44 protein-coding genes, 11 tRNA genes, 6 rRNA genes, 1 pseudogene and 1 riboswitch (2 of these 63 running past the window's edge) are annotated in these 57,671 nt (G+C 47.7%); of the genes and pseudogenes, 40 read left to right on the top strand and 22 right to left on the bottom strand.

Annotated elements, in window-relative coordinates:
• The 12 genes from AC6I8Y_RS14995 to AC6I8Y_RS14940 all read left to right on the top strand — a co-directional run.
• Positions 1-655 carry the 3' portion of a hypothetical protein gene (locus AC6I8Y_RS14995; protein WP_234495089.1) on the top strand. Its footprint begins 284 nt before the window's first position, so 655 of the gene's 939 nt are visible here — the last part of the coding sequence; its start codon lies off the left edge, out of view; its stop codon occupies positions 653-655.
• A 41-nt stretch (positions 656-696) separates the two neighbouring features.
• Positions 697-1,488, top strand: coding sequence for a hypothetical protein (locus AC6I8Y_RS14990; RefSeq protein ID WP_498020439.1), 792 nt, complete (start codon positions 697-699; stop codon positions 1,486-1,488).
• Positions 1,489-1,635: 147 nt separating this feature from the next.
• Complete coding sequence (locus tag AC6I8Y_RS14985) at positions 1,636-2,886, top strand: HD-GYP domain-containing protein (RefSeq protein WP_498020438.1); 1,251 nt, start codon at positions 1,636-1,638, stop codon at positions 2,884-2,886.
• Between the two features lie 655 nt (positions 2,887-3,541).
• Positions 3,542-5,109: ribosomal RNA gene (locus AC6I8Y_RS14980) — 16S ribosomal RNA — on the top strand.
• A 64-nt stretch (positions 5,110-5,173) separates the two neighbouring features.
• Positions 5,174-5,249: transfer RNA gene (locus tag AC6I8Y_RS14975), tRNA-Glu, on the top strand.
• A 321-nt stretch (positions 5,250-5,570) separates the two neighbouring features.
• Positions 5,571-8,457, top strand: a 23S ribosomal RNA gene (locus tag AC6I8Y_RS14970).
• Between the two features lie 126 nt (positions 8,458-8,583).
• Positions 8,584-8,699: ribosomal RNA gene (gene rrf, locus AC6I8Y_RS14965) — 5S ribosomal RNA — on the top strand.
• 368 nt (positions 8,700-9,067) lie between these two features.
• Positions 9,068-10,620: ribosomal RNA gene (locus AC6I8Y_RS14960) — 16S ribosomal RNA — on the top strand.
• Between the two features lie 78 nt (positions 10,621-10,698).
• Positions 10,699-10,774: transfer RNA gene (locus tag AC6I8Y_RS14955), tRNA-Ala, on the top strand.
• A gap of 327 nt (positions 10,775-11,101) precedes the next feature.
• A 23S ribosomal RNA gene (locus AC6I8Y_RS14950) occupies positions 11,102-13,989 on the top strand.
• Positions 13,990-14,115: 126 nt separating this feature from the next.
• Positions 14,116-14,231 (top strand): 5S ribosomal RNA (rrf, locus tag AC6I8Y_RS14945).
• Together the 16S, 23S and 5S rRNA genes with 3 tRNA genes alongside form the textbook arrangement of a ribosomal RNA operon.
• Positions 14,232-14,273: 42 nt before the next feature.
• A tRNA-Asp gene (locus AC6I8Y_RS14940) sits at positions 14,274-14,350 on the top strand.
• Between the two features lie 239 nt (positions 14,351-14,589).
• Here AC6I8Y_RS14940 and lysC read toward each other — a convergent pair.
• On the bottom strand, positions 14,590-15,939 hold the full coding sequence (gene lysC / locus AC6I8Y_RS14935) for a lysine-sensitive aspartokinase 3 (protein ID WP_498020437.1): 1,350 nt from the start codon (positions 15,937-15,939) through the stop codon (positions 14,590-14,592).
• 99 nt (positions 15,940-16,038) lie between these two features.
• Positions 16,039-16,213, bottom strand: a riboswitch (Lysine riboswitch).
• 255 nt (positions 16,214-16,468) lie between these two features.
• Here lysC and AC6I8Y_RS14930 point away from each other — a divergent pair.
• The gene (locus AC6I8Y_RS14930; RefSeq protein ID WP_498020436.1) at positions 16,469-17,548 is read left to right on the top strand and encodes a pyridoxal-phosphate-dependent aminotransferase family protein; all 1,080 of its coding nucleotides are present in this window, start codon (positions 16,469-16,471) and stop codon (positions 17,546-17,548) included.
• Positions 17,549-17,618: 70 nt separating this feature from the next.
• Here the strand turns inward: AC6I8Y_RS14930 and AC6I8Y_RS14925 are convergent, their stop codons facing one another.
• The 3 genes from AC6I8Y_RS14925 to pepA all read right to left on the bottom strand — a co-directional run bounded on the left by AC6I8Y_RS14925 (position 17,619) and on the right by pepA (position 22,612).
• The gene (locus tag AC6I8Y_RS14925) at positions 17,619-20,477 is read right to left on the bottom strand and encodes a valine--tRNA ligase (protein WP_498020435.1); all 2,859 of its coding nucleotides are present in this window, start codon (positions 20,475-20,477) and stop codon (positions 17,619-17,621) included.
• A gap of 98 nt (positions 20,478-20,575) precedes the next feature.
• Complete coding sequence (locus AC6I8Y_RS14920; RefSeq protein WP_128650056.1) at positions 20,576-21,031, bottom strand: DNA polymerase III subunit chi; 456 nt, start codon at positions 21,029-21,031, stop codon at positions 20,576-20,578.
• A 72-nt stretch (positions 21,032-21,103) separates the two neighbouring features.
• On the bottom strand, positions 21,104-22,612 hold the full coding sequence (gene pepA / locus AC6I8Y_RS14915) for a leucyl aminopeptidase (protein WP_234495096.1): 1,509 nt from the start codon (positions 22,610-22,612) through the stop codon (positions 21,104-21,106).
• A gap of 191 nt (positions 22,613-22,803) precedes the next feature.
• On the opposite strand from pepA, the gene lptF reads away from it, so the two are divergent.
• Together lptF and lptG are read left to right on the top strand one after the other, a co-directional pair.
• Complete coding sequence (gene lptF / locus AC6I8Y_RS14910) at positions 22,804-23,919, top strand: LPS export ABC transporter permease LptF (RefSeq protein WP_042473175.1); 1,116 nt, start codon at positions 22,804-22,806, stop codon at positions 23,917-23,919.
• Positions 23,920-23,921: 2 nt separating this feature from the next.
• A complete protein-coding gene (gene lptG / locus AC6I8Y_RS14905) occupies positions 23,922-24,992 on the top strand; it encodes an LPS export ABC transporter permease LptG (RefSeq protein WP_498020434.1) in 1,071 nt (356 codons plus the stop codon).
• 53 nt (positions 24,993-25,045) lie between these two features.
• Here the strand turns inward: lptG and mgtE are convergent.
• From mgtE to AC6I8Y_RS14845, 12 genes and pseudogenes are all read right to left on the bottom strand, one after another.
• Positions 25,046-26,405, bottom strand: a pseudogene (gene mgtE / locus AC6I8Y_RS14900) (magnesium transporter).
• A gap of 123 nt (positions 26,406-26,528) precedes the next feature.
• A complete protein-coding gene (locus AC6I8Y_RS14895) occupies positions 26,529-26,804 on the bottom strand; it encodes an HPr family phosphocarrier protein (protein ID WP_042473181.1) in 276 nt (91 codons plus the stop codon).
• A gap of 8 nt (positions 26,805-26,812) precedes the next feature.
• Entirely contained in the window at positions 26,813-27,670 is an 858-nt protein-coding gene (rapZ, locus tag AC6I8Y_RS14890; RefSeq protein ID WP_394150918.1) for an RNase adapter RapZ, read from the bottom strand.
• An 18-nt stretch (positions 27,671-27,688) separates the two neighbouring features.
• Positions 27,689-28,135, bottom strand: a complete 447-nt coding sequence (gene ptsN, locus AC6I8Y_RS14885) for a PTS IIA-like nitrogen regulatory protein PtsN (RefSeq protein ID WP_042473185.1) — start codon at positions 28,133-28,135, stop codon at positions 27,689-27,691.
• 1 nt (position 28,136) lies between these two features.
• Positions 28,137-28,424, bottom strand: coding sequence for a ribosome hibernation promoting factor (gene hpf / locus AC6I8Y_RS14880; RefSeq protein WP_338165434.1), 288 nt, complete (start codon positions 28,422-28,424; stop codon positions 28,137-28,139).
• Between the two features lie 25 nt (positions 28,425-28,449).
• Positions 28,450-29,916, bottom strand: a complete 1,467-nt coding sequence (locus tag AC6I8Y_RS14875; RefSeq protein WP_498020433.1) for an RNA polymerase factor sigma-54 — start codon at positions 29,914-29,916, stop codon at positions 28,450-28,452.
• Between the two features lie 46 nt (positions 29,917-29,962).
• Positions 29,963-30,688: an LPS export ABC transporter ATP-binding protein gene (gene lptB, locus AC6I8Y_RS14870; protein ID WP_042473193.1), complete on the bottom strand. Its 726-nt coding sequence runs from the start codon at positions 30,686-30,688 to the stop codon at positions 29,963-29,965.
• An 8-nt stretch (positions 30,689-30,696) separates the two neighbouring features.
• Entirely contained in the window at positions 30,697-31,194 is a 498-nt protein-coding gene (gene lptA / locus AC6I8Y_RS14865) for a lipopolysaccharide transport periplasmic protein LptA (RefSeq protein WP_042473195.1), read from the bottom strand.
• Complete coding sequence (gene lptC, locus AC6I8Y_RS14860) at positions 31,175-31,738, bottom strand: LPS export ABC transporter periplasmic protein LptC (RefSeq protein WP_252012629.1); 564 nt, start codon at positions 31,736-31,738, stop codon at positions 31,175-31,177. The genes lptA and lptC overlap by 20 nt, the downstream gene beginning before the upstream one ends.
• On the bottom strand, positions 31,735-32,292 hold the full coding sequence (gene kdsC, locus AC6I8Y_RS14855; RefSeq protein WP_042473199.1) for a 3-deoxy-manno-octulosonate-8-phosphatase KdsC: 558 nt from the start codon (positions 32,290-32,292) through the stop codon (positions 31,735-31,737). Before kdsC ends, lptC begins: the two co-directional genes overlap by 4 nt.
• Complete coding sequence (locus AC6I8Y_RS14850; RefSeq protein ID WP_498020432.1) at positions 32,292-33,260, bottom strand: KpsF/GutQ family sugar-phosphate isomerase; 969 nt, start codon at positions 33,258-33,260, stop codon at positions 32,292-32,294. Before AC6I8Y_RS14850 ends, kdsC begins: the two co-directional genes overlap by 1 nt.
• A gap of 10 nt (positions 33,261-33,270) precedes the next feature.
• Positions 33,271-34,242: a calcium/sodium antiporter gene (locus tag AC6I8Y_RS14845; RefSeq protein WP_128650060.1), complete on the bottom strand. Its 972-nt coding sequence runs from the start codon at positions 34,240-34,242 to the stop codon at positions 33,271-33,273.
• 289 nt (positions 34,243-34,531) lie between these two features.
• Between AC6I8Y_RS14845 and mlaF the strand changes: the two genes are divergently transcribed.
• From mlaF to AC6I8Y_RS14805, 8 genes are all read left to right on the top strand, one after another.
• Positions 34,532-35,326 carry a phospholipid ABC transporter ATP-binding protein MlaF gene (mlaF, locus tag AC6I8Y_RS14840; protein ID WP_042473202.1) on the top strand — a complete coding sequence of 265 codons (795 nt, stop codon included), beginning with the start codon at positions 34,532-34,534 and terminating at the stop codon, positions 35,324-35,326.
• A gap of 1 nt (position 35,327) precedes the next feature.
• A complete protein-coding gene (gene mlaE / locus AC6I8Y_RS14835; RefSeq protein ID WP_252012623.1) occupies positions 35,328-36,116 on the top strand; it encodes a lipid asymmetry maintenance ABC transporter permease subunit MlaE in 789 nt (262 codons plus the stop codon).
• 29 nt (positions 36,117-36,145) lie between these two features.
• Complete coding sequence (mlaD, locus tag AC6I8Y_RS14830; RefSeq protein ID WP_128650063.1) at positions 36,146-36,631, top strand: outer membrane lipid asymmetry maintenance protein MlaD; 486 nt, start codon at positions 36,146-36,148, stop codon at positions 36,629-36,631.
• Positions 36,632-36,635: 4 nt separating this feature from the next.
• Entirely contained in the window at positions 36,636-37,274 is a 639-nt protein-coding gene (gene mlaC, locus AC6I8Y_RS14825; RefSeq protein WP_234495104.1) for a phospholipid-binding protein MlaC, read from the top strand.
• Entirely contained in the window at positions 37,274-37,576 is a 303-nt protein-coding gene (locus tag AC6I8Y_RS14820; protein ID WP_042473208.1) for an STAS domain-containing protein, read from the top strand. Before mlaC ends, AC6I8Y_RS14820 begins: the two co-directional genes overlap by 1 nt.
• Before the next feature lie 9 nt (positions 37,577-37,585).
• A complete protein-coding gene (gene ibaG, locus AC6I8Y_RS14815; protein ID WP_042473211.1) occupies positions 37,586-37,840 on the top strand; it encodes a BolA family iron metabolism protein IbaG in 255 nt (84 codons plus the stop codon).
• Positions 37,841-37,849: 9 nt separating this feature from the next.
• Entirely contained in the window at positions 37,850-39,115 is a 1,266-nt protein-coding gene (gene murA / locus AC6I8Y_RS14810) for a UDP-N-acetylglucosamine 1-carboxyvinyltransferase (protein ID WP_042473215.1), read from the top strand.
• A 72-nt stretch (positions 39,116-39,187) separates the two neighbouring features.
• Complete coding sequence (locus tag AC6I8Y_RS14805) at positions 39,188-39,916, top strand: 1-acylglycerol-3-phosphate O-acyltransferase (protein WP_042473217.1); 729 nt, start codon at positions 39,188-39,190, stop codon at positions 39,914-39,916.
• 49 nt (positions 39,917-39,965) lie between these two features.
• Here AC6I8Y_RS14805 and AC6I8Y_RS14800 read toward each other — a convergent pair whose 3' ends face one another.
• From AC6I8Y_RS14800 to arcA, 5 genes are all read right to left on the bottom strand, one after another.
• Positions 39,966-40,355, bottom strand: a complete 390-nt coding sequence (locus tag AC6I8Y_RS14800; protein WP_042473220.1) for a RidA family protein — start codon at positions 40,353-40,355, stop codon at positions 39,966-39,968.
• 129 nt (positions 40,356-40,484) lie between these two features.
• Complete coding sequence (gene pyrI / locus AC6I8Y_RS14795; protein ID WP_042473223.1) at positions 40,485-40,946, bottom strand: aspartate carbamoyltransferase regulatory subunit; 462 nt, start codon at positions 40,944-40,946, stop codon at positions 40,485-40,487.
• Positions 40,947-40,960: 14 nt separating this feature from the next.
• Positions 40,961-41,890, bottom strand: coding sequence for an aspartate carbamoyltransferase (gene pyrB, locus AC6I8Y_RS14790; RefSeq protein WP_042473226.1), 930 nt, complete (start codon positions 41,888-41,890; stop codon positions 40,961-40,963).
• A gap of 278 nt (positions 41,891-42,168) precedes the next feature.
• The gene (gene argF, locus AC6I8Y_RS14785; RefSeq protein WP_498020431.1) at positions 42,169-43,173 is read right to left on the bottom strand and encodes an ornithine carbamoyltransferase; all 1,005 of its coding nucleotides are present in this window, start codon (positions 43,171-43,173) and stop codon (positions 42,169-42,171) included.
• Positions 43,174-43,295: 122 nt separating this feature from the next.
• Complete coding sequence (gene arcA, locus AC6I8Y_RS14780) at positions 43,296-44,516, bottom strand: arginine deiminase (RefSeq protein ID WP_128650195.1); 1,221 nt, start codon at positions 44,514-44,516, stop codon at positions 43,296-43,298.
• 562 nt (positions 44,517-45,078) lie between these two features.
• Here arcA and rraB point away from each other — a divergent pair.
• On the top strand, positions 45,079-45,492 hold the full coding sequence (rraB, locus tag AC6I8Y_RS14775) for a ribonuclease E inhibitor RraB (protein WP_042473231.1): 414 nt from the start codon (positions 45,079-45,081) through the stop codon (positions 45,490-45,492).
• A 110-nt stretch (positions 45,493-45,602) separates the two neighbouring features.
• Positions 45,603-46,403, top strand: a complete 801-nt coding sequence (locus tag AC6I8Y_RS14770) for a glycosyl hydrolase 2 galactose-binding domain-containing protein (protein ID WP_498020430.1) — start codon at positions 45,603-45,605, stop codon at positions 46,401-46,403.
• 86 nt (positions 46,404-46,489) lie between these two features.
• Here AC6I8Y_RS14770 and mutS read toward each other — a convergent pair whose 3' ends face one another.
• Positions 46,490-49,051, bottom strand: coding sequence for a DNA mismatch repair protein MutS (gene mutS, locus AC6I8Y_RS14765; RefSeq protein ID WP_498020429.1), 2,562 nt, complete (start codon positions 49,049-49,051; stop codon positions 46,490-46,492).
• Between the two features lie 147 nt (positions 49,052-49,198).
• Here mutS and pncC point away from each other — a divergent pair, with 147 nt between their 5' ends.
• From pncC to AC6I8Y_RS14690, 15 genes are all read left to right on the top strand, one after another.
• Entirely contained in the window at positions 49,199-49,699 is a 501-nt protein-coding gene (gene pncC, locus AC6I8Y_RS14760) for a nicotinamide-nucleotide amidase (protein ID WP_498020428.1), read from the top strand.
• 203 nt (positions 49,700-49,902) lie between these two features.
• Positions 49,903-50,940, top strand: coding sequence for a recombinase RecA (recA, locus tag AC6I8Y_RS14755; RefSeq protein ID WP_042473235.1), 1,038 nt, complete (start codon positions 49,903-49,905; stop codon positions 50,938-50,940).
• A gap of 77 nt (positions 50,941-51,017) precedes the next feature.
• On the top strand, positions 51,018-51,482 hold the full coding sequence (gene recX / locus AC6I8Y_RS14750; protein ID WP_498020427.1) for a recombination regulator RecX: 465 nt from the start codon (positions 51,018-51,020) through the stop codon (positions 51,480-51,482).
• A 159-nt stretch (positions 51,483-51,641) separates the two neighbouring features.
• Positions 51,642-54,227 (top strand): alanine--tRNA ligase, encoded by a 2,586-nt coding sequence (gene alaS, locus AC6I8Y_RS14745; protein WP_498020426.1) that lies wholly within the window; start codon positions 51,642-51,644, stop codon positions 54,225-54,227.
• A 216-nt stretch (positions 54,228-54,443) separates the two neighbouring features.
• Positions 54,444-55,631 (top strand): aspartate kinase, encoded by a 1,188-nt coding sequence (locus AC6I8Y_RS14740; RefSeq protein WP_252012617.1) that lies wholly within the window; start codon positions 54,444-54,446, stop codon positions 55,629-55,631.
• 92 nt (positions 55,632-55,723) lie between these two features.
• Entirely contained in the window at positions 55,724-55,921 is a 198-nt protein-coding gene (gene csrA, locus AC6I8Y_RS14735; protein ID WP_004415691.1) for a carbon storage regulator CsrA, read from the top strand.
• 210 nt (positions 55,922-56,131) lie between these two features.
• Positions 56,132-56,224 (top strand) — tRNA-Ser (locus tag AC6I8Y_RS14730).
• Positions 56,225-56,269: 45 nt separating this feature from the next.
• Positions 56,270-56,346: transfer RNA gene (locus AC6I8Y_RS14725), tRNA-Arg, on the top strand.
• Between the two features lie 27 nt (positions 56,347-56,373).
• Positions 56,374-56,466 (top strand) — tRNA-Ser (locus AC6I8Y_RS14720).
• Between the two features lie 69 nt (positions 56,467-56,535).
• Positions 56,536-56,612: transfer RNA gene (locus tag AC6I8Y_RS14715), tRNA-Arg, on the top strand.
• Between the two features lie 102 nt (positions 56,613-56,714).
• Positions 56,715-56,791: transfer RNA gene (locus AC6I8Y_RS14710), tRNA-Arg, on the top strand.
• Between the two features lie 79 nt (positions 56,792-56,870).
• Positions 56,871-56,947, top strand: a tRNA-Arg gene (locus AC6I8Y_RS14705).
• Between the two features lie 67 nt (positions 56,948-57,014).
• A tRNA-Arg gene (locus tag AC6I8Y_RS14700) sits at positions 57,015-57,091 on the top strand.
• Positions 57,092-57,159: 68 nt separating this feature from the next.
• Positions 57,160-57,236, top strand: a tRNA-Arg gene (locus AC6I8Y_RS14695).
• Positions 57,237-57,645: 409 nt separating this feature from the next.
• A protein-coding gene (locus tag AC6I8Y_RS14690) for an oxaloacetate decarboxylase subunit gamma (RefSeq protein ID WP_042473248.1) crosses the window boundary here: on the top strand, positions 57,646-57,671 show its 5' end (the start). Its footprint extends 232 nt past the window's final position; 26 of the gene's 258 nt are visible here — the first part of the coding sequence; it begins with the start codon at positions 57,646-57,648; its stop codon lies beyond the right edge, outside the window.

Raw genomic sequence — 57,671 nt, 5'->3', positions numbered from 1 at the left:
GATTGAAACGTCAATGGCACACGATAGCCAGCCGAAGACGCCTGTGGTAACAACACCACAAGCTTCTAGTGCGCCACCGTGGACGTATCATCCTATGAACCTCTATAAGGTACCGGTAGCAAGTCGCGATAACCTCTGGCAGCGTTTTATTCGAGAGCGAGACGTTCGTAATATGAATGATGTACGACGCGATGCGATCTTACGTGATTGGCTAGAAATGATGAAAGGGTCGGGTGGCTTTCAAGAGTACTTTGAAAATACTCATAGCCAAAATGAACGACCTGCACCGAGACAGCGTTCTAGTTCTCCCTCTAATGCTAAATACATTTCGACCCATGATTTGCAGGAGAACGAGATTGCAGAGTGGGCGATGCAATCCATTTTGCATTCGGGCATGGCTGCCGATCCGCATCTGTTCTGGGAGAAGTTTGTAGTCTATTACAAAGCGCGAGCGAATGAGTTTCTCTCTGTTACCCAGATGCTCAATAAGTTGAGACTCTGGATAGTGAATGAGAAGCAAGCCGAAGATAGACGCAGGCAAGCGGATGAAAGACGACGACAGTCGTTCCAGCAAAGCCAAAAGTCGGGTGAGGTGAGCCCATCAGAAGAGTTTCGTGAGTACCTGCGTGGGCAAGGTAAGAATCCTAATTTTTGATAAGATACCGTGTGTGCGGTTCTTGAGGTAAAAGGTTCGATATGAGTACGGGCAATAAGCCAAAAAATTTAGATTTTGGTGCAATGGAAAAAAAGCTCCGTGAAATGGGAGTAAGCAGTAATCTAGAACACTTGAAGTCTGCAAAAGCCGAGTCTTCACGCCCTGAGTCTGCGCCAAAGACAGAAGTTCAAGTCGCTAAGCCTCAAGCATCTCACCCCGTAGAGTCTCGCCCTGTTACAACCGGCTCTCGCGCAGTGATGCAAACAGACACTGAAACTGAGCGACAACCAAGCGATTGGTGTAACTACATTTTTGGTACTTTGCTGAGTATTTATGAGTCGACATGGATTAAGTCCTACGGTCGACGCCCAACGGGACGCTTTTTGGATTTTGCAGATAGTCTGACAGAGTCAGAGTTAATGCGTGTAATTCAGCATTGTCGTGAGCGTTTGCAAGCTGGTGAAAGGTGGCCACCTATCATGGGGGAGCTAGCGCTACTCAAGAGTCAGTTGACAGAATCTGAGTCGCTTGAAGCCATGAATCGTGTGGTAAGTAAGACGCCTAAGAATCAGATTGAAAAGTGGATCATGCAAAACAAAGGCTATGAACTACGTCGCTTGCCACAATCGATTATCGTCAAACGCTTTAAAGAGTTCTACCGTGAGGCGATGAGCTTGCAAGAAAAGGGCAAGTTGGTCACCGAGGTACCTAAAGGGCTGCCAAGTCAGTCGGTCAAAAACTTGGTTGATTTGAAGCGCGAAGAGTATGAAAGTCAGCATGGTAAGAAGCTAGACCCCCGGATTCAAGCGATCCTAGATCGTAAATCACAGTAGTGAAAGTGCCCACATCGACAGTGGGCTTTTTTATTGGTAGTGCTATTAGTTATATCACTGAATCACATTTTATTGATAAAGGGATGAACTAAGCTTCGAACTTCTTTAAACTTGCCGCGTGTTTTTCAGCCAAATTGCAGTAAAGTTGTGGCAAGTATCAAAATATCTGTGGATCGAATTCAACCCGGACTCCATATCAAGATACCGCTCAAATGGAATGAGCACCCTTTCCTTTTTAACGTGTTTAAGGTTAAGTCTGATCAGCAAGTTCAAGTTATCAAGCAACTAGGCTGTAAGTATGTTTACGTCACGCCTGAACTGAGTGATACGCTTCCTTTACCGGTCCAAGAAGCTTCGTCAAAGCCTATCGACGAATCAGCAAAAACGGAATCGGATATGCTTTGGCAAGAGAAGCAAAAGCGTATTGAAGAATTATCTGCTTACCGCCGAAAAGTCTCACGTTGTGAGAAGGAGTTTGACCGTTCTCTTGCGCGTATCCGTAACCTCATGACCAAACTTAGAAGTCGCCCCGAGCAAGCAGCTAAAGAGGCGCAGCAGCTTGTTGATGATATTGTAGAGTCGCTGCTGTCTCAAGATGATGTGACGCTGCACCTTATGGGCAGCAAAACTGAGTTTGAAGACATCTACTTCCATTGCTTGAACGTATCGATTTTGGCCATGATGATAGCCAAAGCTAAAGGAATGGATGCAGCTTCAATCAAGATGGTCGCAATGGGGGCGCTGTTCCATGATATCGGTAAAGCTAAGATCCCAGCTGCTATCCTGCGCAAAGCAACGCCACTCACTGAGCCAGAGTCTAATTACCTAAAGCTACATACTAAGTATGGTAAAGACATCGCTATTGCCATTGATACACTACCTGAAGAGGTTATCACCGTTATAGAGCAGCACCACGAACTGTTGGATGGTACTGGGTACCCAAATGGTTTGAAAGGCGAAGAAATAGATGCCATTACACAGATTGTCTCAGTAGCCAATGCTTTCGATAATCTGTGTCATCATCAAAATCCGGCTGAGAAAAAAATCCCCTACACGGCGTTATCCTATCTTTATAAGAAGGGTAAGCAGCATTACAACAATGAAAACCTCAATATCCTTATCAAATATATGGGGGTCTATCCACCGGGTACGGTAGTTAAACTGTCGAATGACATGGTGGGGCTGGTTGTTTCAATTAATAGTGGTAGCCTTCTTAACCCCAACGTTTTAATGTACGACCCGACGGTACCTAAGCTTCAGGCACCGATCATCGCCCTAGAGAATAAAGATTTGAAGATCGAGTCGGTTATACATCCAGAGAGACTACCCGAAGAGATCCGAGAGTATTTGAATCCGCGCGCTCGAATCTCTTACTATTTCGAAGAACAAGCTAACTAGTTTGTTGTCCAGTTCTATAACTCAAGGCTTATGGGTGACTAGTAGGAACTATTATTCAGTGACTTGTCTCTTTATACCTTATCCTGTGCTTCGGAAAAGCAAGAGAGAGAATGGGGGGCTGTTCGAAAGTTAACTATATAAATGCCAAATTTACGGCACTTAGTATGTTTTTTCTTCAAACACGTCATTTTTGGATTTTTTATCAAGAAAAGGCTTGCCAAGCTGAATCGGTTCTCTATAATGCGCATCCACTGACACGGCAGAGCCCACAAGGGTTCAGGTCAAAAGTCAGTAAGGCATTCAGCTTACAAGATGGTCTTCTAGTTAGATTTGAAAAAATCAAAAATAATTAGAAAAAAGTGTTTGACACTGAGAATCATCTCGCTAGAATAGCCGCCTCTTCAGACGAAACGCAGCAGCGAGCAGTTGAAGAGATGTTCTTTAAAAATATAGACCTATCAATCTGTGTGGGCACTCGTTGATGATAATCAAATTAGATACTTCGGTATCAAATTAGGTTTTCAATGAACTGAGTGACCAATCAAGTCGAAAGGCTTGGCACAGTCAATTCATTATCGTTCTGTAGGAACGATAATAGCTTTAAAATTACATAAGTAGTTTTGAAGTCAGTATTCATTGAGCCGAACAAAATCTTAAATTGAAGAGTTTGATCATGGCTCAGATTGAACGCTGGCGGCAGGCCTAACACATGCAAGTCGAGCGGAAACGAGTTAACTGAACCTTCGGGGAACGTTAACGGCGTCGAGCGGCGGACGGGTGAGTAATGCCTGGGAAATTGCCCTGATGTGGGGGATAACCATTGGAAACGATGGCTAATACCGCATAATAGCCCGGTTCTTCGGAATTGGTCTCAAAGAGGGGGACCTTTTAGGCCTCTCGCGTCAGGATATGCCCAGGTGGGATTAGCTAGTTGGTGAGGTAATGGCTCACCAAGGCGACGATCCCTAGCTGGTCTGAGAGGATGATCAGCCACACTGGAACTGAGACACGGTCCAGACTCCTACGGGAGGCAGCAGTGGGGAATATTGCACAATGGGCGCAAGCCTGATGCAGCCATGCCGCGTGTATGAAGAAGGCCTTCGGGTTGTAAAAGTACTTTCAGCAGTGAGGAAGGTGGTGTAGTTAATAGCTGCATTATTTGACGTTAGCTGCAGAAGAAGCACCGGCTAACTCCGTGCCAGCAGCCGCGGTAATACGGAGGGTGCGAGCGTTAATCGGAATTACTGGGCGTAAAGCGCATGCAGGTGGTTAGTTAAGTCAGATGTGAAAGCCCGGGGCTCAACCTCGGAACTGCATTTGAAACTGGCTGACTAGAGTACTGTAGAGGGGGGTAGAATTTCAGGTGTAGCGGTGAAATGCGTAGAGATCTGAAGGAATACCGGTGGCGAAGGCGGCCCCCTGGACAGATACTGACACTCAGATGCGAAAGCGTGGGGAGCAAACAGGATTAGATACCCTGGTAGTCCACGCCGTAAACGATGTCTACTTGGAGGTTGTGGCCTTGAGCCGTGGCTTTCGGAGCTAACGCGTTAAGTAGACCGCCTGGGGAGTACGGTCGCAAGATTAAAACTCAAATGAATTGACGGGGGCCCGCACAAGCGGTGGAGCATGTGGTTTAATTCGATGCAACGCGAAGAACCTTACCTACTCTTGACATCCAGAGAACTTAGCAGAGATGCTTTGGTGCCTTCGGGAACTCTGAGACAGGTGCTGCATGGCTGTCGTCAGCTCGTGTTGTGAAATGTTGGGTTAAGTCCCGCAACGAGCGCAACCCTTATCCTTGTTTGCCAGCACTTCGGGTGGGAACTCCAGGGAGACTGCCGGTGATAAACCGGAGGAAGGTGGGGACGACGTCAAGTCATCATGGCCCTTACGAGTAGGGCTACACACGTGCTACAATGGCGCATACAGAGGGCAGCCAACTTGCGAAAGTGAGCGAATCCCAAAAAGTGCGTCGTAGTCCGGATTGGAGTCTGCAACTCGACTCCATGAAGTCGGAATCGCTAGTAATCGTGGATCAGAATGCCACGGTGAATACGTTCCCGGGCCTTGTACACACCGCCCGTCACACCATGGGAGTGGGCTGCAAAAGAAGTGGGTAGTTTAACCTTCGGGAGGACGCTCACCACTTTGTGGTTCATGACTGGGGTGAAGTCGTAACAAGGTAGCCCTAGGGGAACCTGGGGCTGGATCACCTCCTTATACGAATAGATTATTGCGATGAGTGTTCACACAGATTGATTGGTTTATAGATTTAAGACACCGTGTCCCGTTCGTCTAGAGGCCTAGGACACCGCCCTTTCACGGCGGTAACAGGGGTTCGACTCCCCTACGGGATACCATCTTTAAGCGTTTTCTCTATCGAGAATTCTTAAAAATGGTTACTTCATTACGAAGTGATTAGCTCTTTAAAAATTTGGAAAGCTGACGAATAACATTTGATTAATGTTATTCAATTAAAAGTTCTCAAATCCTAGATGATTTAATCATTTAGGTACCAACACACATTCAAGTGTTCTTGGGAATAGCGAAAGCTATTCATATTTGAGTCCGGCAAAATCGAGTCTGCACATGTATAAAAATGCAGACAACTTTGGTTGTTTGACCGTTTGTTTTCACTTTTCAAAAGTGAAAACAAATAGAAAGACCCTTTGGGGTTGTATGGTTAAGTGACTAAGCGTACACGGTGGATGCCTTGGCAGTCAGAGGCGATGAAAGGCGTAATAACTTGCGATAAGCTCAGATTAGGTAGTAATAACCTTTGAGTCTGAGATTCCTGAATGGGGAAACCCACCTGCATAAGCAGGTATCGCTGAGTGAATACATAGCTCAGCGAGGCGAACCGGGGGAACTGAAACATCTAAGTACCCCGAGGAAGAGAAATCAACCGAGATTCCGAAAGTAGCGGCGAGCGAAATTGGATTAGCCCTTAAGCTTTTAATGAGACAGGTGAAGGCTCTGGAAAGTGCCGCGATACAGGGTGATAGCCCCGTAACCGACATCTCATCATCAGTGAAATCGAGTAGGGCGGGACACGTGATATCCTGTCTGAATATGGGGGGACCATCCTCCAAGGCTAAATACTACTGACTGACCGATAGTGAACCAGTACCGTGAGGGAAAGGCGAAAAGAACCCCTGTGAGGGGAGTGAAATAGAACCTGAAACCGTGTACGTACAAGCAGTAGGAGCACCTTCGTGGTGTGACTGCGTACCTTTTGTATAATGGGTCAGCGACTTATATTCAGTGGCAAGGTTAACCGTTTAGGGGAGCCGTAGGGAAACCGAGTCTTAACTGGGCGTTCAGTCTCTGGATATAGACCCGAAACCAGGTGATCTAGCCATGGGCAGGTTGAAGGTTGAGTAACATCAACTGGAGGACCGAACCGACTAATGTTGAAAAATTAGCGGATGACTTGTGGCTAGGGGTGAAAGGCCAATCAAACCTGGAGATAGCTGGTTCTCCCCGAAATCTATTTAGGTAGAGCCTCGGACGAATACTACTGGGGGTAGAGCACTGTTAAGGCTAGGGGGTCATCCCGACTTACCAACCCTTTGCAAACTCCGAATACCAGTAAGTACTATCCGGGAGACACACGGCGGGTGCTAACGTCCGTCGTGGAGAGGGAAACAACCCAGACCGCCAGCTAAGGTCCCAAATTATAGCTAAGTGGGAAACGATGTGGGAAGGCTTAGACAGCTAGGATGTTGGCTTAGAAGCAGCCATCATTTAAAGAAAGCGTAATAGCTCACTAGTCGAGTCGGCCTGCGCGGAAGATGTAACGGGGCTAAGCTATAAACCGAAGCTGCGGCAATGCATTTATGTATTGGGTAGGGGAGCGTTCTGTAAGCCGTTGAAGGTGGACTGTAAGGTCTGCTGGAGGTATCAGAAGTGCGAATGCTGACATGAGTAACGATAAAGGGGGTGAAAAACCTCCTCGCCGGAAGACCAAGGGTTCCTGTCCAACGTTAATCGGGGCAGGGTGAGTCGACCCCTAAGGCGAGGCCGAAAGGCGTAGTCGATGGGAAACGGGTTAATATTCCCGTACTTCTTACAATTGCGATGGGGGGACGGAGAAGGCTAGGTGGGCCTGGCGACGGTTGTCCAGGTTCAAGTGCGTAGGCTTAAGAGTTAGGTAAATCCGGCTCTTTTTAAGGCTGAGACACGATGTCGAGCTACTACGGTAGTGAAGTCATTGATGCCATGCTTCCAGGAAAAGCCTCTAAGCTTCAGATTGTAAGGAATCGTACCCCAAACCGACACAGGTGGTCGGGTAGAGAATACCAAGGCGCTTGAGAGAACTCGGGTGAAGGAACTAGGCAAAATGGTACCGTAACTTCGGGAGAAGGTACGCTCCTCGCGGTGAAGTCCCTTGCGGATGGAGCTATGGGGAGTCGCAGATACCAGGTGGCTGCAACTGTTTATTAAAAACACAGCACTGTGCAAAATCGTAAGATGACGTATACGGTGTGACGCCTGCCCGGTGCCGGAAGGTTAATTGATGGGGTTAGACTTCGGTCGAAGCTCTTGATCGAAGCCCCGGTAAACGGCGGCCGTAACTATAACGGTCCTAAGGTAGCGAAATTCCTTGTCGGGTAAGTTCCGACCTGCACGAATGGCGTAATGATGGCCACGCTGTCTCCACCCGAGACTCAGTGAAATTGAAATCGCTGTGAAGATGCAGTGTACCCGCGGCTAGACGGAAAGACCCCGTGAACCTTTACTACAGCTTGGCACTGAACATTGACCCTACATGTGTAGGATAGGTGGGAGGCTTTGAAACTAGTACGCCAGTATTAGTGGAGCCGTCCTTGAAATACCACCCTTGTAGTGTTGATGTTCTAACTTGGTCCCCTAATCGGGGATGAGGACAGTGCCTGGTGGGTAGTTTGACTGGGGCGGTCTCCTCCCAAAGAGTAACGGAGGAGCACGAAGGTGGGCTAATCACGGTTGGACATCGTGAGGTTAGTGCAATGGCATAAGCCCGCTTGACTGCGAGAATGACAATTCGAGCAGGTGCGAAAGCAGGTCATAGTGATCCGGTGGTTCTGAATGGAAGGGCCATCGCTCAACGGATAAAAGGTACTCCGGGGATAACAGGCTGATACCGCCCAAGAGTTCATATCGACGGCGGTGTTTGGCACCTCGATGTCGGCTCATCACATCCTGGGGCTGAAGTCGGTCCCAAGGGTATGGCTGTTCGCCATTTAAAGTGGTACGCGAGCTGGGTTTAGAACGTCGTGAGACAGTTCGGTCCCTATCTGCCGTGGGCGTTGGAAGATTGAAGGGGGCTGCTCCTAGTACGAGAGGACCGGAGTGGACGAACCTCTGGTGTTCGGGTTGTCATGCCAATGGCATTGCCCGGTAGCTAAGTTCGGAATCGATAACCGCTGAAAGCATCTAAGCGGGAAGCGAGCCCTGAGATGAGTCTTCCCTGGCACTTTAAGTGTCCTAAAGGGTTGTTCGAGACTAGAACGTTGATAGGCAGGGTGTGTAAGCGTTGTGAGGCGTTGAGCTAACCTGTACTAATTGCCCGTGAGGCTTAACCATACAACACCCAAAGGGTTTTGATGGACTCAAAGCAAGAACTTTGAATGTGTATTTAGACTTTTAAATCAGTTTTCCAGATTTATTGTTTTCAGATTTTCAGAAAATCTGAAGGCAAAACAGAATTTGCTTGGCGACCATAGCGTTGTGGACCCACCTGACTCCATGCCGAACTCAGAAGTGAAACGCAATAGCGCCGATGGTAGTGTGGGGCTTCCCCATGTGAGAGTAGGACATCGCCAGGCTTTAATTTCGCACTTGCTTAGTATCTAAGCAAGTCACCATAAATCTTTAAGTTTTCTTAGAGTTTTATGTTGACTTTCAAAGTGGGAAGCGTATTATACGCACCTCGCTGAGGCACTTAAGGTGCTGAAAGCTCTCTCTTTTTAGAGAATTGCTCTTTAACAATATAAACCTATCAATCTGTGTGGGCACTCGTTGATGATAATCAAATTAGATACCTCGGTATCAAATTAGGTTTTCAATGAACTGAGTGACCAATCAAGTCGAAAGACTTGGCACAGTCAATTCATTATCGTTCTGTTGGAACGATAATAGCTTTAGATTACTTAAGGTAGTTTAAAGTCAGTATTCATTGAGCCGACAAAATCTTAAATTGAAGAGTTTGATCATGGCTCAGATTGAACGCTGGCGGCAGGCCTAACACATGCAAGTCGAGCGGAAACGAGTTAACTGAACCTTCGGGGAACGTTAACGGCGTCGAGCGGCGGACGGGTGAGTAATGCCTGGGAAATTGCCCTGATGTGGGGGATAACCATTGGAAACGATGGCTAATACCGCATAATAGCTTCGGCTCAAAGAGGGGGACCTTCGGGCCTCTCGCGTCAGGATATGCCCAGGTGGGATTAGCTAGTTGGTGAGGTAATGGCTCACCAAGGCGACGATCCCTAGCTGGTCTGGAGAGGATGATCAGCCACACTGGAACTGAGACACGGTCCAGACTCCTACGGGAGGCAGCAGTGGGGAATATTGCACAATGGGCGCAAGCCTGATGCAGCCATGCCGCGTGTGTGAAGAAGGCCTTCGGGTTGTAAAGCACTTTCAGTCGTGAGGAAGGTGGTGTAGTTAATAGCTGCATCATTTGACGTTAGCGACAGAAGAAGCACCGGCTAACTCCGTGCCAGCAGCCGCGGTAATACGGAGGGTGCGAGCGTTAATCGGAATTACTGGGCGTAAAGCGCATGCAGGTGGTTAGTTAAGTCAGATGTGAAAGCCCGGGGCTCAACCTCGGAACTGCATTTGAAACTGGCTGACTAGAGTACTGTAGAGGGGGGTAGAATTTCAGGTGTAGCGGTGAAATGCGTAGAGATCTGAAGGAATACCGGTGGCGAAGGCGGCCCCCTGGACAGATACTGACACTCAGATGCGAAAGCGTGGGGAGCAAACAGGATTAGATACCCTGGTAGTCCACGCCGTAAACGATGTCTACTTGGAGGTTGTGGCCTTGAGCCGTGGCTTTCGGAGCTAACGCGTTAAGTAGACCGCCTGGGGAGTACGGTCGCAAGATTAAAACTCAAATGAATTGACGGGGGCCCGCACAAGCGGTGGAGCATGTGGTTTAATTCGATGCAACGCGAAGAACCTTACCTACTCTTGACATCCTCAGAAGAGACTGGAGACAGTCTTGTGCCTTCGGGAACTGAGAGACAGGTGCTGCATGGCTGTCGTCAGCTCGTGTTGTGAAATGTTGGGTTAAGTCCCGCAACGAGCGCAACCCTTATCCTTGTTTGCCAGCACTTCGGGTGGGAACTCCAGGGAGACTGCCGGTGATAAACCGGAGGAAGGTGGGGACGACGTCAAGTCATCATGGCCCTTACGAGTAGGGCTACACACGTGCTACAATGGCGCATACAGAGGGCGGCCAACTTGCGAAAGTGAGCGAATCCCAAAAAGTGCGTCGTAGTCCGGATTGGAGTCTGCAACTCGACTCCATGAAGTCGGAATCGCTAGTAATCGTGGATCAGAATGCCACGGTGAATACGTTCCCGGGCCTTGTACACACCGCCCGTCACACCATGGGAGTGGGCTGCAAAAGAAGTGGGTAGTTTAACCTTCGGGAGGACGCTCACCACTTTGTGGTTCATGACTGGGGTGAAGTCGTAACAAGGTAGCCCTAGGGGAACCTGGGGCTGGATCACCTCCTTATACGAAAGATTATTGCGATGAGTGTTCACACAGATTGATTAGGTTTGTAAGTTAAGAGTAAGGAAACCTTTTCCAGATGGGGCTATAGCTCAGCTGGGAGAGCGCTTCGCTGGCAGCGAAGAGGTCTGCGGTTCGATCCCGCATAGCTCCACCATCTTTAAGTGTTTTCTCTCGAGAATATTTAAAAATGGTTACTTATTTAAAGTAATTAGCTCTTTAACAATTTGGAAAGCTGACGAATAAGAATTGATTATTCTTATTTAATTAAAAGTTCTCAAATCCTAACTTTCTTTGAAACATAAGAGAATTAGGTACCAACACACATTCAAGTGTTCTTGGGAATAGCGAAAGCTATTCATATTTGAGTCCGGCAAAATCGAGTCTGCACATGTATAAAAATTGCAGACAACTTTGGTTGTTTGACCGTTTGCTTTCACTTTTCAAAAGTGAAGACAAATAGAAAGACCCTTTGGGGTTGTATGGTTAAGTGACTAAGCGTACACGGTGGATGCCTTGGCAGTCAGAGGCGATGAAAGGCGTAATAACTTGCGATAAGCCCAGATTAGGTAGTAATAACCTGTGAGTCTGGGATTCCTGAATGGGGAAACCCACCTGCATAAGTAGGTATCGCTGAGTGAATACATAGCTCAGCGAGGCGAACCGGGGGAACTGAAACATCTAAGTACCCCGAGGAAGAGAAATCAACCGAGATTCCGAAAGTAGCGGCGAGCGAAATTGGATTAGCCCTTAAGCTTTTAATGAGACAGGTGAAGGCTCTGGAAAGTGCCGCGATACAGGGTGATAGCCCCGTAACCGACATCTCATCATCAGTGAAATCGAGTAGGGCGGGACACGTGATATCCTGTCTGAATATGGGGGGACCATCCTCCAAGGCTAAATACTACTGACTGACCGATAGTGAACCAGTACCGTGAGGGAAAGGCGAAAAGAACCCCTGTGAGGGGAGTGAAATAGAACCTGAAACCGTGTACGTACAAGCAGTAGGAGCACCTTCGTGGTGTGACTGCGTACCTTTTGTATAATGGGTCAGCGACTTATATTCAGTGGCAAGGTTAACCGTTTAGGGGAGCCGTAGGGAAACCGAGTCTTAACTGGGCGTTCAGTCTCTGGATATAGACCCGAAACCAGGTGATCTAGCCATGGGCAGGTTGAAGGTTGAGTAACATCAACTGGAGGACCGAACCGACTAATGTTGAAAAATTAGCGGATGACTTGTGGCTAGGGGTGAAAGGCCAATCAAACCTGGAGATAGCTGGTTCTCCCCGAAATCTATTTAGGTAGAGCCTCGGATGAATACTACTGGGGGTAGAGCACTGTTAAGGCTAGGGGGTCATCCCGACTTACCAACCCTTTGCAAACTCCGAATACCAGTAAGTACTATCCGGGAGACACACGGCGGGTGCTAACGTCCGTCGTGGAGAGGGAAACAACCCAGACCGCCAGCTAAGGTCCCAAATTATAGCTAAGTGGGAAACGATGTGGGAAGGCTTAGACAGCTAGGATGTTGGCTTAGAAGCAGCCATCATTTAAAGAAAGCGTAATAGCTCACTAGTCGAGTCGGCCTGCGCGGAAGATGTAACGGGGCTAAGCTATAAACCGAAGCTGCGGCAATATACTTTGTATATTGGGTAGGGGAGCGTTCTGTAAGCCGTTGAAGGTGAACTGTAAGGTTTGCTGGAGGTATCAGAAGTGCGAATGCTGACATGAGTAACGATAAAGGGGGTGAAAAACCTCCTCGCCGGAAGACCAAGGGTTCCTGTCCAACGTTAATCGGGGCAGGGTGAGTCGACCCCTAAGGCGAGGCCGAAAGGCGTAGTCGATGGGAAACGGGTTAATATTCCCGTACTTCTTACAATTGCGATGGGGGGACGGAGAAGGCTAGGTGGGCCTGGCGACGGTTGTCCAGGTTCAAGTGCGTAGGCTTGAGAGTTAGGTAAATCCGGCTCTTTTTAAGGCTGAGACACGATGTCGAGCTACTACGGTAGTGAAGTCATTGATGCCATGCTTCCAGGAAAAGCCTCTAAGCTTCAGATTGTAAGGAATCGTACCCCAAACCGACACAGGTGGTCGGGTAGAGAATACCAAGGCGCTTGAGAGAACTCGGGTGAAGGAACTAGGCAAAATGGTACCGTAACTTCGGGAGAAGGTACGCTCCTCGCGGTGAAGTCCCTTGCGGATGGAGCTATGGGGGAGTCGCAGATACCAGGTGGCTGCAACTGTTTATTAAAACACAGCACTGTGCAAAATCGTAAGATGACGTATACGGTGTGACGCCTGCCCGGTGCCGGAAGGTTAATTGATGGGGTTAGACTTAGGTCGAAGCTCTTGATCGAAGCCCCGGTAAACGGCGGCCGTAACTATAACGGTCCTAAGGTAGCGAAATTCCTTGTCGGGTAAGTTCCGACCTGCACGAATGGCGTAATGATGGCCACGCTGTCTCCACCCGAGACTCAGTGAAATTGAAATCGCTGTGAAGATGCAGTGTACCCGCGGCTAGACGGAAAGACCCCGTGAACCTTTACTACAGCTTGGCACTGAACATTGACCCTACATGTGTAGGATAGGTGGGAGGCTTTGAAGACGGTACGCCAGTATCGTTGGAGCCGTCCTTGAAATACCACCCTTGTAGTGTTGATGTTCTAACGTTGGCCCCTTATCGGGGCTGCGGACAGTGCCTGGTGGGTAGTTTGACTGGGGCGGTCTCCTCCCAAAGAGTAACGGAGGAGCACGAAGGTGGGCTAATCACGGTTGGACATCGTGAGGTTAGTGCAATGGCATAAGCCCGCTTGACTGCGAGAATGACAATTCGAGCAGGTGCGAAAGCAGGTCATAGTGATCCGGTGGTTCTGAATGGAAGGGCCATCGCTCAACGGATAAAAGGTACTCCGGGGATAACAGGCTGATACCGCCCAAGAGTTCATATCGACGGCGGTGTTTGGCACCTCGATGTCGGCTCATCACATCCTGGGGCTGAAGTCGGTCCCAAGGGTATGGCTGTTCGCCATTTAAAGTGGTACGCGAGCTGGGTTTAGAACGTCGTGAGACAGTTCGGTCCCTATCTGCCGTGGGCGTTGGAAGATTGAAGGGGGCTGCTCCTAGTACGAGAGGACCGGAGTGGACGAACCTCTGGTGTTCGGGTTGTGTCGCCAGACGCATTGCCCGGTAGCTAAGTTCGGAATCGATAACCGCTGAAAGCATCTAAGCGGGAAGCGAGCCCTGAGATGAGTCTTCCCTGGCACTTTAAGTGTCCTAAAGGGTTGTTCGAGACTAGAACGTTGATAGGCAGGGTGTGTAAGCGTTGTGAGGCGTTGAGCTAACCTGTACTAATTGCCCGTGAGGCTTAACCATACAACACCCAAAGGGTTTTGATGGACTCAAAGCAAGAACTTTGAATGTGTATTTAGACTTTTAAATCAGTTTTCCAGATTTATTGTTTTCAGATTTTCAGAAAATCTGAAGGCAAAACAGAATTTGCTTGGCGACCATAGCGTTGTGGACCCACCTGACTCCATGCCGAACTCAGAAGTGAAACGCAACAGCGCCGATGGTAGTGTGGGGCTTCCCCATGTGAGAGTAGGACATCGCCAGGCTTTAAATTAAGGAACCACGTTGTAAAACGTGTTTGCCACTGCGGAGTGGTAGTTCAGTTGGTTAGAATACCGGCCTGTCACGCCGGGGGTCGCGGGTTCGAGTCCCGTCCACTCCGCCACTTATTAGAAAACCCGATGTGAAAGCGTCGGGTTTTTTATTATCTAAGATTTGGTTGCTCCCTTTTCAAGGGAGTCGAGTCCCGGTTGGATGCAACCCCAGCCACTCCGCCATTTATACTAAGCCCTAGTCGGAAGACTAGGGCTTTTTTACGTCTTTAACTTATTGAATTTCTACACTCTCGATTCAATAGATACAAAAAAGGCGGTATTTCTACCGCCTTTGTTCAATGTTTATCGCCTATTCAAACAAGTCTTCATGCAGTGCTTTTACCGCATCTTTAGCTTCGCCTTCGTCTAGAAGGAAGCAAAGGTTGTGAGGGCTTGCGCCGTAGCAAATCATGCGGATATTGAAGCTGTCTAGAGTATCGAATACTTCCGCAGCAGAGCCTTTGGTTTCACTCATTTGGTTGCCGATAAGCGCGACAAGGCTAAGCCCTTGTTTAACCTCAACAGTACAAAGCTGTTCTAGTTCTTGCTGTGCTTCAAGTGGGAGCTCTGGTGCACCGCCACCCGTATCAGTTTGATCAAGTGTTAGAGAAACACTGACCTCAGAAGTCGTTACTAGATCAACAGAGATCTTGTGTTTAGCAAGCACTGTAAACACGTTTGCCAAGAAACCATAGGCTTGGAACATACGAGGGTTACGCAGTGTTACCATGGTTTGGTTATTGCGCAGAGCTAGCGCGCGGAATAGAGGTGCGCTCTCTACGGTTTGTCGTACCCAAGTGCCACCTTCTTGTGGTGCTTTCGATGAACCTACAAAAACTGGGATTTGATGACGCAGTGCAGGTAGTAGTGTTGAAGGGTGCAGGATCTTGGCACCGAAGTTAGCCATTTCAGAGGCTTCACTGAAGCTGATCTCTGGGATAGGACGAGCGTTTGGTGCAATGCGTGGGTCGGTCGTGTAGATACCAGGTACGTCGGTCCAGATTTCAAGACCTGCAGCTTCTACGGCTTCAGCGATAAGTGCAGCGCTGTAATCACTACCACCACGACCTAATGTCGTTGTCTCGCCATCTTCATCAGAGCCGATAAAGCCCTGTGTAACTACAACATGTTGCTTGCAAAGAGGAACCAGCTTCTCGCTCGCTGCTGCTTTGGTTGCTTCGATGTTTGGTTCTGCTTTACCGTAATCACTGTCTGTCTTAAGCGCTTCACGAATATCAAAACGCACCGCATCGATACCACGTTCTTGCATTAGGCGAGTAAGGATGTGTGTCGACATACGTTCACCACATGCCACTAGGTGGTCGGTAAGCTTTGGAGTCGCTGCAATGCAAGCGGCTTCCGATAGCGTCGCTACCTTTTCGATCAGAGCGTCTACACGTGCTTCAATAGAGCTGACATCATTAAGCTTTGACATGATTTCGGTATGGATATCGCGAAGCTTGCTAATGAGCTCAGCGCGACGAGTCTCGACTTTAACGCCATTTGCAAGTTCAACCAAGATGTTGGTCACGCCTGAACAAGCGCTGCTAACAACTAATTTGGTTTGCGGGTTATTTTCGATGATTTCGGCACAACGGCTCATGGCTTCGAAGTTGGCGACGCTAGTTCCGCCAAATTTAGCTACATTGAATGCGCTCACAGTGTTTCTCCAGGACTTCCAGTTAAAGTTTAAGGTTGGTAACCCAACATCCGATGTTTGAAGAGAGAAATAGAGCAGAGGAATATGAATATTAGAATAGACCTCAGAAGCTCTTCACCAACTACTGGTGACAGTTAAAGGGATTCAGCCCATTTAACCGACAAACTAAATCCGACAATTTTAGTTCATCTCGGCACTGCTCCCCATGAGTGAATTGTATTGAAGTTGCGGCTTCACAAATCACTTGCCTGGGCAGTGCTCCTCTTCCGCTGCAGCATCGATAACGTCAATGAAAACGATTGGCTGCAGATAGTGTGTTTATTCAACGTTTTTGCGTGTCAAAAGTCAATGGATGTTTATGCATTTCACATGAAAAACTTGAGTGGTTGGATGTTGCAAAAATGTTGTTTTTTCGCCATTGTAGATGGCATTGACGTCCAAAGTGATGTTTTTCCCAACAACTACAATAACCTAATAGGATAACTGCCCATGACCATTTCAAGCTTTGTGCCCCCCTCACCGAACCCTAATGGGACCTGGCCCATCCGATATCTATCCGCAAGTGTTGCAGGCCTTAAGCCGCCCAACGATAGGTCACCTTGATCCGCTTTTTATCGGGATGATGGATGAGTTGAAGGCGCTACTGAAATACGCGTTCCAAACCGAGAATGAATTTACAATCGCGGTCTCGGCTCCGGGTAGTGCGGGTATGGAAACTTGCTTTGTAAACTTAGTCGAGCCGGGCGATAAGGTTATCGTGTGCCGTAATGGCGTGTTTGGTGAGCGCATGCGTGAGAACGTAGTTCGCTGTGGCGGTGAAGCGATTGTAGTGGATGATGAGTGGGGAGCACCTGTTTCGGTATCGAAAGTCGAACAGGCGATGGCTGAGCATCCTGATGCGAAGATCCTAGCGTTTGTGCACGCTGAAACCTCTACTGGTGCAGTGAGTAATGCTAAGGCGTTAGGTGCGCTTGCTAAGCAGCACAACATGCTATCTATTGTGGATGCAGTGACCTCGCTTGGTGGTGTTCCACTATTGGTAGACGAGTGGCAGTTGGATGCCGTTTACTCAGGTAGCCAGAAGTGTTTGTCTTGTGTTCCTGGTTTGTCTCCAGTCACCCTGTCTCCTGCAGCCATTGAGGTCATTAAGTCCCGACAAGCGCCTGTTCAGAGCTGGTTTTTGGATCAGAGCTTGGTGTTAGGTTATTGGAGTGGGGAAGGTAAGCGCAGCTATCACCACACAGCACCAGTAAACAGCCTTTACGCGCTTCATGAGTCCTTGGTACTTTTGAAGAATGAAGGCCTAGAGAATGCGTGGCAGCGCCATAAAGATATGCATATGTTGCTACGGGAAGGGCTCGAAAACCTGGGGCTGAGTTTTGTGGTTGAAGAGCAAAGTCGTCTGCCGCAGCTTAATGCTGTCTATCTCCCTGAGGGCATGGATGATGCTGCGGTAAGGTCGCAGCTGTTAGAAGAGTACAACCTTGAGATCGGTGCAGGTCTTGGTGCGCTCGCTGGAAAAGCATGGCGTATTGGTTTGATGGGTTATGGAGCCCGAAGAGAGAACGTCGCGCTTTGCTTGAAGGCTCTAGAGACCGTGTTGAAGTAAGCTCAGTCCTTCAAACATAAAAAAGCCGAGAGTGTTACCACTCTCGGCTTCTGTTTTTTAGACTTGCTAATTAAAGCGCAGCAATAGTTTGCTTTTGCTCTTCAAGCTTAACTAGCGTTTCTTTGTAGCCTTCTAGCTTCTCACGCTCTTTAGCAACGACTGCTTCAGGTGCTTTTGCTACGAAGCCTTCGTTGCCTAGCTTACCTTCGATACGCTTGATCTCGCCTTGAGTCTTAGAGATCTCTTTCGCTAGACGATCCAGCTCAGCGTCTTTGTCGATAAGACCTGCCATTGGGATCATCAGCTCAGACTTACCAACCAGTGCGGTTGCACATGCTGGTGTCTCTTCGCCTTCAGCCAGTACCTTGATGTCTTCTAGTTTAGCTAGCGAAGCGAGTACCGCTTTGTTTGCTTCTAGGCGTGCAGCGTCTTTCTCATCAGCAACTTTCAGCATCACGTCTAGGCCTTTGCTTGGTGCGATGTCGTATTCTGCACGAAGGTTACGGATGCTAGTGATGAATGCTTTCACCCACTCGATGTCATCAAGCGCTTCTTGGTTGAAGTTAGCTTCTTCAAACTGAGGTAGAGCTTGTAGCATAATTGTGTCGCCTTCAACACCGTCTACTAGCGGCTTAACGCTTTGCCAGATAGTCTCAGTGATGTATGGCAGTACTGGGTGAGCAAGACGAAGAGTCTTCTCAAGTACGGTGATCAGCGTGCGACGTGTACCGCGTTGCTGTGCTTCGTTACCTTTCCATAGAACTGGTTTTGTTAGCTCTAGGTACCAGTCACAGAATTGGTTCCAGATGAACTCGTAGATAGTGTTCGCTGCCATGTCTAGACGGTAGTTGTCTAGGTGCGCGTTAAACTCTTTTGCTGCTAGTTCAAATTGAGATTCGATCCACTTGTCTGCTAGTGAGTACTCGATGTCACCTTCGCCGAAGCCACAATCTTGGTCTTCAGTGTTCATCAGTACGTAACGGCTTGCGTTCCACAGCTTGTTACAGAAGTTACGGTAACCTTCAAGACGCTTCATATCCCAGTTGATATCACGACCGGTAGACGCCATTGCTGCAAGAGTGAAGCGAAGTGCGTCTGTACCGTATGGTTCAATGCCATCTTCGAACGTCTTACGTGTGTTTTTCTCGATCTTCTTCGCTAGTTGAGGCTGCATCATGTTGCCAGTGCGTTTCTCAACTAGAGACTCTAGGTCGATGCCATCAATCATATCGATTGGATCAAGCACGTTACCTTTTGACTTCGACATCTTGTCGCCGTTCTCGTCACGGATTAGACCTGTAACGTAAACTGTCTTAAATGGTACTTGCGGCTTACCGTTTTCATCTTTACAGAAGTGCATGGTCATCATGATCATGCGCGCAACCCAGAAGAAGATGATGTCGAAACCTGTTACCAGTACGTCTGACGGGTGGAAGGTTTTTAGATCTTCTGTGTTTTCTGGCCAGCCTTGCGTGCCGAATGTCCATAGTGCAGAAGAGAACCAAGTATCCAGTACATCATCGTCTTGACGCAGTACAACAACTGGAGCCAAACCGTTCTTTTCACGAACTTCTTCTTCAGTGCGACCTACGTAAACATTGCCGTCGTTGTCGTACCATGCTGGAATACGGTGGCCCCACCATAGCTGACGAGAGATACACCAGTCTTGAATGTCGCGCATCCAAGAGAAGTACATGTTTTCGTATTGCTTAGGTACGAACTGGATTTCGCCGTCTTCAACTGCTTTGGTTGCTGTTTCAGCAAGAGGGGCAGTGCGAACGTACCATTGGTCGGTTAGCATTGGCTCAATAACCACACCACCACGGTCACCGTAAGGGACTGTTAGGTCATGATCTTTGATCTCATCAAGAAGACCCAGCTCTTCGAATTCTGCCACGATAGCTTTACGAGCCGCAAAGCGCTCCATGCCGTGGTATTTCGCTGGAAGCTCGGTTGCGTATGCATCGCTTGCTTCACCGTTGGTGTTAAATACTTCAGCGGCGTCACGGATGTTGGCATCGAAGGTTAGGATGTTGATCATCGGCAGTTGATGACGTTTACCTACCTCGTAGTCATTGAAATCGTGTGCAGGTGTGATCTTCACACAGCCCGTGCCTTTTTCCATATCGGCATGCTCGTCACCCACGATAGGGATGCGGCGATCAACGATAGGAAGCAGGATTTCTTTGCCAATAAGATCTTTGTAGCGCGGATCTTCTGGGTTTACGGCAACGCCAGTATCACCAAGCATGGTTTCTGGACGTGTTGTCGCAACAACGATGTAGTCTTTGCCTTCAGCGGTCTTAACGCCATCCGCTAGTGGGTAGCGGAAGTGCCACATGTGGCCTTTTTTGTCTTTGTTTTCTACTTCTAGATCTGAGATTGCTGTGTGTAGCTTTGGATCCCAGTTAACCAGACGCTTACCGCGGTAGATGAGGTCATCTTCGTATAGGCGAACAAAGACTTCTTGAACGGCGTTAGACAGGCCGTCATCCATAGTAAAGCGCTCACGATCCCAGTCTACAGAAGCACCTAGGCGACGAAGCTGTTTAGTGATCGTGCCACCAGACTCGCCTTTCCATTCCCAGATTTTGTCGATGAACGCGTCACGACCGTAATCGTGCTTAGTTTTGCCTTCTTCTGCAGCGATCTTGCGCTCAACAACCATTTGCGTTGCGATACCCGCGTGGTCGGTACCTACCTGCCAAAGGGTGTTTTTGCCTTTCATGCGCTCAGCACGGATCAGAGTATCCATGATGGTATCTTGGAAAGCGTGACCCATGTGTAAGCTACCAGTGACGTTCGGTGGTGGGATCATGATGCTGTATGATTCTTTAGATGTGTCACCGTGTGGCTTAAAGTAGCCTTTCTCTTCCCAAGTCTGGTACAGAGCTTGTTCGATAGATTGTGGGTTATATGTCTTTTCCATAGCTTTCTTGGATACTTACTTTAATCTGTGAAAGAAATTTGCCAAACCTTATAAATAAACGAGAGTGTGTCGCGCTTACTTATAAGGATTGACCTTGATTAGGATTCTGAATGCTGAATCTCAATGGTTTGTAGCTGATAGCCCGCTTGACGGTAAATTTTATACCTTTCTCGCGCAACTTGCTTAGCTTTTTCTTCGCAAGGGACGAAGTCTACCACTTGACCAAAGGAGTTCGCAAAGGTTGCGTGACTATTGGCCATATTTATTACCAATTGACGGTTCCAACTGGGTTTAAGCCCCTCAAAACCAATTTCAACAGGCGTGCCATTCTTGGGTCCTTCACCCACCAAGTTATGGGCAATGAACTGCTCAGGCGAGACTTGCCAGAAGAATTCCGCTACCGCTTCCGCATGCTGCCTGTCGGTGCAATTAATGTAGAGTTTGGCACCTTGCCCTACGAAGTGACGACTGAGAAAGTGCGCATAGGCAAACCAGCCTTGCTCTGTCGCTTGCTCAGAGTTTTCACCAATAATGTAGAACGTTGCCGTATTCATATCGTTACTTCTGTATACCGAGGGTTTGCTGGTGCCCAAAACTAAAAAAGGGCCTTGCGGCCCTTTTTATGATTACTCTTCAGTCTCTTGGCCACTGCGGTTAAGCAAGAATTGGACAAGTAGTGAGACTGGACGACCGGTAGAGCCTTTCGCTTTACCCGACTTCCATGCTGTACCAGCGATATCTAGGTGAGCCCAGTGATACTTCTTCGCAAAGCGCGATAGGAAACAGCCAGCAGTGATAGTACCGCCAGGGCGGCCGCCGATGTTTGCCATGTCTGCAAACGGGCTAGCCAGCTGTTCTTGGTACTCGTCAGCCATAGGTAGACGCCAAGCACGGTCACCTGCTTGCTCAGAAGCGTTAACGAGCTCGTGAGAAAGTGGGTTGTGGTTAGAGATAACACCGCTGATGTGGTGACCCAGTGCAATAACACAAGCACCAGTTAGCGTAGCCACGTCAACAACACACTCTGGTTCGTAGCGCTCAACGTACGTTAGTGCATCACACAATACTAAGCGACCTTCCGCATCCGTGTTCAACACTTCAACCGTTTGACCAGACATGGTGGTTAAGATGTCACCAGGGCGGTAAGCGTTACTACCAGGCATGTTTTCACAACCAGCGAGTACCGCTACAACGTTAATTGGTAGGTTCAGCTTCGCTAGCGCTTTCATGGTACCGAATACAGACGCTGCACCACACATGTCGTACTTCATCTCATCCATACCTTCACCCGGTTTTAGTGAGATACCGCCTGAGTCGAACGTTAGACCTTTACCAACAAGCACGATAGGTTTCGCGTCTGGATCTGGGTTGCCCTTATATTCCATGATGGACATCATAGATTCGTTCTTAGAGCCACGACCAACCGCTAGGTAAGAGGTCATACCCAGTTTTTCCATCTCTTGCTCACCGATGATCTTAGTTGTCACGGTGTCATAGTCATCTGCAAGACGACGTGCTTGAGAGGCTAGATAAGCAGGGTTGGCAATGTTTGGTGGCATGTTGCCAAGGTCTTTTGACGCTTTCACACCAGATGAGATAGCAAGGCCGTGGGCGATCGCTTTTTCGCCTAGGTTTAGTTCACGGCGAGTTGGTACGTTAAATACTAACTTGCGCAGCGGACGACGAGTTTCTGGCTTGCTGCTCTTGAACTGGTCAAATGTGTAAAGACCATCTTTGGTTGCTTCAACGGCTTGACGCACTTTCCAGTACGTATCGCGACCTTTAACGTGAAGTTCTGTTAGGAAGCACACCGCTTCCATTGAACCGGTTTCGTTCAGCGTGCTGATGGTTTTTTGGATAATTTCTTTGTATTGGCGCTCGCCAAGCTCACGCTCTTTACCACAACCTACGAGAAGAACACGCTCTGATAGTACTCCTGGTACTTGGTGAAGAAGAAGCATTTGGCCCGGTTTACCTTCAAGGTCACCACGGCGAAGCAGCGAGCTGATATAGCCATCACTGATTTTGTCCAGCTGCTCTGCAACTGGAGAGAGACGACGTGGCTCGAAAACACCAACGACAATGCACGCACTGCGTTGTTTCTCTGGACTGCCACTTTTTACACTAAACTCCATGCGTACTCCTACATCCTAAAGACAAATAGAACTAAATGTTAGATAATCGATTATTAGTGTTTGAAATTTATGTGCCAATTCGGCCTATAATCTAAAGATAAGAATCGATCAAAAAAGTAAAAAATAAAAGGTTTACCCGAAAACTATAGCGATTCAATCAAAAAAACAAGTTTTGTATAGGTGTTTTCACTGTGATTATTGTTAGATATTTGATCAGAGAAACAGTTAAGAGCCAGTTAGCCATCTTTTTCGTGCTCTTTCTCGTGTTTTTCAGTCGTCAATTTATCCAAGTGCTTGCTGACGCGTCAGATGGAAGTATTCCCGCTGGGCTCATCATGACGTTAGCGGGCATCAGTATGCCAACCATGGGGCTTTTGATGTTCCCGTTGAGTATATACATAGGCATATTGGTAACTTTTGGGCGTCTATACGCTGAAAGTGAAATTACCGTTATGAATGCCACGGGCATTGGCAACAAATTCCTTATTCGTGCCGCTATGTATCTAGCGGTTATTACCACGACGTTGGCCGCTGTGAACGCATTTTGGCTCGCGCCATGGACTCAAGAACAAGAAGTACAGATTCGTGAGAAGCTTGCGTCTGAAAACTCAGTTGAACTGCTGCAAACAGGCAGTTTTCAACGCACACCGGACGGCTCGTCGGTCGTGTTCATTGATGATATTCGCAATCGCAAACTAGAAAACGTGTTTGTGGCACAGCTTAGCCCTCGTGATTCTGTATTACCGAGCGTGATTTCGGCGAAGTCAGGCGATGTGAAGGAGCTTAGTGATGGGCGACAGATCATCGCGCTATACGATGGCGTTCGCTACGAAGGCGTTCCCACTCGTTTGGAATACATGATTACCGACTTCTCGGAATACGAAGGGGTGATAGGCCAACGAGAAGTTCAGCAAAGAGGGCGTTCTTGGATGGCGATACCAACGCTCGACCTTATCAGTGATCCGACACCGAAAGCACAAGCTGAGCTGCACTGGAGGATTTCACTTGTGGTTTGTATCCCTCTGCTCACCATGCTGGTGGTGCCTTTATCTGCCGTGAATCCACGACAAAGCAAGTTTGCTAAAATGGGACCTGCGATCTTTGTTTATTTTGCGTATTTTATGGCAATCAGTGCGATGAAGTCCGCATTAGAAGATGGCGCATTTCCAACGTATATTGGTCTGTGGCCCGTCAATTTTGCCCTATTGGTGGCAGCGATAGGCGTTAACACATGGGATACCGTACCTGTTCGACGATTCAGAGAAAATTGGCGTCGTAAGCGGTTTAAGAAGCAAGAGGTAGCCTAAGCGTGTTTAGAATCTTAGACGTCTATGTTGGTCGTACTATAATCACCACCATTTTATTGGTGCTGTCGGTCTTTGTTGGTTTGTCAGCGGTGATTAAGTTTGTAGAGCAGTTGCGCGCGGTGGGTGAGGGCAGCTATGACATGTTGTCCGCGGTCTATTTTGTGTTATTGAGTATGCCGCGTGACATTGAGCTGTTTTTCTCAATGGCTGCATTATTGGGCTCGCTGATAGGCCTAGGTATGCTCGCTAGTAGCTCAGAGCTTGTGGTCATGCAGGCCGCCGGTATTTCAAAAGTCCGCATCGGATTCTCCGTGCTGAAAACCGCTCTGCCCCTTATGCTTGTGGTTATGGCTCTCGGTGAATGGGGGGCGCCAACGACGCAGCAAATGGCTCGTGATTTAAGGCTTGAGGCGATCTCGGGCGGCAGTATTGTTTCAGTCCGCAATGGGGTTTGGGCTCGTGATGCCAATGATTTTATTTTTATTTCTAAGGTCGATGGGCAATCGATCGAAGGACTGAATTTATGGCGCTTCGATACCGATAAACATTTGACCACGACCATTTATGCCGACAGTGCCGATTACTTGGGTGACAACCTTTGGGAAATGCATGGCGTTCATGTGACTGACATGGCGAATGATGTTGTGTTGCGTAAAGAGACCATGGAGACACAAGAGTGGCGCACGTCACTGGTACCCGACAAGTTGGCGATCGTTACAGTTGACCTTAATGAGCTACCTTTAAGTGGGTTGTGGGACTATACGCAATATTTGAAAGCGTCAGAGCAAGATGCTTCTCGTTATGAGCTCGCTTTCTGGCGCAAAGCGACGCAGCCTATTTCCGTTGCGGTTATGATGTTGATGGCATTGTCCTTTGTGTTTGGACCGCTTCGTAGCGTTACCATGGGTGCGCGTATACTTTCGGGTGTTGTTGCTGGCTTTACCTTTTATATTTCTAGCGAGTTCTTTGGTCCCGTTAGCTTGGTTTATGGCATCTCACCATTGTTTGGTGCGCTAGGGCCAAGCTTAGTGTTCTTGACGATTGCATTGCTGTTATTGAGAAGAAAACTCTAGCCACTCATCACTGTTTTAATTCATTAAAAAAGGCTCCTGACGGAGCCTTTTTTCTAACTGATCATTATGGTCGCGAGACCAAGGGAATACCGATAAACCGACAACATCTGTGATGGTAGTTAACGCCATCCCTCCTGCTAACGCAGGGTCAATGTTCATTTTCTTGAGAAGAATTGGGATAGTTACGCCTGCAACCCCAGCGACCAATAGGTTGGTCATCATTGCTGCAGAAATAATACCGCCTAACATCCAATCGCCTTTCCAGGCAACAACGATACCACCTATAATCAGTGCCCACAGTATGCCGTTGAGAAAACCGATAGCGGCTTCTTTTAGTAATAGCTCTCGGCGGTTACTGTCACCAATGTGCCCGAGCGCCAATCCACGGATTACAAGTGCCACTGTTTGGTTACCGGCAACCCCACCCATTGAAGGCACAATTGTCATCAGGACGGCAATTGCTGCCATTTGCTCTAGCGTTGCCTCAAACATATTTGAAACCGAGGCAGCAGCAAGTGCAGCGAGTACGTTAGCACCTAACCATACACTGCGACGCCTTGCCGATTTGACCACTGGAGCAAAGGTGTCTTCATCATCATCCATGCCCGCCATACTCATCATTGAGTGTTCTGCGTCTTCTCGAATGATATCAACCACATCATCGATGGTGATACGACCGACGAGGTGATGTTCACTATCGACAACCGGTGCGGAGACCCAGTCACGACGTTCGAACAGCGATGCTACATCAGAGTCACTGGTTTCGACGTGAATTGCTTCATCGGCATCGTCCATGACGTCACTGACTTTGATATCAGGCTGAGTGGTTAACAAAGTGGTCAAAGAAAGGTGACCAATCAGCATATCGTCTTCGTCGATAACATACAGCGCATCAGTGGCTTCTGGAAGCTCCCCTTTCATACGCAAGTAACGCAATACCACATCGACATCAACATCACTACGAATGGTAATGAAGTCGGTATTCATAATACCGCCAGCGGTATCCTCGGGGTACGATAGTGCGGTTTCGACACGCAGTCGATCGACGGCATCCATCTGTGAAAGAACTTCGCGAGAGACATTGTCAGGAAGGCTACGTAGGACGTATGCAACGTCATCGGTATCCATGCCCTCAGTCGCTTCTGCAAGCTTCTCTGGTGCCATTTTAGAGACAAGGGCGTCTTTTACATCCTCGTTGAGTTCATCGAGGATTTCACCATAGTCTTCAGGATCGGTAAGTTGCCACAATACCTCACGGCTTTTTCGTGGAGAGGCCTCTAAAAGGTGGGCAATATCTTCAGGCTCCATGTCCTGAAGTTGTCTACGAACGAATACGAAGCGGCCGTTTTCCAGCGCTTCAGTGACTTCTTGGAGGGTTTGGTGAGCTTGATCGAATTCTATTTGCTCTGCCATGGATGCCCCCTACACTCAACTGCTTTTTAATGTACTGAATATTAGCCTAATTCTGCTTGTTAATTAATAAGAAGTTATGAATGAGGAGAAAGTTTTTATCTTGAGGGTGGGAGTGTTTAGATACTATTCATCTTCATCGAAGCGATGCTCAACTAGGTCGCATACCGCGTTGAGCGCTTGCTCTGCTTGAGTGCCTGTCGCTTTAATGGTGATATTTTCACCTTGAGCCGACTCGAGCATCAGAAGGCCCATGACGCTATCGGCCGTGGCTTCTTTCTGTTCGTGGTTACATATGGTCACTGTGGCATCAAAACTCTGCGCAAGTTCAACCAGTTTAACCGCTGCGCGGGCATGTAGACCAAGACGGTTAAGAATAAGAACAGTGCGTGAGTGAGACATGTAAATTCCTATTGGTTTTTTTCTAGCGAGGCGTGACGGATTTTGACTTTGTGCCCAAGCTGTTCGAAGTACTCACCAATTTGTTGAGTAATGTAGACTGAGCGATGCTTACCACCGGTGCAACCGATCGCAACCGTAAGGTAACTGCGGTTGTTTTTTTCTAACAGAGGAAGCCAGCGCTCAACGAACCCTTGGATCTGCTGCTTTAGTTCGATGACGTCTGGATAAGATTCAAGGAAAGACTTAATCGGAGCGTCGAGCCCTGTCATTGGGCGCAGCTCTGGCTGCCAGTGTGGATTAGGCAGAAAGCGCACATCAAACACATAATCAGCGTCGCTTGGCATACCGAACTTAAAGCCAAAAGATTGGAAGACCATGACAAGCTCTTTCTTCTCTCGACCTTCTAGTTGAAAGCGTATGGTTTCACTTAAATCATGAATCGACTGCTCACTTGAGTCGATAATGAAATCTGCTTGCTCTTTGATTGGGGCAAGGAGAGCGTGCTCTAAGTCGATAGCTTGCTCTAGAGACAGCTTGTCTTCTCTTTGTGAAAGCGGATGAATTCGACGAGTTTCACTGTATCGAGTGAGTAGTACTGATTTGCTGGCATCCAAAAACAGCAGCTTTACATCATGCTTGAGACTAAGTTGGTCGAGTGTCAGTGATAGCTGAGCTAGATTCTTGGGTAAGTTTCTAATATCAATACTTACCGCGACACTTTGCTGAGTATCTTGCGTTGAATCGACAAAAGGACCGAGAAGGTCGACGGGAAGGTTGTCGACGCAGTAGTAGCCAGAGTCTTCTAACACACGAAGAGCGACACTTTTGCCAGCTCCTGAGTGTCCACTTACCACAACCAAACGCATGTCAGCTTTCTTCCTTGATTAGTGACTAACGATGATGTCGTAAAGCTCTTGGTCACTCTGAGCATTACGAAGTTGTTTTAACACTGCTTTGTCGTTAAGACGTTCAGCCATGCAAGAAAGTGTCTTTAGATGCTCTTTGCATTGCGCGTCTGGCACAAGCAGGGCGAACATAAGATCGACAGGACGATTGTCAATGGCATCAAAGTCGACGGCATCTTGGCATTGCAACAATACGGCGACGGCTTTATCGCTGTCTTGCATACGAGCGTGAGGAATGGCGATTCCATTGCCGATACCGGTACTGCCCACTTTTTCGCGGCTGAGCATACACTCGAACAGTTCCGTTGAGTTCTGTCCTGTGTGCTCTGCTGCGATCTCACTAATGATTTCTAGGGCGCGCTTTTTGCTCGTACAAGGGACTGCACTTTTGGTGCAGTCCAATGTTAATACTTCACTTATTTGCATTTTAGTGATTACTTAATTTTTCTTTATGCTTATTCAGTTGTCTAGTTAGCTTATCTACCAACGAGTCAATCGCAGCATACATACTCTCATCATTAGAGGCTGCGTGAATTTCAGCTTGATTTACGTGGAGCGTAGCTTCGGCGATCTGGTCTAATTTTTCAACTTTTAAAACCACATGAATGTTATTTATATGCTCAAAAAAGCGCTCGAGCTTCTGAAATTTACTGTGAACGTAGTCTTGCATTGAATCAGTGAGATCAACATGGTGGCCTGTAATTTGAATTTGCATAGACTTTCCTTCTTAGTTAATGACCTTAAAGTAGGCGTTTTCGCTGACTGGAAGGGGCGATGCCCAGAGATTCACGGTATTTCGCTATGGTTCGCCTAGCGACCTGAATTCCTTGGTCAGCGAGTTGAGCTGCGATTTTACTATCGCTCAATGGCTTGGCTGGGTTTTCCGCAGCAACAAGCTTCTTGATTAGGGCGCGGATGGCGGTTGAAGAGCATTCGCCGCCATTGTCTGTTGAGACATGGCTAGAGAAGAAATATTTGAGCTCAAAAATACCGCGCGGAGTATGCATATATTTTTGTGTGGTGACACGAGATATGGTGGACTCGTGCATGTCGACGGCAAGCGCGACGTCATTGAGCACCATGGGTTTCATGGCCTCTTCACCGTATTCAAAGAAGTCGTGTTGATGCTCTACAATGCACTTAGCTACTTTGAGCAGCGTTTCATTGCGGCTCTCTAGGCTTTTGATCAGCCATTTGGCTTCTTGAAGGTTTGAGCGAATATACTGGCTGTCTGCACTGTTGCCAGTACCCAGCTGAGCATATTGTTGGTTCACCTTGAGCTTAGGTACGCTGTCAGGGTTGATCTGTACCACCCACTTTCCGCGGTCTTTAAACACGGATACGTCAGGAACGACATATTCCGTTTCATCTGGGGTAATTTTACTGCCGGGTCTTGGGTCGAGCTGTTGAATCAGTTTTAGAACTTCGCGAAGCTCTGCTTCTTTAAGCTTGGTTTCTTTGATAACGAGTTTGTAATCTCGGTTACCCAACTGATCAATGTGGTGAGTAAGCACTAATTTGGCTTCAGCCAACCATGGCGTATCCTCAGGGAAGGTGGCAAGTTGCAGCAGTAGGCAGTCTTGAAGATTGAGCGACGCGATACCGAGTGGATCAAACTGCTGTATGCGTTTGCGAACCGCTTCAACTTCATCAAGCTCGACATCTTCAATATCGACACTCTCAAGAATGTCTTCACAGGATAGGGTAAGATATCCGTAGTCATCTACTGCGTCGATAATAGCGAGAGCAATGGCTCGATCGGTCTCTGTGAAAGGCGTTAAATCGAGTTGCCAGACGAGGTAGTCCTGCAGTGACTGTGTCGTCTCACCTTGATAGATCGGCATATCATCATCAACGGCGATACCTGTGTTACCTGTGTTGGCACTGTAGACGTCGTCCCAAGTGGTATCCATCTCGAGTTCGTTGGAAATCTCTGATTTTTCAATCTGTTCAGAGCTGTCCTTGAGATCGGGCTCGCTAGCGACCTCTGCAGTAGTGCCCTCATCTTTGCTGTCTGAGCTCGCTTTCTCTTCGTTGTTCGATTCTTCGGAAGATTCTTCGACATCGAGAAGAGGGTTTGAGTCCAGTGCCTCTTGGATCTCTTGCTGCAAATCGAGCGTGGACAACTGCAGCAAGCGGATTGCTTGTTGCAATTGAGGCGTCATTGCTAACTGTTGACCTAGCTTGAGTTGTAATGAGGGTTTCATGCAGTGTTATGGGCCTATTATAAATATTGTATCCGTGCCTATTAAATCATAGTCTGAATTGTTCACCGAGATAAACCTGTTTTACGTGTTCATTATTGAGAACATCTTCAGGACTTCCTTCAGCGATCAAGTGACCTTGACTTACGATGTAGGCTTTTTCGCAGACATCTAGCGTTTCACGCACATTATGGTCGGTGATAAGGACACCCAACCCTCTGTCGCGCAAGTGTTCAATGATTTTCTTTATATCAATTACAGAGATTGGGTCAACCCCAGCAAATGGCTCATCGAGCAGAATAAACTGCGGGTTTGCAGCCAGAGCTCTAGCGATTTCTACACGTCTTCTCTCACCACCGGAGAGGGCCATGCCTGCGCTTTTGCGGATATGCTGAATATTAAACTCATCAAGCAAATCTTCCAGTCGGTCCTGTCTTTGCTCTTGAGTGAGCTCATTGCGGGTTTCAAGAACCGCCATAATGTTGTGTTCAACACTCAGCTTACGGAAGATGGATGCTTCTTGAGGTAAGTAGCCAATGCCCATTTTGGCGCGGCTATGCATAGGCAAAATGCTGATGTCATTGTCATCGATAGTGATCGTGCCTTCATCGCGAGCGACCAGACCAACGATCATGTAAAATGAGGTTGTTTTACCTGCACCATTCGGACCAAGCAGACCGACAATTTGACCTGACTCTACAGACAGGCTCACGTCGGATACGACCTTGCGGTTTTTATAGCTTTTCGCCAAATGCGCGGCTTTAAGTAACGCCATACTGGACTCTACTTCTCTTGAACTTGTTGTGGTTGAAGAACCGTGGATACACGCTCGTTGGCGTTGCCATCAGCAACCAGCTTTTGTGATGAAATTCGGTACTTAATTGTAGTACCTCGGATGACACTGTCGTCTTGAGACAGCATGGCTTGTTGCTTCATCGTGAGCTGATCGTCTTTTAGCGAGTAGTGAAGCTCTTTCGCTTCGCCGTATAGGGTTTTACCGTCGTCAGTCAACTGAGAAAAGGTAGCGAGATCGCCAAAGCCTTGGATCACTTGAATCGCCCCAGTTTGTGCTTCTCGAGTAACGACAATTTTGTCCGCGTTGATGTTAATACTGCCTTGTTTTAACTTCACATCACCTGCAAAGGTCACTTGATTGCTTTTCATATCAAGCTGCTGCGTGTCTGAGTCAATGTATACCGGTTGTTCAGTATCCGTTGATAGCGCCAACGCCGCTGTCGGAAGCAACAAACACAGGCTGAGACTAAGGTGCGAGAGTTTCATATTTGCTATTCACTTTTTTATACAGTTCCGCGAGGTGGTTAGCGAAGTTTCCTTTCATCGCCTCTCCTTGCGTTTCAAATTTAGGGCCCAGCATAATGACTTTGCTGTCAGCCCAAAAATCACGATTTTCGAGTTTGATACTCATTTGCTGGGTAGACAAGGTGTCAAAGCCAGAGTCTGCCAGCAAGTTTTGTGCGACGACATTCGTATACAGCGTCAGGACTTCTTGTTTGTCCAGCACGGCTTTCTCGGCGGATATTTCCCACTCTTGCGTTTCTCCGTTAGCGAAAATACGCAGAACGGGTTGCTGAAATACCGTTTCTCCTTTCTTGGAGAAATGCTCAAGGTGTGCAGAGCTGATGCTGTAGCTGCGCACCCCAGTGTCGCTGTACGAAATGTTGTGCAAGTTTGTGCCGCTAAAAGCGGGCAGTTCGATATCTGGCTCTATCTGGATGACATTCGAGTCATCCTTGCTGTACAGGTAGTAAGTACTGCCTGCTGCAATAATTGCAAGTAAACTGTAAAGAATACGAGATAAACTCATATACTTAGACCCTTGTGAAGCTCAAGTTCTCCCTTTGATTCTAGGATCAGATCACAGATTTCCCTAACAGCGCCGTGTCCGCCACGAATAGAGGTGACATGATCAGCCTTCTTCGCGAGCAAAGGATGCCCATCAGCAACACAGATACCTAACCCAACTTGCTCCATGACAGGCCAGTCGATTAGGTCATCACCAATGTATGCCGTGTTCTGAGCATCGATGTTCAATTTTTGACAGATGTCTTGGTATGCCACCACTTTGTCATCTTGTCCTTGATAAATCAATGAGATACCCAAAGCTTTCATTCGGTTCTCGACAATCTTAGAGCTGCGACCAGTGATTATGGCAACCTGGATACCCGCGCTCATCAACGCTTTGACACCATAGCCATCACGGGTATGAAAGGTTTTAAGTTCTTCGCCATCATTACCCATGTAGATAAGGCCGTCAGAAAATACGCCGTCAACGTCGCAAATCAAAAGCTGAATGCCTGCTGCCTTGTCAACGATACTTTTGTTGATTGAACCGTATAAGGTTTCGACTTGTTCAGACACTACATCACTCCTGCTTTGAGTAGATCGTGCATGTTCAAGGCACCCACTACTTTATTATCGTCTAGTAGTACCAGACCATTTATGTTCTTTGATTGCATCAAGTTCAGACCCTCGGCGGCAAGCATGTTTGGCGTTGCTGTCGTTGGATTGGCAATCATCACTTCACCAATCGTGGTTTCATGAATATCCACTCGGCGGTCTAAAATTCGGCGTAAGTCACCGTCGGTGAAGATACCAAGCAATGTATTGTTCTCGTCAACGATGGTCGTCATACCCAGACCTTTATTGGAAATCTCGAGTAGGGCGTCTCTCACTAGCATAGTCGGGTTGACCATAGGTAGTGCGTCTCCAGAGTGCATAATGTCGCTGAGTTTGAGAAGTAGTTTGCGACCAAGCGCGCCACCTGGATGAGAGAGTGCAAAGTCTTCTTCGCTGAATCCACGAGCCTCAAGCAGTGCGATAGCTAAAGCATCGCCCATAACAAGCGTCGCTGTGGAGCTAGAGGTTGGCGCTAAACCTAGTGGGCAGGCTTCTTTAGGCACGGTAATCTGTAAGTGGAAATCAGACAATTTACCCATGGTTGAAGCCGGCTTACCAGTCATGCTCACTGTGGTGATCCCCAAGCGTTTGAACACAGGGAAGAGGCTGATAATCTCATGCGCCTCACCAGAATTGGAGATAGCAATCACCAGATCATGAGCTTCGATCATACCCAGATCGCCATGGGCAGCTTCACCCGGGTGGACAAAAAAAGCGGATGTACCTGTACTGGCGAGTGTTGCAGCGATCTTTTTACCGATATGCCCTGACTTGCCAATTCCCATCACAATGACTTTGCCTTTGTGCTCTATGATGGCGCGACATACCGCTTCAAACTGCTCATCGAAATAGCGCTCTAGGTGCACTAATGCTTGAACTTCGGTATCTAAAACTCGCTTTGCACTGCGAATAAAATCAAAATCAGTCATGCTGCTGCTCCTACGCCGCCATGTTTGCGAACAGGTAGATTTGGTAGCCTAAGAAGAGGATAAACAAGATTCCCCCTTCAATACGGTTGATGCTTTTCGACTTACCTAGCGCCATAACGACCAGTAATAAAGACAAGCCTAGCATGACCCAAAAATCACGCCCCATCGCGTGCTCACTGAGCACTGACGGGTTAAGAATGCCCGGGATGCCCATTACCGCTAGGATATTAAATACGTTTGAGCCGATGATATTACCGACCGCCATATCATCTTCGCCCTTGAGTACACCTGCCAGCGACGCGGCGAGTTCAGGTAAGCTAGTACCAATCGCGATAATCGTCAGACCGATGACAAGGTCGCTCATACCAAAATATTGTGCAATGGTGACAGCGCTGTCCACCAAACGGTCGGCCGCTAATGGTAGCACGATGAGACCGATAACCACCCACATAGCGGCTTTGCCGTTACTGACCCCCTCCGGGACCTCAGATTCTTGGTCGTCCAGTAGAGCATCATTATTACCTGTCTCTCGCTCAGCCTTACTGATTCGTAGCATGGCCAAGATAAAGGCAGCGAATAGGGCAAACAGAATGACGCCCTCGAGGAAACCGAGGTGGCTATCCCATAAAATAAGGCCCGCAACTAGTGTGACCGCAATCATCAGTGGGAGTTCGCGTCTCAGAACCGCTGAAGAGATAGAAAGCGGTTTGATCATGGCGGTAATGCCGAGGATAAGTGCGATGTTGGCAATGTTCGAACCGAGGACGTTACCCACTGCGGTGTCCGTCTTTCCGTCTAATGCTGCTGTTGCTGAAACCATCATTTCTGGCGCGGAAGAGCCCATTGCCAGAATCGTCATACCAATCACTAAAGGCGAGATACCAACATTGCGTGCCAACGCTGCAGCACCAAACACCAGTTTATCCGCGCTCCATACGAGAAAAACCAGTCCAATAATCAGAAACACCACGGCTTCAAGCATGTTTAAATCCACTTATTTTTTTCTGAGACATTTGGCGGCTAATTTTGACGCTTTGTCGTCCAAAATGGAAGCTAATCAATAAATAAAATACCGATAGCGCTCGGAATTGCGTACCTTTAAAAGTACAGGCAAAGCGTTTGCTGTTTTTTAGAGTGACCTCTCTTATTCCCTAATCACAGTGAATTTGTTGAATTGTTTATACAACTGAATGAAGCTTAGGGTTTTAATTGCACGCTTGTATCATTATTATGGAGAGTCACTGAGTTTGAAATTCGAGATAGGGAAGTCTATGTCAAACAACGACTTGGTTTCGATTAGCGGGTTGTCTTTTTCTCGTGGCTCACGTGTCATTTTCGATGACATTGAGCTGCATGTTCCAAAAGGAAAAGTCACCGCGATTATGGGACCATCAGGGATCGGCAAAACAACGCTACTGCGTTTGATCGGTGGGCAACTGCTGCCTGACCAAGGCGAGGTGTGGTTTGACGGCGATAATATTCCTACTCTGTCTCGCAAACGCCTCTATCAGGTTCGCAAGAAAATGAGCATGTTGTTTCAGTCAGGTGCACTGTTTACTGATTTGACTGTGTTTGACAATGTTGCCTTTCCCCTGCGTGAGCATACCGCTCTTGATGAATCCATGATTCGCACACTTGTGTTGCTCAAACTCGAGGCGGTGGGTCTGCGAGGCGCGGCGGATTTGATGCCAAGTGAACTCTCTGGCGGTATGGCTCGGCGTGCCGCTCTGGCTCGAGCCATCGCACTCGACCCTGAACTTATCTTGTACGATGAGCCCTTTGTTGGCCAAGATCCGATTACTATGGGGGTCTTGGTTGAGCTTATTCGCAAACTCAATAACGCGCTCAATGTCACCTCTGTGGTGGTCTCACACGATGTGCCTGAAGTCATGTCGATAGCAGACTGGGTGTACCTATTAGCGAATGGCAAGATTGTGGCGAAAGGGACACCAGATGAGCTTCGTAACAACCCCGATCCTCAGATTCAACAATTTCTCAATGGTGACGCGGATGGGCCAGTGCCGTTTCGCTTCCCTGCCATGCCCCTAGAACAGGAGCTCTTCTAATATGACGACACCTAGTTTGTGGATTCAGAAAGTTGGTCAACGAGCGCTCTCTATCGGTTATGCCTGGGGGCGCGCTACGTTTATGCTGCTCGGTGTGCTGCTATCGAGACCACAACCTAAAAAGCACTTTCCCTTGTTAGTGAAACAGCTTCACAACGTGGGCGTGCAGTCCTTGGCGATCATTATGGTCTCAGGACTATTTATAGGCATGGTACTGAGCTTACAAGGTTATGTCGTGCTGGTGGACTATGGCGCTGAAGGCAGTTTGGGTCAGATGGTGGCACTCTCATTGCTTCGTGAGCTTGGCCCAGTGGTCACTGCGTTGCTGTTTGCTGGGCGAGCTGGCTCAGCGCTTACGGCTGAAATTGGCTTGATGAAGGCAACAGAGCAGCTATCGAGTTTAGAAATGATGGCGGTTGATCCTCTCAAGAGAGTGATAGCGCCTCGTTTTTGGGCAGGCGTGATCTCTATGCCACTGCTCGCGATGATCTTTATGTCCATCGGCATATGGGGTGGACAGCTAGTGGGGGTTGACTGGAAGGGCATTGATCACGGCAGCTTTTGGTCTGCGATGCAGTCTTCCGTGGAACTTGGACGAGATATTGGTAATAGCGCAATTAAATGTGTGGTCTTTGCTATCACAGTAACCTGGATTGCGCTGTTTAATGGTTATGACGCGACGCCGACCTCTGAGGGTATCAGTCAAGCAACGACTCGCACTGTGGTGCATTCTTCCCTCGCGGTGCTCGGATTGGATTTTGTTCTTACTGCCTTAATGTTTGGCAACTAAGCTTAAAGCAATAATTAAAGGAACTCTTGATGCAACAGACAAGAAAGTTGGAATTGTGGGTAGGCAGTTTTGTGTTGTTAGGCCTTGGCGCAATCTTGTTTATGATTTTTCAGGTTGCTGACGTGAAGAGTCTCGGCTCGGGTGACACTTACACCTTGGAAGCAAGATTCGACAACATAGGCAGCCTTAAAGTGCGCTCACCAGTAAAAGTAGGCGGAGTGGTTATTGGGCGTGTGAGCGATATCCACCTCGACAAAGAATCATTTTTACCTGTGGTTAGCCTGTCGATCAGCAGTGATTACCAGTTTCCAGAAACATCAAGCGCGCAGGTACTGACCTCAGGTCTGATAGGCGAACAGTACATCGGCTTGGTCCCAGGTTTTGTATTTGACGATGAAGGCTACCTAGCGGATGGCGACCGTATTGAAGATACAAAGTCGGCATTAGTGCTTGAAGATATGATAGGCCAGGTGCTCTACAGCATTGGTGGTTCTGATGAGACAAGTAAGGAGTAATGCCATGTTTAAACGGTTTATTTTGATGGTCTCTGCGCTGTTTATGTCATTGAATGTGATGGCAACAGAGATAGATGCGACACAGCCTTACGATATGATTATGAAGGTGTCCGACAAGGCATTTTCACGCTTGGGGGCAGAGCAAGATAAAATTCAGGCTGATCCTGACTACCTCAAAGTGGTGGTTGAGGAAGAGCTGATGCCTTATGTTAACTATCGCTATGCGGCGCTTAAACTGCTGGGTCCGAACCTCAAGGGAGCCAAGCGTGAAGAGGTGCTCGAGTTTATCGAGGCATTTCGTGCCTATCTGGTGACCTCTTATGCTCAGGTTTTGACTCAGTATACTGGGCAAGACGTGAAGTTTGGTCCCGAGCCTAAGATCGACGACAAAACCACAATTATCGGCGTCAAGGTTACCATTATGGACTCCCCAAGACCGAACATAAATCTTGAGTTTAAGCTTCGCAAAGATAAGAAAACCGGTGAGTGGAAAGCCTTTGATATGATTGCTGAGGGCATAAGCTTGCTGTCTAGCAAGCAGTCAGAGTGGAATACTAAAATTCGCCAAGAAGGCGTGCTGTCCGTGGCGCAAGAGCTCGAACAGTTAGCGAAGGCACCTATTCGTTTTGAAGGTAGTAAGTAATCGTGGTGGCGAAATTAGAACAGCGTACTGACACAACGCTTGCTCTGGTGGGTAATATTGACCGCGACACCGTGCCCGAGCTTTGGCGCACGATTCAAACGGTTTCTTTCACCCAGCCAGAGGTTAAGTTGGAGCTCAAGCAGGTTGAACGCTTCGATTCTGCAGGATTGGTGATGTTAATCCACTTATTAGAGCATGCAAAAAATCGAAAGTGTCATATAATGCTCAGCTTCGTGCCCGATGAGCTGAACATACTGTTTCAGCTATATAACGTTGAATCAGTCATAGAGAAACACATTTAGGAGTATCTTGTGGATAGCACAAAAGTACAGGAACTATTACAAAACGCGTTGAACCTAGAAGAGCTGCACGTCAAAGGCGAAGGCAGTCACTATGAAGTTATCGCGGTAGATGCTCAATTTGAAGGCATGAGCCGAGTTAAAAAGCAGCAGATGATCTATGGTCCTCTGATGGAATACATTCAGCGTAATGACATCCACGCAGTTTCAATTAAAGCCTATACTCCAGAAGAGTGGGCTCGTGATAAAAAGCTGATGTCTCTGTAAGGTTTATTAATGGATAAGTTTCGAGTTATTGGATCGGATGCTCCGCTGACAGGTGAAGTGTCGATCTCTGGTGCTAAGAACGCAGCACTACCAATTTTGTTTGCATCTATCCTGGCTGAAGAGCCAGTTGAGGTAGCGAACGTTCCCCATCTTCGCGATATCGATACGACGATGAAACTGCTTAGCCGCCTTGGCGCAAAAGTACGTCGTAATGGTTCGGTTCATGTTGATGGCAGTGAAATCAATGAGCTATGCGCTCCTTACGATCTGGTTAAAACCATGCGTGCATCGATTTGGGCATTAGGCCCACTTGTGGCGCGTTTTGGTAAAGGCCAAGTATCGCTGCCAGGTGGCTGTGCTATCGGTGCCCGCCCAGTGGATCTTCATATTCACGGTCTAGAGCAGCTTGGCGCAACGATCACGCTAGAAGACGGCTACGTAAAAGCCGAAGTCGATGGTCGTCTGAAAGGCGCTCATATCGTGATGGATAAAGTCAGTGTTGGTGCGACCATCACTATCATGTGTGCAGCGACGCTTGCTGAAGGCACCACTGTGCTAGATAACGCAGCGCGTGAGCCAGAGATTGTAGATACAGCCGATTTCCTAAATAAGCTTGGCGCGAAAGTGACAGGTGCAGGTACTGACACCATCACTATTGAGGGTGTTGAGCGTCTATCGGGTGGTAAGCACACGGTAGTGGCTGACCGTATCGAAACAGGCACCTTCTTGGTTGCTGCTGCGGTATCGGGTGGTAAAGTAGTATGTCGTAATACCAGCGCACACCTTCTTGAGGCAGTGCTAGCGAAGCTAGAAGAAGCGGGCGCTGATATCGAGACTGGTGAAGACTGGATCTCGCTGGATATGACAGGTCGTGAGCTCAAGGCCGTCTCGATTCGTACCGCGCCACACCCAGGCTTCCCAACCGACATGCAAGCACAGTTCACGCTGTTGAACATGATGGCGAAAGGCGGTGGTGTGATCACGGAAACTATCTTCGAAAACCGCTTTATGCATGTGCCAGAGCTAATGCGTATGGGGGCAAAAGCAGAGATCGAAGGCAACACAGTGATTTGTGGTGACGTCGATTCTTTGAGCGGCGCTCAAGTGATGGCGACAGACCTTCGTGCATCTGCAAGCCTAGTTATCGCAGGCTGTATTGCTCATGGTGAGACGCTGGTGGATCGCATCTATCACATCGATCGCGGTTATGAGCGCATCGAAGACAAATTGTCAGCGCTCGGTGCCAACATTACCCGTGTCGCGGGCGATGAATAATAACATTTAAGATTCAATTAGCCGAAATCCAAGGGTTTCGGCTTTTTTATGAAGCCATTGTCGGAGAACAAAATGGTTGCTTTACTTCGCTGCATCGCAGTGGCTATTTTCGCTGTAGTGATGTTTGTATTTGGTTGTGGCTACTGTCTACTTAGCCCGAGAAACCCAAAACACGTATTTACCTTTGGTCGTTACTTTGGTGCCATGTCTAAAATCCTTGGCGTTAAGCTCGACCTTCGTCTTCCAGAAGATGCATACAAGCGTGGTCAGCACATCTATATCGCCAACCACCAAAATAACTGGGATCTTTTCACGGTATCTTCAGCGGTGACACCAAACGTTGTGACCGTTGGTAAGAAGAGCTTACTTTGGATGCCGCTTTTCGGTCAGCTTTACTATCTAACGGGTAACATCCTGATTGATCGTGCTAACCGCAGTAAGGCAAAAGGTACGATTGACCAAGTGGTTGATAGTATGAAGAAGAGTAACTTGTCGGTATGGATGTTCCCGGAGGGGACGCGCTCGCGCGGTCGCGGTTTGCTACCGTTTAAAACAGGTGCGTTCCACGCAGCAATTGGCGCCGACGTGCCAATCATCCCTATCGTGTGTAGCAGCACAAGTCACCTTAAGCTTAATAAGTGGGATAACGGACATATCATCGTAGAGATGCTGCCGCCAGTCTCAGTAGAAGGCTACGGAAAAGAGGACGTACGCAAGCTTGCTAATGTCTGCCGTGAGCAAATGGTAGAGAAACTTGCCGAGTTAGATGCCGAAGTCGCTGAACTGAACGCCAAAAAATAACGAAAAAGGGTTGCCAATAGCAACCCTTTTTTCTATTCAAGCAGAGCGATTATTTGCGAACCGCGATCGCCTCAATTTCAATTTTCACATCTTTAGGAAGACGAGCGACCTCAACACAAGAACGTGCTGGGTAGTTTGCTACTTCGTGCTCATCAAAGAACTTGCCGTATACTTCGTTGACCGTACCGAAATCGTTTAGGTCTTTCACGAATACTGTCATTTTAACGATGTCAGAAACAGTTAGGCCAGAGGCTTCAACCACAGCTTTTACGTTGTCTAGAGACTGACGTGCTTGTTCTGAAATGTCGTCAGACACTTCACCCGTTTGCGGGTTTACTGGGATTTGACCTGAAGTCAGTACCATGTTGCCTAGGTCAACACCTTGAACGTAAGGACCGATTGCTGCTGGTGCAGATTCTGTATGAAGTACTTTTGTCATCGTTTTATCCATTATGATGGGATTAGTAAGAGGTCTAGACTGCCTCTAGGACAAATAAAAATCAAGCCTACGATGTTTAGAAATATCGTAGGCTTGAATATCTATTAACAAGGATTTAGTGACCGGGTTCTATCGCTCAGTCACAATCTCGCGCGAGTAGACTTTTTCGCAGTATTTACACTTCAAACGAATGTCATCGTGCTTTTCGAATACCTTAAAGCTGCTGTCGACGGGTTCGTTGTGAGTAATACAGTTACTGTTTGGACACTCGAATACGCCAGTAATTGTCTCAGGTAGTTCTAGAGCCAGCTTTTTGCACACTTCGTAGTTTTCAATCTGATTTACCGTTGCGTGTGGCGCATACAAGGCAAGCTTGTTCGCCTGCTCTTCGGTAACGAATACATTTTCAATCTTGAGCAGGTCTTTACTGCCTAGTGCCGAAGAAGGCAGGTTCAAGCCAATGGTGACGCGCTGCTTCGATTGGTCCATTGCAAATAGTTTAAGCACTTTAATGCCGATGTTTGCAGGGATGTGGTCGATGACAGTACCGTTCTTGATTGCTTCAACTTGCAATTGTGTTTCTTTAGCCATGACTGAATCTCTCCTTAAAGTGCTTCGTTAAGAACAAGGGCAAGCAGTGCTTCACGTGCGTATACGCCATTCTCTGCCTGTTGGAAGTAATAAGCGTAAGGCGTTTTATCTACGTCTACCGTGATTTCATCCACGCGAGGCAGTGGGTGTAGCACCTTAAGGTTGTTACGTGCGTCTTTTAGCGTTTCTGCAGACAGAATGTACGCCGACTTAATATGAGCGTACTCTGACTCATCAAAGCGCTCTTTTTGTACTCGAGTCATGTATAGGATATCAAGTTCAGGAACAACGCTGTCGATGTCCGTGTGCAGGCTGTATTGGATACCTGCCTCTTCTAGCTCTTCGCAGATGTAATCTGGCATCGCTAACGCTTCTGGTGCAATGAAGTAGAAGCGAACATTGTTGAACTTCGCCAGAGCTTGCGTGAGTGAGTGAACCGTACGGCCGTATTTTAGGTCACCAACAAACGCTACGTTGATGTCATCAAGGCGACCTTGAGTTTCATAGATAGAATACAGATCGAGTAGCGTTTGCGTTGGGTGTTGGTTCGCACCATCACCGGCGTTGATAACAGGCACACCGTTCGAGAACTCAGAGGCTAGACGCGCTGCGCCTTCTTGTGGGTGGCGCATGACAAACGCGTCAACATAGGAAGAAATGACCTGCACAGAGTCTGCAAGAGTCTCACCCTTTTTCGCTAGAGAGGTGTTACCGCCACTGTCGAAACCAATCACATCACCACCGATGCGCTGGATAGCCGTTTCGAATGAAAGTCGGGTACGTGTCGATGGCTCGAAGAAGCAGCTTGCCACGACTTTATTCTTGATTAACTCAGGTTGAGGGTTGGATTTCAGTTGACCCGCTGTCTTTACGATGAGCTCTAGCTCTTCACGTGACAGTTCCGGAATCGAGATAATGTGCTTTTGATAGAGCGTATTCGCCATGTTTATCTTCCCTATAGTTACAACCAGACCAGATACTTTCTCTAAGTGATTTAGAGATTAACGACCATAAAAAAGCCCCCCATGATGGGAGGCTTAGAATTCGATAGGAAATAATAACGGTGCATGATAAGCAAATTGCTTATCGAGAGTGTGTTGTGATGTCAAACTCGTTTGCGCCATTAATCGTTCCCCAGACAAATTGCGAGGAATTATACGCCCAAATTTTGGGAGCGCAAGCGATTACATCAAACATTTAGCGTCAATTAGTGTGATATTTATTAACTGCCTAATGTAGCAACCATGACCGCTTTAATAGTATGCATACGGTTCTCTGCTTCATCAAAAACGATTGAATATTCAGACTCGAACACATCATTGGTCACCTCAAGGCCATTGAGTCCATATTTATCCGCAATTTCCTTACCTATAGTCGTCTGATCATCGTGGAATGCCGGCAAACAGTGCATAAATTTCACGTTTTTATTGCCGGTTGCTTTAATCATATCCATGTTGACTTGGTACGGTTTCATCAAGGCAATTCGCTCATCCCAAGCCTCGGCAGATTCACCCATCGAGACCCAAACGTCGGTATAGAGGAAGTCACAATCGGCGACACCCGCTTGAACGTCTTCGGTCAACGTGATGGATGCGCCAGTTGATAGGGCAATAGTTTGGCATTCCTCAACAAGGCTTTGCTCTGGCCAAAATGCTTTTGGCGCGACAAGGCGAATATCCATACCCATCTTTGCTGCGCCAACCATGAGTGAATTACCCATGTTGTTGCGTGCATCACCAAGGTAAGCAAATTTCATCTGATGCAGTTGTTTGCCTTTGCCGTGCTCGAGCATAGTGAGAAAATCGGCAAGTATCTGAGTTGGGTGGAACTCATTCGTCAAACCATTCCAAACAGGGACACCTGCGTGCGCGCCTAACTCTTCGACAATCTCCTGACCAAATCCACGGTACTCGATACCGTCGTACATACGACCCAATACACGCGCGGTATCTTTCATTGACTCTTTGTGGCCAATTTGCGAGCCAGACGGGCCAATGTAAGAGACCTGAGCGCCTTGATCAAAGGCAGCGACTTCAAAAGCACATCGGGTACGGGTCGATGCTTTTTCGAAGATCAGTGCAATGTTTTTGCCGATGAGTTTTTTCTGTTCTGTGCCAGCGTATTTGGCGGCTTTGAGTTCTTTCGACATATCGAGCAAGAATTGAATCTCTTTAGGAGAAAAGTCGAGAAGTTTTAGAAAGTTCCTATTTCTTAAGTTGTAAGCCATGGTCCGTACCTCTGAATTAGTTCTCGATTTCAGTTATACATATAAATTCTTATTTTGTGAATATTTATTTTAATTAAATGCAAAAAAAGCCCCTTTATAGGGGCTTTTGTAAATAGTTATGTTTAAATGCCATCGCGTTCAATAGGGCAGCTCATGCAGCGAGCACCACCACGGCCTCGTCCAAGTTCGTTCCCAGGAATAGTAAGAACTTGAATTCCAGCTTTGTCATATTTCTCGTTAGTGTAGACATTGCGCTCATAGCCAATCACTACACCTGGCTTCACAGTTAGAACGTTGTTGGCATCGTTCCACTGCTCGCGCTCTGCTTCGTAGTTGTCACCACCGGTTGTGATGATCTTGAGCTGATCCACATCCAGGGCGCTCTCGAGCGCTTTGAGATAATTCGGTAGCTTCTCGACCTGCATTTGACCATCGTTTGATGCTGTGAGTCGCCACGTATCCAACTTGTCATTGATGATCTCTGGATAGACAGAGAAGGTATCGACATCCATATGGGTCATGACGGTATCGAGGTGCATACAAGAGCGATGCTTCGGTAGGTCGATAGCGATTACCTGGCTAGCTTGACCGGATTTAAATAGATTCGCAGCCAAGTTTTCTACACCTTGTGGCGTCGTGCGCTCAGAGATACCAATCAGAACTGCCCCTTTACCTATAACGAGAACATCACCGCCTTCTATGTTGGCGTTATCGTAGTGTAGATCTTCGTCGCCAAAGTATTTAATGAAATCTTGCCCAGCAAAGGTCGGGTGCCAACGATAGATAGCACGCAGATGGTTAGTCTCACGCTGACGTGCTGGCTTCATCATTGGGTTGAGCGACACGCCACCATAAACCCAACATGATGTGTCACGGGTAAATAGGTGGTTAGGTAGCGGCTCGATCACGAAATCGAGCGGCTTGCTCATTTTCTGAAGAATAGAAGGGGTCTTCAGAGGCAATTCGGAGTAAGCCAGTCCACCTAGCAACACTGTCGCTAGATGTTCGTTGTCCATCTGTGACAGATATTGACGGATTTCATTGGCAAAGATTGGCCCATAACGAAAATCTGAAATTTGTGTCTCTAAAAGCCAGGTTTTGGCTTGCTCGACCGCAAGCGTTTCAACTAACAAGTCATGAAGTAACAACACCTCGACATCTTGACTGCGTAGCGTATTGGCAAATGCATCATGCTCTTCGCCTGCGGCTTCTACCGCGAGTACATCATCAAACAGTAACTCATGGCAGTTAGATGGGGTGAGGTGGGTTAGGGCTCTTTCTGGACGGTTTAACAAAACACGTCGTAATTGACCGACTTCCGAGCCGACGTACAACTTACTCATTACGATTCCTTTCAGCTTTAACTGCCGCTATTTATGACAAGCTTGTTATCAAGATGCAAGTTAGCATGGCAGTTAAAATTACTGTAAATACACACTTAAACCATAATATTTATTGATGTCAGCTTTGTTAACAGATAATGATGGAACTGTTTTGAGAGTAAAAAAGCCGACCTTGATGCGTGAATATGCAGAGCGTTTTGAGAGTCTTTGTTGATTTTTAATTGACGTTTTGTGCATAAAAATACGGGCTTTAGGTAAAATACAGCAGCTAAACGAATAAACCTTGTTATCTGACTCCTTAGTAAGGACATACGGATATGCATTTCAATCTCATAATGTTTCGTTGATGAATCGCATCAGTCGTCACCACAAATGGCTGAATCGCCAAGGACAGTTTCCAGAGATAGAGAAATGTTAAAATTATGTTTATGTGATCTAGATCGAGTTTCGTCGTTTAAAGCAAAGACAAAAATAGTCAGGAAAGATCTCGTTTTGATCTTTCGATCTCCGCTGACTTCTCGTATCATTCATGCCGTTAACCTATTTATAGCTGGAGCACTTTATGTCTCAACAAGATGAGTATATGTCCGTTGAAGAACTGATCGAATTTCAGAAGGAAGAAACTCGCGATATCATTCAAGCACTAATTGAAGATGGAAGTGATCCAGAGGCACTTTACGAGATCGAGCACCACCTATTTGCAGAAGACTTTGATCGTCTAGAGAAAGCGGTAGTTGAAGCGTTCAAGATGGGTTTCGAAGTTCTAGAAGCAGAAGAAACCGAAGATGAAGACGGCAACAAGCTGCTTTGCTGCGATGCGACTATGGAGTCGGCGCTTAATGCAGAACAAATTGATGCGCAGGTAGAGAAGCTGGTTCACTTAGCCGAGAAGTACGACATCATTTATGATGGCTGGGGTACTTACTACGAGGGTGAAGATGCGCTTTACCCTGAAGAAGATGATGAAGACGAGTAACTCCTCTTTTAGAGAAAAGGTCAGCTAAGCTGACCTTTTTTGATCACGCTATCTTTCCAAAAACGATTTGATTATACTGCGCTAAATATGATCTGGGTCAAACTTAGCGAATGAAGATAAATCTCGACGGCCTCTGGCAACTCTCTCCCCTTACGGATCTTTCTATTCCTCAAGATGATCTGACGTTTCCTGGCCCATTAAGCCAAGTATTACCTGAACACCTATCAGAGCCATCCATTATCGAGCAAGAGTGGCACTTAATGCACGACTTTGAACTGACCGAGCAGCAACTGGCCAATCCGGCGGTGGATTTGGTGATTGGCGGCGTGGATTACTATGCGGAAGTGCGCATCAATGGGCGAGCAGTGATAGATTGTGATGGCAGTGAGACGACCTATCGTAAAGAGGTCAGAGCCCATCTTCAGGAAGGGCCGAATCGCGTTGAAATCTTGTTTCTTGAGTTCGATGAGGATGACTTGCTGGTTGATATGGATAAGGCGCCAACCTGCTCACTTGTCCAAGAAAAAACGCGTACCGATGAGCGTATGGGTGTTTGGCAAATGCCGTATCTTCAGTTTATTCCTCACGTGCGCCTTGAGCATGTGGCGATGGAGCAGATATGGCACCATGGTGGCGGCTGCGAGTTTAAAGTCGACCTACATTACCAAACCTTTCGTGCCGGTCTTGTTTCTGCCTCTGTTAAGTTTAATGGCATGACGTATTTTCTGCCCATAGATGTTCGTGCTAATCAGGCATCGGCGCTGTTTCAGATAGAAGCACCTAAGTATGCGAACCCTGAAGCCCCTAATAAAGATGATCTATATAACCTAGTCGTTGAGCTTGATGGTCAACAGCAAGAGTTTGACGTTGCACTCAGCGAGCAGTTGTGTGTCACCCACATTGCGCTGTAGATTGAATGTAAGGCGATGCGACGATAGGAGCTAGCCTTGGTTCTCCCCCTTGATAAGGGGGAGCTAGAGGGGGTAGCAGCGCGCACCTAAAGCAGTTGCTTCAACCGATACAACTCTTCCAACGCCTGACGCGGCGTCAAATCATCGGGATTAATCTGCGCCAGTGCTTCTTCCACTTCACTTGGTTCAGGGATCAAGCTTAGCTGATTAGCAATATCGACTTGTGGCGACTCTGCGCGAGCAGGGTTTTGTCCAATCTGTTCTAGCTGCGTCAGTTTTTGGCGCGCGTTCTTGATCACCGCTTTTGGCACGCCAGCGAGGCCTGCAACGGCCAAACCGTAAGATTTACTTGCTGCACCCTCTTGAACCGCGTGCATAAACGCAATCGAATCACCATGCTCAACCGCATCCAGATGAACATTGGCAAGGTGAGGAAGTTGATTCGGCATTTCTGTTAGCTCGAAGTAGTGCGTAGCGAAGAGCGTCATCGCACCAACCTTGGTTGCTAGCCATTCTGCACTGGCCCACGCGAGCGAAAGGCCATCGTAGGTACTAGTGCCTCGACCAATCTCATCCATCAACACTAGGCTGTTTTGCGTAGCGTTATGGAGAATGTTCGCCGTTTCTGTCATCTCCACCATAAAGGTTGAGCGACCCGATGCGAGATCATCAGAGGCACCGATGCGGGTAAAGATGCGATCTAATGAGCCAATTTCTGCTGATTCAGCGGGCACATAGCAGCCAATGTGAGCCATTAGAGCAATGAGCGCAGTCTGTCGCATGTAGGTCGATTTACCACCCATGTTCGGACCTGTAATGATCAGCATTTTACGCTCAGGGTTAAGCGCGATTGGGTTGGCAATAAAAGGCTCATCCATGACCTGCTCTACCACAGGGTGACGACCAGATTGGATCTGAATACCGGCTTTTTCGCTGAGCGTCGGGCGGCAGTAATCTAAGCTCTCTGCGCGCTCTGCTAGGTTTTGCAGTACGTCTAATTGAGACAGGGCAGAGGCAAGGTTTTGTAACTGTTCTAAGCTTGGCAGCAACAAATCAAACAGCTCTTCCCAAAGCTTTTTCTCAACGGCGAGTGCCTTAGATTTTGAGTTCAGTACCTTATCTTCATGCTCTTTGAGCTCAGGAATAATGTAGCGCTCAGCATTTTTTAGAGTTTGCCTACGAACATAGTGCGGCGGCACTAGATGGCTTTGACCACGGCTCACCTGAATATAGAAACCATGCACATTGTTGTAGCCAACTTTTAACGTGTCGATACCGTGGCGGTCACGCTCATCATGCTCAAGCTTTTCGAGGTACGCGGTAGCACCATTGGCGAGGTCGCGCCACTCATCGAGCTCAGCATTGTAGCCATCGGCAATCACACCGCCGTCACGAATAACGACCGGAGGGTTCTCTTTGATCGCTCGCTCAAGCAGAGTAGCCATCGACTCCATGGGTGCAGAATAGTCAGCCAGCTGTTTGAGATAAGGATGCGCCACGGTCTCAAGACTGACCGCCAGTTCCGGTAGCTGTTGCAGCGCGCTTCGTAAACGAGCCATATCACGAGGTCTTGCCGAGCGCAGTGCTAGCCTTGCCAAGATACGCTCAATGTCACCGATCTGCTTGAGCGTTGGAGCAAGCTCGGTATAGAGCGCGTCTTGCTTGAGCTCAGAGATGGCATCCAAACGATAGTTCAGTGTCTTTTGGCAGCGCATAGGTTGATGGATCCAGCGCTTGAGCATTCGGCTACCCATAGCTGTAGCGGTGTGATCTAGCACCTCAGCTAGCGTGTTTTCATGGCCGCCAGACAGGTTCTGGGTCAACTCAAGGTTGCGCCTCGTGGCCGCATCGAGAATGACCGATTGATCTTGACTGTCTAGTGTCAATGAGCGGATATGAGGAAGCGCGGTACGTTGGGTGTCTTTTACGTATTGGATCAAACAGCCTGCTGCACATAGACCTAGTACACAATTCTCAACACCAAAGCCGACAAGATCCTTGGTACCAAATTGTTGGTTGAGCTGCTGGCGCGCAGTATCAATCTCAAACTCCCACACAGGGCGACGACGATTGCCATTGCGACTCGCCATGATATCAACAGGTTCAAAGTCTTCAGGAAACAAGAGTTCTTTAGGCGCAGTGCGCTGCAGCTCAGCCAGCATGGCTTCTTCTGTACTGGGTTCACAAAGTTGAAAACGACCAGAGGTAATATCCAGAGTAGCGTAGCCAAATTTGCCATTTTGGTGATAGATTGCGGCAATAAGATTATCAAGCCTTTCCGAGAGCAGAGCTTCATCAGAGACAGTGCCGGGCGTAACAATGCGTACGACTCTTCTCTCAACCGGGCCTTTGCTGGTGGCAGGATCACCGACTTGCTCACAAATCGCTACCGATTCGCCAAGCTGGACCAGTTTCGCTAAGTAGCCTTCGACAGCATGAAAAGGAACACCTGCCATAGGAATAGGCTCACCCGCGGAGGCGCCGCGCTTGGTCAGTGAGATATCGAGCAATTGAGATGCGCGTTTCGCGTCGTCGTAAAACAGCTCGTAAAAATCGCCCATTCGATAGAACAGCAAGATATCTGGATTCTCTGCTTTTAGCTTCAGATATTGCTGCATCATTGGTGTGTGTTTTTGTTCCGCTTTCACTGTCACTTCTTTGCTACTGGTTTTTCATTGCCGCCTAGGATACGTGAAAGCGGCGAGAGCGAAAAGGGAAGAGTCGTCACTGATATCACGCAAGCGCAGGTATTAAACCCAATTAAGTCCCACACGAAGGACTAGGAGTTGTGTCAAATGCAAAACATATCTGAGTTAAGTGCCAACCTAGGTCAATTACTGCAACAGAGAGATCAGGTTTTAGTGACCGCTGAATCCTGCACAGGTGGGGGCGTGGCAACCGCGATTACCGATATCGCAGGCAGCTCTGCGTGGTTTGACCGAGCGTTCGTCACCTACAGCAACGATGCCAAGATGGAAATGATTGGTGTGAAGTCAGAAACGCTTGGGAAGCATGGCGCCGTGAGCGAACCTGTGGTGATTGAAATGGCGCAAGGAGCACTATCTCGTTCAAACGGAACCCTAAGTGTCGCAATCAGTGGTATCGCTGGACCTGGTGGAGGCAGTGAAGAGAAGCCAGTCGGAACCGTATGTTTTGCATGGGCATCTTCTCAGGGCTGGCAGAAGGTAGAAACCTGTTTGCTAACGGGTGACCGAGCGAGTGTTCGTTTACAGGCAGTAGAGCATGCACTAAGAACGTTACACACCCATGTTCTTGAAGATGAGCCGTTTAGCTAAGCCTATTGAAATATAAAGAGTCTTGGTGAAGTCACACTGAGGTCACAAAAAAATCTTCATACAGGTATAGACACTGTATGAATCAACAGTATAATAAAATACATCTTGCGATGAATTGAACGCATCGCTTACCTGATTAAAACAGCTAAAGCACGTAAGTTGCCTAAAGCGTATATCCGTAAAGGATAGTTGTGGAGAAAGTAATGGACGAGAATAAACAGAAGGCGTTAGCCGCTGCATTAGGTCAGATTGAAAAACAATTTGGTAAAGGCTCAATCATGCGCCTTGGTGATAACCGTACCATGGACGTAGAAACCATTTCAACGGGTTCACTTTCTCTCGATATTGCACTAGGTGCAGGTGGTCTGCCTATGGGTCGTATCGTAGAGATCTACGGTCCAGAATCATCAGGTAAAACAACGCTTACCCTTGAGTGTATTGCTGCCGCTCAAAAAGCAGGCAAAACCTGTGCGTTCATCGATGCTGAGCACGCCCTAGACCCTGTCTATGCGAAAAAGCTGGGTGTTGATATTGATGCGCTGTTGGTATCTCAGCCAGATACAGGTGAGCAAGCGCTTGAAATCTGTGATGCTCTTGCACGCTCTGGTGCGATTGACGTGATGGTTGTCGACTCGGTTGCTGCACTAACACCAAAAGCGGAAATCGAAGGCGAAATGGGTGACAGCCACATGGGTCTGCAGGCTCGTATGCTTTCTCAAGCTATGCGTAAGCTTACTGGTAACCTAAAGCAGTCTAACTGTATGTGTATCTTCATCAACCAAATCCGTATGAAGATTGGTGTGATGTTTGGTAACCCAGAAACTACCACTGGTGGTAACGCGCTTAAGTTCTACGCATCTGTACGTCTTGATATCCGCCGCACTGGCTCTATTAAAGAAGGCGATGAGGTTGTGGGTAACGAAACTCGCATTAAAGTCGTTAAGAACAAGATTGCTGCACCATTCAAACAAGCAGAAACTCAGATCCTATACGGTCAGGGCTTCAACCGCTACGGTGAGCTGGTTGACCTAGGTGTTAAGCACAAGCTGGTTGAAAAAGCAGGCGCTTGGTACAGCTACAACGGCGATAAGATTGGTCAAGGTAAAGCAAACGCATGTAAGTTCCTGCGTGAAAACCCAGAAGCGGCACAAGCGATTGATAGCAAACTACGTGAGCTATTGCTAACGCCTGCGATTGTTGAAGAAGCAGAAACTGGCGAAGCGCCGGCAGAAGAGCTATAAATCTTCAATTGAATTAAACAAAGCCCTGCACTGCGGGGCTTTGTTGTATCTGTTTTCCTATCAAGTTATTAGTCTCTATGTATCAACGAAAGCCACCGACCCTGTCCGCTAATGAAGCTGCGATCCAACTGTTAAGTCGCCGAGATCATGGCGAGTATGAGTTGTACCAAAAGCTTGCCTTTAAAGGCTATGAGGAATCCGAGGTTGAAGCCGCGATAGAGCTGTGTAAGTCATATCGATATCTTGATGATCTGCGCTTTGCCAAAAGCCAGGTAAGGCAGCATGTCTACAAGGGGCATGGTGAGCGTCGAATTCGTCAAGAGCTGAATCAAAAGCGCGTCTCAGAGTCGGTCGTGAATGAAGCCTTGATGGAAGAAGAAATCGATTGGTTTGAGCTGGCGAAAACCACAGCTGAGAAAAAGTTTCGCCATGGAAAAGCCAGTGATCCCAAAGAATATGCCAAGCAAGTGCGATTTCTACAGTATCGAGGCTACTCTTTTGACCAAATAAACTACGCACTAGATTCACTAGAAAGTGAATAACACCTTCCCGTCACTGCCCGCAAATACTTGCCCTGACTTGAATAAAGTTTAAATTCCTTCCGTTTGTTGCCTTTTTTACCAGAAGACTAGGCGAATCCTTACTCATGGGGTTACAATATGCCCCCAAAATCTAACTCGAATTATTTCAGGAAGAGCTGCATGTACATGAGCACAGACGAGGTTCGCAACGCGTTCCTTAAGTTCTTTGAGAGCAAAGGGCACCAAATCGTAGACAGTTCATCGTTGGTTCCACACGATGACCCAACTCTGCTTTTCACAAACGCCGGTATGAACCAGTTTAAAGACTGTTTCCTTGGCCTAGAAAAGCGTAACTACACTCGTGCCACTACGGCCCAGCGTTGTGTTCGCGCTGGTGGTAAGCACAACGACCTTGAGAACGTTGGCTTCACTGCTCGTCACCACACTTTCTTTGAGATGCTGGGTAACTTCAGCTTCGGTGATTACTTCAAAGAAGATGCCATCAGCTTTGCTTGGGAATTCCTAACAGAGACGCTAAAACTGCCAAAAGATCGCCTGCTGGTTACGGTTTATGAAACTGACGACGAAGCATTCGAGATCTGGAACAAGCAAGTGGGCGTTCCTGCAGACCGCATCGTTCGTATCGGTGATAAAGAAGGCGGTAAAGCTTACGAGTCAGACAACTTCTGGCAGATGGGTGACACTGGTCCTTGTGGCCCATGTACAGAAATCTTCTACGATCACGGTGAGCACATCTGGGGCGGTCGTCCTGGTACTCCGGAAGAAGACGGTGACCGCTTCATCGAGATCTGGAACAACGTATTCATGCAGTTCAACCGTCACGCCGACGGTACAATGGAGCCGCTACCAAAACCATCGGTAGATACAGGTATGGGTATCGAGCGTATCTCTGCAATCATGCAGGGCGTTCACTCAAACTACGAGATCGATGTGTTCCAAACGCTAATCAAAGCAGCAGCAGAAGTTATTGGCTACGAAGACCTTTCTAACCAATCACTGCGCGTTATCGCTGACCACATTCGTTCGTGTTCATTCCTAATCGTTGACGGCGTAATGCCATCAAACGAAGGTCGTGGCTACGTGCTTCGTCGTATTATCCGTCGTGCAGTACGTCACGGTAACAAGCTTGGCGCACAAGGTGCCTTCTTCTACAAACTAGTTGGCACCCTAGCATCAGTAATGGGTACTGCCGGTGAAGAGCTTAAGAAGCAACAAGCCGTTGTAGAAAAAGTACTGCGTATCGAAGAAGAGAACTTCGGTCGTACTCTTGAACGTGGTATGACAATCCTGACTGAAGCACTTGATAATCTTGGCGACGAGAAAGTGCTAGACGGCGAAACCGTATTCAAACTTTACGACACCTATGGCTTCCCAGCTGACCTGACTAACGATGTGGCTCGTGAGCGCGAGTTTGCTATCGATGAAGAAGGTTTTGAGAAGGCGATGGAAGCTCAGCGTCAACGTGCGCGTGAAGCTGGCCAGTTTGGCACTGACTACAACGCAGCAATCAAAGTTGATACCAATACTGAGTTCTGCGGTTACACAGGCACAGAAGGTAGCAGCACAGTGGCAGCGATGTTTGTTGAAGGCAATGAAGTGGAAGCTCTGTCTGCTGGCGACAAAGCGATTGTGGTACTTGAAGAGACACCGTTCTACGCAGAGTCGGGCGGTCAATGTGGTGACGCTGGCGTTCTTAAAACATCAGCGGGTCTATTCAAAGTAGAAGACACTCAAAAGCTAGGTAACGCGATCGCACACCACGGTGAGCTGGTTGAAGGCGTACTTGCTAAGGGCGATGAAGTGGCAGCGACTGTGGATGCAGAGCGCCGCGCGGCTATCTCGCTAAACCACTCAGCTACGCATTTGTTGCACGCAGCACTGCGTCAGGTTCTGGGTGAGCACGTAACGCAGAAAGGCTCACTAGTGAAGCCTGACAACCTACGTTTTGACTTCTCTCATCTTGAAGCGATGACCAAAGCGGAGATCAAACAAGTTGAGCGTCTAGTGAACGCTCAGATCCGCACTAACCATGTGATCGAAACCAACGTTATGGACATTGAGTCTGCGAAAGCAAAAGGCGCGATGGCTCTGTTTGGTGAGAAGTACGACGATGAAGTTCGTGTTCTTTCAATGGGTGAATTCTCAACTGAGCTTTGTGGTGGTATCCACGCAAATAACACGGGTGACATTGGCCTATTCAAGATCACCTCTGAGGGTGGTATTGCTGCGGGTATCCGTCGTATTGAAGCGGTAACAGGTGAAGCTGCTCTGGATGCGATTGAAGCAACAGCGGCACAGTACGAAGCGAAACTTGGTGATGCGGCAAGCAAAGCGAAATCTCTAGAAAAAGAGATTGCTCAGCTTAAAGACAAGCTAGCAGCAGTAGAAAGTGCCAACATCATGGGTAAAGTCGAAGAGATCAATGGTACTAAGGTACTGGTTGCTGCTCTTGAAGGTGCAGATAGCAAAAACCTTCGCACCATGATGGATAACGCTAAGAACCAAATGGGCAGCGGTATCGCGTTCATTGCCAATGTTGCTGATGGCAAGATTGGTTTGATCGCAGGTGTGACTAAAGACCTAACTGGCAAAGTAAAAGCGGGCGATCTTGTTAAGATGGTGGCTGAGCAAGTTGGCGGTAAAGGTGGCGGTCGTCCAGATATGGCGCAAGCAGGCGGCAGTGATGTCGATGCGCTTCCAGAAGCGTTGCAATCTATTCGTGGTTGGCTTGAAGAGCGCCTATAACTCTTAAGTAAACACCGCTAAATGCCCAATCAATGTTTGTTGATTGGGCATTGTTGCTTTTGGTTACTACCTATTCAGTGAATCAATTGCACAGTGCAGAACTGCACATCTATTTAATAGGCGAGGTACATGGCGTCGCCTAATACAGGAGCGGTCACTCAAGACCGTAATTTCAAAATTCGACAACACTATGTTGTCTTGGGAAGGTGAAGACTGGTGAAAAGACCACTAATCGTGCAAAAGTTCGGTGGAACTTCTGTTGGCTCTGTTGAGCGCATCCATAGCGTTGCAGAGCATGTAATTCGAGCTAAACAAACCGGCAATCAAGTGGTTGTCGTTGTCTCAGCGATGTCAGGTGAGACCAACCGTTTGGTTGAACTTGCCAAACAAGTAGACAAAGTGCCAAACGTCAGAGAGCTGGATGTATTGCTCTCTGCAGGTGAACAGATCTCTATGGCACTGCTGTCGATGACGTTGAGCAAACTTGGACACGCAGCGATATCTCTGACCGGTGGCCAGGCACGAATTATGACCAACAATAATCACAACAATGCCACGATTAGTCATATTGATACCAGTGTCATCGATGAACATTTAGCGCAAGACAAAATTGTGATTGTCGCTGGATTCCAGGGCATAAATGAAGTCGGCGATATAACGACATTGGGACGAGGTGGCTCTGATACGACAGCGGTCACCCTAGCGGGTGCCCTAAACGCACAAGAATGCCAAATATTTACCGATGTCGATGGCGTTTACAGCTGCGACCCTCGAGTCGTCAAAAACGCGCAGAAGCTCGATAGCATCGATTTCCCAACTATGCACGAAATGGCCCACAAAGGCGCTAAGGTGCTCCATCTTCCTTGTGTGGCTTATGCGTGGCAAAATCATGTGCCACTGCGTGTGCTTTCTAGCTTTGACGCAGGAGAGGGGACATTAGTGGCGGGTAAAGAGGCTAAACCTGGGATCTGTGGTCTAGCAATACAGAAACAGGTGGTGTCACTACGTATCTGTGAAGAACATGTCGATGTTGTTGATAAGCAAAAGCAGATGTTGGGAGTGGAAGAAAGCCACTGGGTGACAGATTCGACCTACAGTCATTTGTTGGTGAAAACAGATTGCCGTGACAAGCTAAAATTAGTCATTGAAGACAAGATCGTTACAGAGCAGGACGTCTCACTTCTGACACTTGTGGGGTCAAATGCCGCAGAGCAAGCGTCACAATATCAACAACTTCTCAACTTATCAGACATATCTGTTCTACACTTTTGTGAAGATACGCACTCAATTACACTCGTTCTCGAGCCAGGGGCTATCGACAAAGCGGCTAACGTACTGCATGATAACTACATTATCGCCAGTGGATCCGTTGAGAGAGAAGAAAAACAGGTACATTTGGGGTAAATACTTTTCAGAAGATAGTTTACGAAAATATAACTTTTGTTGGATAATAAGTTTCGTAGCAAGATAATTAGAGAATACTCAAGGAGCTAAGAATGCTGATTTTGACTCGCCGTGTTGGTGAAACGTTGATGATTGGTGATGAAGTCACTGTTACTGTATTGGGTGTTAAAGGCAACCAAGTTCGCATTGGTGTTAATGCTCCAAAAGAAGTGTCAGTGCATCGTGAAGAGATCTACATGCGCATTCAAGCGGAGAAAGGAAACGGTAACGTTGCATCAGGCAACTACTAATCCTAACTAGAGAGGGCTGGCAATTTGCCGGCCTTTTTGTTGCGTGAAATTTGCCATAAAACAGAGGCACCAAGGCGAATTTTGCTTAGGAAAGCTACGATTAAATGGTGGTTTGGTTAATTTGCCAACGCTTAGTCTGTTTTTTCCTATTTTTACCAAGAAAATGTTTGACTTATTTTTGGTAAATCGTAATATGTGCCTCCGCAAGACGGTGAGGTGGCCGAGAGGCTGAAGGCGCTCCCCTGCTAAGGGAGTATACGGTTTGTAGCCGTATCGAGGGTTCGAATCCCTCCCTCACCGCCATTCTTGCATTGTGTTGTATGACACTGTTCTTATTGAACATATTGCGCGCTCGTAGCTCAGCTGGATAGAGTACCTGGCTACGAACCAGGCGGTCGAAGGTTCGAATCCTTCCGAGCGCGCCATTTCTCTCTTCGGAGCGAAATACATGTGGTGAGGTGGCCGAGAGGCTGAAGGCGCTCCCCTGCTAAGGGAGTATACGGTTTGTAGCCGTATCGAGGGTTCGAATCCCTCCCTCACCGCCATTTATTGACTGTTTCAGTCAATTTTTTTGTTCAAAAAGAAATTAAATGTGATATGCTTCACAACCTTGCGCGCTCGTAGCTCAGCTGGATAGAGTACCTGGCTACGAACCAGGCGGTCGAAGGTTCGAATCCTTCCGAGCGCGCCATTCTCTCTTTTTTGTAGAGGATGCCCTTTGGGAAAGGACTTTCTCTTATAGAGAAAAGGGTAATGCCCTGTAATGTCAAATGACAATGCGAAAACTTATTGCGCGCTCGTAGCTCAGCTGGATAGAGTACCTGGCTACGAACCAGGCGGTCGAAGGTTCGAATCCTTCCGAGCGCGCCATTCTCTTTGAAAGAGCGTTCTTTTTGAAAGGGACAGGGGAAGCCCTGCATCGTTAACTGACAACACGAAAATTTGTTGCGCGCTCGTAGCTCAGCTGGATAGAGTACCTGGCTACGAACCAGGCGGTCGAAGGTTCGAATCCTTCCGAGCGCGCCATTCATTCTACTTTGTAGAGAAAAGGGTAATGCCCTGCAGCGTCGAATGACAATGCGAAAACTGTTGCGCGCTCGTAGCTCAGCTGGATAGAGTACCTGGCTACGAACCAGGCGGTCGAAGGTTCGAATCCTTCCGAGCGCGCCATTTTCTTTCTTTACAGAGACCTAGGGTATTGCCCTGCAGTGTCGAATGACAATGCGAAAACTTGTTGCGCGCTCGTAGCTCAGCTGGATAGAGTACCTGGCTACGAACCAGGCGGTCGAAGGTTCGAATCCTTCCGAGCGCGCCATTCTTTAGAAACCTCGCTTCGGCGGGGTTTTTTATTAACAAAAATTTATCATATCAATAACCTTATTATTACAACGTAATGTTTTTAAACGAAAAATTGCGGTAATTTTAAGCGTGTCCCAGTTTTTCAACTTTAGTTTGTTTATGTTGAGATCTCATGTGAGGTCATAGTATGAAGTTCTGTGTAAGCCTAAATACACCATAAATTGTCGTGTGCATCATAGTTTTTCATTCGAATGACGTTTTAATGACGGCGTAAGATTAAACAAAATTGACAAACTTTCACCAATCGAGATAATCCTAGACCTCTTGCAATGGATCGATGCAAGGCCATTGTGAGTCAATCAGTGAGCAGTGACGCCACAAAAATGATTGAGTAACTTGTCAGGATGACAAAGAAAGGAAGCAACATGACTAATATTGGAAGCCTGCTAGG

This window comes from Vibrio sp. KUL78 (assembly GCF_059725505.1).
The sequence above is the reverse complement of the archived record's forward strand: the minus strand, read 5'-3'. Positions and strand labels throughout refer to the sequence as shown.

Coding starts and splice junctions, on each gene's coding strand:
- arcA (WP_128650195.1), bottom strand. CDS start 44,516: ATGAGTAAGTTGTACGTCGGCTCGGAAGTCGGTCAATTACGACGTGTT.
- hpf (WP_338165434.1), bottom strand. CDS start 28,424: ATGCAAATTCAAATTACAGGCCACCATGTTGATCTCACTGATTCAATG.
- mlaC (WP_234495104.1), top strand. CDS start 36,636: ATGTTTAAACGGTTTATTTTGATGGTCTCTGCGCTGTTTATGTCATTG.
- mlaD (WP_128650063.1), top strand. CDS start 36,146: ATGCAACAGACAAGAAAGTTGGAATTGTGGGTAGGCAGTTTTGTGTTG.
- recX (WP_498020427.1), top strand. CDS start 51,018: ATGTATCAACGAAAGCCACCGACCCTGTCCGCTAATGAAGCTGCGATC.
- mlaF (WP_042473202.1), top strand. CDS start 34,532: ATGTCAAACAACGACTTGGTTTCGATTAGCGGGTTGTCTTTTTCTCGT.
- AC6I8Y_RS14875 (WP_498020433.1), bottom strand. CDS start 29,916: ATGAAACCCTCATTACAACTCAAGCTAGGTCAACAGTTAGCAATGACG.
- AC6I8Y_RS14800 (WP_042473220.1), bottom strand. CDS start 40,355: ATGACAAAAGTACTTCATACAGAATCTGCACCAGCAGCAATCGGTCCT.
- mlaE (WP_252012623.1), top strand. CDS start 35,328: ATGACGACACCTAGTTTGTGGATTCAGAAAGTTGGTCAACGAGCGCTC.
- AC6I8Y_RS14920 (WP_128650056.1), bottom strand. CDS start 21,031: ATGAATACGGCAACGTTCTACATTATTGGTGAAAACTCTGAGCAAGCG.
- AC6I8Y_RS14805 (WP_042473217.1), top strand. CDS start 39,188: ATGGTTGCTTTACTTCGCTGCATCGCAGTGGCTATTTTCGCTGTAGTG.
- pyrB (WP_042473226.1), bottom strand. CDS start 41,890: ATGGCGAATACGCTCTATCAAAAGCACATTATCTCGATTCCGGAACTG.
- argF (WP_498020431.1), bottom strand. CDS start 43,173: ATGGCTTACAACTTAAGAAATAGGAACTTTCTAAAACTTCTCGACTTT.
- murA (WP_042473215.1), top strand. CDS start 37,850: ATGGATAAGTTTCGAGTTATTGGATCGGATGCTCCGCTGACAGGTGAA.
- pncC (WP_498020428.1), top strand. CDS start 49,199: ATGCAAAACATATCTGAGTTAAGTGCCAACCTAGGTCAATTACTGCAA.
- recA (WP_042473235.1), top strand. CDS start 49,903: ATGGACGAGAATAAACAGAAGGCGTTAGCCGCTGCATTAGGTCAGATT.
- lptC (WP_252012629.1), bottom strand. CDS start 31,738: ATGAGTTTATCTCGTATTCTTTACAGTTTACTTGCAATTATTGCAGCA.
- AC6I8Y_RS14845 (WP_128650060.1), bottom strand. CDS start 34,242: ATGCTTGAAGCCGTGGTGTTTCTGATTATTGGACTGGTTTTTCTCGTA.
- lptB (WP_042473193.1), bottom strand. CDS start 30,688: ATGGCGTTACTTAAAGCCGCGCATTTGGCGAAAAGCTATAAAAACCGC.
- rraB (WP_042473231.1), top strand. CDS start 45,079: ATGTCTCAACAAGATGAGTATATGTCCGTTGAAGAACTGATCGAATTT.
- pepA (WP_234495096.1), bottom strand. CDS start 22,612: ATGGAGTTTAGTGTAAAAAGTGGCAGTCCAGAGAAACAACGCAGTGCG.
- alaS (WP_498020426.1), top strand. CDS start 51,642: ATGTACATGAGCACAGACGAGGTTCGCAACGCGTTCCTTAAGTTCTTT.
- pyrI (WP_042473223.1), bottom strand. CDS start 40,946: ATGGCTAAAGAAACACAATTGCAAGTTGAAGCAATCAAGAACGGTACT.
- AC6I8Y_RS14895 (WP_042473181.1), bottom strand. CDS start 26,804: ATGTCTCACTCACGCACTGTTCTTATTCTTAACCGTCTTGGTCTACAT.
- AC6I8Y_RS14990 (WP_498020439.1), top strand. CDS start 697: ATGAGTACGGGCAATAAGCCAAAAAATTTAGATTTTGGTGCAATGGAA.
- rapZ (WP_394150918.1), bottom strand. CDS start 27,670: ATGCGTTTGGTTGTGGTAAGTGGACACTCAGGAGCTGGCAAAAGTGTC.
- AC6I8Y_RS14925 (WP_498020435.1), bottom strand. CDS start 20,477: ATGGAAAAGACATATAACCCACAATCTATCGAACAAGCTCTGTACCAG.
- AC6I8Y_RS14850 (WP_498020432.1), bottom strand. CDS start 33,260: ATGACTGATTTTGATTTTATTCGCAGTGCAAAGCGAGTTTTAGATACC.
- csrA (WP_004415691.1), top strand. CDS start 55,724: ATGCTGATTTTGACTCGCCGTGTTGGTGAAACGTTGATGATTGGTGAT.
- lptA (WP_042473195.1), bottom strand. CDS start 31,194: ATGAAACTCTCGCACCTTAGTCTCAGCCTGTGTTTGTTGCTTCCGACA.
- AC6I8Y_RS14930 (WP_498020436.1), top strand. CDS start 16,469: ATGGGACCTGGCCCATCCGATATCTATCCGCAAGTGTTGCAGGCCTTA.
- ptsN (WP_042473185.1), bottom strand. CDS start 28,135: ATGCAAATAAGTGAAGTATTAACATTGGACTGCACCAAAAGTGCAGTC.
- AC6I8Y_RS14770 (WP_498020430.1), top strand. CDS start 45,603: ATGAAGATAAATCTCGACGGCCTCTGGCAACTCTCTCCCCTTACGGAT.